Genomic DNA, 57,671 nt, shown 5'->3' on the forward strand with positions numbered 1-57,671 from the left:
GCTCGATGATAATGCCCTGTCGCTTCAAGAATAACGACTGGGACGCTTGCCGCCTTCGCCTGTAACTCCTCTAGGAGTTCACCTAGCCGCTCGAATCCGCTATCCCCGTGCGAGATGCTCTCCGCCTTCCCGTACGGTTCGTTCCTCCTTGTAAAAGCTTGTACTACGCTAGATCCTTTCGCTACATCCACACCTACGACTGGCTGCATAACAACCTCCCAAATAAAATTGCCGGAATTCCCACGATAGTTCCAAACCCATAGCTTCGCTTGTGATGCGAGGTCGTTGCCTCTACCAGCTCAAACATGGTCATTGGGGGCAGTGGGAGAACAGTTTTTCCTACGGGGTATAACCCCAAAAAAGCAGACGTTCTCCCGGCTACCGCCATCGTATAACGGCCATAAAGAAAGGCCAACCAGAACATTCTGGCTGACCTAATAATACGAAAATAACAGTAACGGATGGGTTTGGTGTTGCCGAAGCTAAGTTAACTCCAATTGAAAGAAGAAAAGGCATTAGCTTAAGAAAAAAATGAAGCAACACGGATAGAGATTGATGATCTGTGTCTGTGCATTTTCTCTTTTAGGAGTAATTCTTAGAAAACAGGCGATTACACTCCCATAAGGAAAGCAATCGCCTATTTATCAATCTCAGAACAAATCCAGCTGCTCTACATCTGGCTTAATCGGCTCCACATAGAGCGGCAGTGGAGCGCGACCATCTGGACCTGTAAGCTCCAGCATCTCCATCAGCTCCTTCGCATTGCCCGCAGCATGACCGCCGGAGTTGTTGTTGAATATGACACACACATTCTCGCTCTGCTGCTGCAGCTCCGCCAGCCAACCCGCCCATTCCCTCAGCTCGTCCTTATTATAATGATACAAATAACGGACCTCCCGCCAATTCGGCGCGCTGCTCTGATTCCAGCCGGACACATTGCGTCCATGCATGCGAACGATTGTGGTCAGCTCATTAGTCGCTTGCAATACAGTAGGCACAGAGCCAATTCCCGCCTGCGGCTCATCGCAGATGCTATGTATCCAATTCTCCTGCCCCATGAATGCCAGCGTCTTGCTGCGGAACTCTTCGGTGAACCAGCTCTGATGGCGGAACTCCAGCGCACACGGAATCCCCTCCATTCTTAGCCTCGCTTCCCGCAGCAGGCGCACATTCTCCCTCGTACAATCGAACCAAGGCGGGTACTGGAATAACGCAGCCGTAAGCTACCAGCCTCAATAACCGGCTCCAATGATTCACGGAACGCCGCGAACATCTTCGCCGGATCATTCGACTGCGCCGCCGCACCACGCTGATGCCCCGTCATTCCCTGATAAGCCTTCACGACAAAATGAAGAGATGCTGGCGTCTCCTCTGTCCACTTGGCAAACCGCTCCTTCGATTGAATAAATATTTATGTGGACAAATTTAAGAGGGCATAATTATATACTATTGTACTCGTAATATTATTTCAATTTTGCCCAATCAGTATAAACACGAACTGGCGAAATTAAATAGTAACGTTTTTTATAAATAAATAGTCCATATTAATGATTTAAACGTAAAATAGCTCCCAACTTCCATTCAAGTGAGAGCTATTTTACGTTACGGTACTCCTGTTTTTGGCCAACTTTTAGGCATTCATGTGAAATGCATCTGTAGAACACGCACGCTGTTGAATAAAGGAAATCCTCACACAGCTATGATTCCACTCACAAATTCATCCTTTTAAAAGTTTAGAGGTCGCATACCAATTGTGTTAACTGTTAAGTTAAAGCAGGCAATCTAACTTTCCAAGAGGTAATCCTCTATCCTGTCGATACTTCAACGAACTATCTTGGAGCCGAGGAATTTGCAATGATTTGTTCGAAAAAAATTTATTTCATCAATTTTTTTCATTAGTTTGATGCTAATTGGTTCAAGACGGAATATACTTTCCTATAATGTTCTTTTTTATATGCTTCAGTTGATCCAACATTCTCTCAGAACTTGCGAATATCTCCTTCCCTTTCACATCGGTATATTTCAACTTATTCAAAGGAATAGTCGTTATCGTCGTTGAATCATCGGATATATCAAGATGGCTAAAGAAAGAATCAATAAATCGATATCCCGCTTTTGGTAAATATTCATTTAACTCAAGTGGCGTTAGAAACATTAAATATTGATGACCAGGCTGCATTAAATCTCGAATTGAATAATATGTAAGTTTCTTATGCAAATCCTCATTTATTGCAAACCCGTACTGCCCATAAATATAAGCACTTGTATCCACAATGCTAGTATCGCCTTTGATTACTTTCACTATTTTAACTTCCTGCGCTAAACTAAAATGTTTTTGAGCAATATTCCCTGTCGGGCTGCCTATTACAATTAACGTAGCTTCATCAACACTCTCTATGTAGGTCCTCTCGTACTCAATAAATCCATCATAATCTTCATCTGAAAAGATGTAATCGACCCCACTATCCAGACTCAACGCATCCTCGGTTGTCTTTAATCCCATCGCTCCACTATCTACAAAACTAGACTTACCTATCTGGCCAATTACTACAACAATTACAACGAACATAATCTGAAAAATAATCCAACGCCTCATAAGGACTCTCCCTCAAATAATTTCCCGCCCGCCATTATGTATTTTTTATCACATAGAATTTCAACATCTTCCTTACTGTGGCTTGCCATTAACACAAGTGCTCCTCGCTTTGCTTCTTCTTTAATAATGTTATGTACCAATTCAACCCCATTTTCATCTAAGGCATTCGTTGGTTCATCAAGAAATAGGAAATCTGGTTTTTCCATGATTGCTTGAGCCATTACGATTCTTTGTCTCATTCCCAGTGAATATTTTTTGACTGTCCTTTTATCTTGGGGATCAAGCCCTACTCTTGTTATTGCTTTTATTATATCCGCATTTCCCGCAATCTTATTTACTTTTGCAAGCAACTGAAGATTCTTATAACCCGTGAATTCTGGGTACAGTCCTGCGTTTTCAATAATAATCCCCAATCTACTCACTGTCTTTATTTCCTTATGGAGTTCTCTACCATCTATTAAGATTTTCCCTGATGAGGGTCTAATTAGACCACTTAACGCTCTGAATAACATCGACTTTCCAGAACCATTTTTACCAATGAAACCATATATACATCCGCTCTCAACTGTCAGATTGATGTTTTTTAAAACTTCTGTCCCTCTAATTGTTTTACTTAGATTACTAATTGTAATATTATGCAACTCATTCACTGCCTTTCACAGTAATCAGACACTTTCGTTGTCCGTTAATGCTATATCAATACGGTTAATATATTGGGCGCCAAACAGAATGACAATAACATTTAACAAGCAGAAGTAAGAGATTCCAATAAATTGCATGCCGCCGAGATCTATCATATTCACAATAATGGCTGCGACAGGATTGAGTAAAAGCAAATACGGATGCTCTACTACTAATGGAATAGAACGCATAGATAGTGCGAGTGTTACCATTAACATCAGAAAGATATAAACAATAATAAATGCAACATTGCTTCCTAAGCGAATAGCAAGCATGTTAATGATTAAAGTAACGAATGTTAAAAATAAAGTAATTACCACCCATAAAAGAATTAACAACTTTATGGTTGTGCCTTCTACACCATAACTGGATTGATAGATACACAGGAATAACAACGTTACCAAAAAAAACAGAGTATAACAGCTAGCAAGGAGCAATAATTCAAAACACTTGCGGTAAAGCCAAGTTTTTCTGTTTTTTAAACGTGAAAATAAATAAACACTACTGACTAAAAAATTCTTATATATATAAGTTCCAAATAACATATTAAAAACAAGTACATAGAACATTTTTTCGAAAATTAGAGTGTAGGAGCGTACATTATTCACTTGAATCCTTCCAAAAATAGACTCTACTACCAAGTCTTTAATCGGGATATCAACTGAATTTGAAGGTGATCCGATTGATAGAATATGATACAGAATGATGATTGGAACGATTATAAACACTTTTAATAACGTCATTCTGTTAATCATATACCCTCCTATATCTGGTCCTTAAGACTAACTTTCCAAGATCTATACAATGTAAAACACAATATAACAGAGCAAAAGGGTAAAAAGAAAAGAATATGTTTTCCTGGTGTTACATCAACTGTAACATAGTCGAGTAAAATGGTATTTAAATATGTTTTGGATTTGAAGAGGAAATTATCTATCGTGTTACATATGAAAAATAAGAGATAGACCGGGACGAACACAAGAACTTTGTATTTACTGACCCAGTACGAACAAGCAAGTGCGAATATGCTCATCAATCCGCTGAATAAAGACAAAAAGACAAGATATAGAAAGCTATGAAGAAATGGACTGATCATATAAAGTTGTAAAAACGGCAATCCTTTACCGGCTGATTGAACTATAACATTTGTTCCTAGCAATCCCCTACCATAGTTGAGATCGTTATAAAAACCAAAGTAGGTATTGTCATTGTGAGGAAAAGTTATTGTCAGTAACAGAAGATTAATTGCAAATGGAATGAGAATAATAAGTACGCCACCTATGAATGCCGCTATCAGCTTAGAAGAATAATAATAGTTTGATCCCATTCGAGTCATTACAAATGGAATGATGTTAACGCTTTTATCGTTTAAATATGAAAAAGCAAAAGGAAATACCACTATAAACGGAAAAATGGAAGCAAAGTAGTGAAAGTATTCGCCTAAAGAGCTGCCTACATATAAAGATACTGCTGAATGTAACATAGAAATATCTTTTCCACTGCTCGTGTACAGATTCATTAAATAAACACCCAACGAATATATCATCATTAAGGAAAAAACAAACTTGAAGCTAAATTTATGAAACATAAGTGAACACTGCATCTTTATAGCTGTAAAAATGTTCATTCCATCGTTCCTCACTTTGACAGGGATAAATTGTGTAACATACTCTTATACTTGTTACTTCCCGAACGAGATTTGTATATTCGGAAAGTAACAAGTGGATTTCGACTAAACGACTGGCAAGTGATTATTTAATGTATATCTTCCACAAGTGTACTTGTCATTAGTTTAACAATTAAGCAGGTTGAAAAGTCCCTGTTATCTGACAATCAAGTGCAGGATCATTTCCCATAGCATGTAAAGTTAAACTAGTACCGACAGCTGTGTAGGCATTAGTTAATGATATACTCACGTACGTTCCTTTTTCAATTGTAGTACTGCTATCCACCGACGCTTGATTACTACCACTGTTAATTCTAAAACGGACCTTCTGATAATTGCTATCGTCACCGTTGGCTTTATAAATATAATCAAGACCAATCCACGGTTTATAGGTTGTTTGTTTGGTTGTTGATGTACCGCTTACAGCATTGAATGTATTACCTATTTAGCCCCTATTTAGACTTGGACAGTACACCCCTTACTTAGATACAATGAAATCAAGCGGAGGGGAACGAGATATGAAGAAGAAACAGTACGACTTAAACTTCAAGAAAATGGTTGTAGCCAAGGGGAAAGAGATTGGCAATATGACGGCGGTAGCGCGTCAACATGAACTCGACCCTAAGATGGTTCTCAGGTGGGCCAGAGATTTGAACCGTAAGGATCTGGATCAGTTAGACGGGAACAGTGTCAAGCAATCCAAGTTTATTCCTACCGCAGAAGACTATGCACAATTAGAGAAAGAGAATGAAAAACTGAAGAAGCTCTTTGCGGAGCAAGCCTTAGAGAGGGACATTCTCAAAGACCTACTAAAAAAAACGAACCCGCACTTGCGGTTAAAATAGAGATTGCCCAGAAATATATCGGACAAGGTTATAACATCAGCTTGGTGCTGCGCGTATTGGAGGTCGAACGATCCTCGTATTATGCACATATAAGCAGAGATCAGCAAGAAGCAAAAACCATCCATAGGGTCGGTCGCCATAAGATAATGCATTAATCGTGATATTGCCTTATATTCTTTTTCTCCCGATGAGACATCGATCCAAATAAAATCCAATGACCTTTAATCATCCCAGCTAAACTGACAACAATCCATGACCCGAACAAGGCTAGAAGGAAGCCGCCGGCAATCCAACTAGCATAAATAAGAGGGTCTTCACTTACCTCTATCATACGGTAATATTTCAGGATCAATGGATGAAATAAGTATATTCCGAAGGATGTAATACCGAGATGGGTAAGCATTTTCTTCAATAATTCTAAATGGGACGTCTTTAATAAAAGTGCTAATGAAATTAACAATAAGCATGAAGTTGTATAATAAACTTCTTTTATCAATTCAATTACCCAAAGATTAGTGAATATTACCACACCCCGAACTTCGCTTATGAAAGAAGTTACGCTTATGGTACCAAAAACGGTCCATAAGATGATCAATGTTAGGCGTAAAGCTAAACGCACCTTACCTTTATGGTTATTAAAATAATTGAGCATCCTCGTGTAGTAAATTCCTAAAAACCCTCCAACGCAGAAGTACAAGCTGTAAGCGAGGCATCCGCTATTAACATATTTAATTCCCATTTCCTTTGCGTTGATAACATATAACCATTGCATGATCCCACCCACCACAATCATCCAATTAATCGTAATGGGCCATTTCCTCAAGACAAACCATATGATCGGAAATAACAAATAGAATTGAATAATTATAAATATAAAGTACAAATGAGCATATGTCTTTCCAATAAGCAATTTAATAAAGAAATCCCAGGTTAGGAAATAAGAAAGAAATTGCTGGATACTAGAGAAACCATTTCTGTCCAACATTAAAACTGAGTAATAAATCAGGGAAAAAATTATAAAGGGCAAGATAATCTTATTGACACGTTTCATATAGAAGGTTTTTATGGCTTCTACATTAATTGGCTTGTCGTAGTAATTGTAAAAGAGAGACATGCCGCTGAGCATTATGAATATGGGTACAGCAAATCTAGATAAGGTGTTAAGGAGAGCGAAAATCATAAACGTAATTGAATTGGGATCAGAAGTAACTACTGCTGAAGAAGTGGAGTGAATCATTATGACTCCAATGATTCCGAATGCACGTAGCATATCAAGCTCTGTTAAGTATGTATTCCTTACTATTCGTTGTGACAATAAATGCACCTCATTCGAATAATTGTGGACAAACTACCATTCGTTTCCATTTTACTGACGTGCGCATTCACCTTTATGTTGCAATAAATACTTCATCTGAGTACATTCATTATTTCATTCAGAGAAATATATTTTATACCTTGGTTGTTTTATTGAGGCATTCAATCACTTTACTATTATAAGAACGAGAGATAGTTACTAAGTGCTCAGGGATGGCACTTTGGTACCGACATCCACAAGGCTTGTTCTTAAACAAATATACTTGGAGGAATAAACATGAAAAATGTATTATATGTACCAATTGACGATAGACCAGTAAACCTAGACGATGTGATTCTGCAAGGTCATACTGCTGGAATCAATGTCATTACTCCAGCCGTTGCGAACATTAAAAATAGAATTGATTCTGTAGCGAATGCTACAGGAACTACTCTTAATAGTACTTCATCACCGGTATTTGGTAACTCCGCAAATGTTCGTCAGTTTATTCTTGATAATGCTTCCTCGGTTGATGGGTTTATCATTTCTACTGACATGCTTGCATATGGCGGTTTGATAGGTAGTAGACGTCTTCGCACTAGTGCCGGGGCAACCTATCCATCTTATGATTCAGTAACTACAAACTTATTGGATGTTATTCGGTTAGTTAAACAATCTTATCCTACCAAACCAATATTCGTTTTAGATACTATTATGCGTCTGGCAACAACCACATATGTCGAAGGCTTGAATGCACAAGCATATGAAGAATCTCGTCTTCTTATGCAAAAAGTAAGAAAGACTGAGACGGTATTCACAAATATTTTGAATAATTATGATCTCAAACCTGATTCCACTAATTTCGAGACACCAAGCTTCTTTGATAAAACGAAATATTATAATACAAGGAGACATAAGTTTAAATCAAATTACTATATCCTTGATCAATTAGCTCGATTGGGTTACATAGATTTTCTTGCTATTGGTGTAGATGACGCGTATAAAGAAGGGATTCAAATAAACGAAATCAACTTTGTTAAAAGTTACATTAATACAAACCTTGGTGGCAGTGGTGGACAAAATCCTAATAAAGCAATTATATTGCCAGATGCAGACGGCTTAGGGGCTTCACTCATGGGTCGTATGGCTAATCAACTCCTGCGTGGCGGTACTAAACCGAGCTACTCCATACAGTACTTTGGGCCAAGCGGGACGACCATTCAAAATTCATATGAATATACAAATTTGGATGATAACATTCGCCGGCATATTGATGTTATTGGTGGTCAATCTGTTACTAACTCTCCTAACATTGAAATTCTAGCTATCACGAGTCAAGCCAATGTTTCGGCAGCAGTAAGTCGTATTGTATCCAACGGTACCAATCGAATCGCAACTGTCGTAATAGACTTATGTGAAAATTTCATTGCAAATAATACTGTGTCCGAAGCATTACTTGCCAGTGAGTATACGGGTCGTGTTCTCGGTTATAGTAGCTGGAATACGTTTGGAAACAGAACAGGAATTGCTTTGGGGATGGGACAAGCTCGATACGCTTTTCTTGTTACTGAAACCCAATCTGCAGCTTTAAGCTCGGCATTAAATGCCCATGGATCATTGTTGTTTAAACGATTCCTCAAAGATTATTACTATAAAAAAATTGTTGGACAAGATGAGATTCAACTTTATTCTAACGCTAATCCAGTTTACGTAAATCTACCAACAAAATCCGCAAATCAAAATATGAAATTATTTAACTCGCCAGCAGACTATACCTATCTGACTAGCGTGTTGCGTAACCGAATGCAAACCCATACTACAAGCACGCTGGCAGCAAAAAACTGTTTCAGAATTGGTCTCAGCTCAACAGCCTATAATGTACGTCAAATTACGTCAACCTGGTCTTTTGCCGGTTACAATACCAGTTCATTGGTGTACTCTAATCCTGATTTTATTTGGGGTCGAGCTTTTGAGATCACTTTATCCCCTACCGTTACACTGGTCTAAAAATTAGAGAATGCAGCTCTTAAAAACGAGCTGCATTCTCTCTTTATTTAAGGACTAAGGAATGAAACTCGCTGTAGTAAAACTTATACTGTCTATTTTCCAATCCGTTCCATCATATTTCAAAGTGATATCACGATAAACTGCTTTACCATTATCATGTTCTTCAAAACGATTATACTGATCAGCTAGTGAACTTTCATAGTACATGGCTGTTTTTGAATCCATATATTTAACTCTAGCGACCTTAACTTGATTAACAATTTTTTTGTTATATTCTAATCCATTGTTTTGAACGAGGGTATTAATCATCTTATCCGTAAAATACAGTTTGAAAGCAGCACGTATATCCTTTATTGACCCCAGATCTGTAGCGTCATTGATTTTTTTAACAAGTATCTGTAATCTCTGCTCAGTTACTTTGTTTTCAATTTTTATAGCAGGCTTCTTCACAGCAACCCTAATTTGACTTTGGTCGAATGTAATGGTTGCCTCGTAAGCAAGTTGATTCCAATTGACTTCAGCACCTAATGCTTGACTAACGAATCTTAATGGAACATATGTTGTATCCTTTTCCAAAGTTGCTGGTACATCCAGAAGTTCTTCAGCTTGATTAACAAGGACACGGTTTGAATTAATGGTTAATAATATAGTTGTGTTATCTTTACTAATCCGGATGCTCTTCGATTCTTGATTCCACTCTACAGAAGCCCCCATCTTCTCTGTCACAGCACGTAACGGTATGAGTACTCGGCTATTCACTAATAAACCACCTGAAATGTCTGTGGATTCTCTAGAAGAAACTGATGAAGACACAAATGGAACACTAATCAATATCGAGCTTATAAGTAAGAATAGCATTCTTTTCATTTTCAACATAAAAAACCTCCTAATAGTTTAAATATTAATGGTTGTGGCAATACGGATCTACACAGTTATCCCTTGACCCACCTCCAGTACTATCTAACCATTTTTCCTGTTTGACGAAACACTAATCTTTAGACGTATTTTTTTGCCAAAAAGTTCCGTTAGTGTTAATAATTATAACTTCGTTGCTTGTTCTTTCACCTCTCCTATTTCTTCAATGAAAAATCCGATTAATCATCATTCTTTAAATGTATAATATTACGTCGTATGTTTTAAATCTTAAATAGATATGCTTTGAACTTGAAAATTATCATTATATCAAGTGTTAACAGCACAGGCATCTGATCAATTATCCGTAGAAAAATATGAGCGCACAGAAGACCGACTAGGGTATCGCAACGGAAGCTATCCGTATACGTTGTCAACTCGAGTAGGAAAGTTAACGCTGCGTGTGCCTCGATTTAGAGATGGAAGTTTCCCACAAAAGATGTTTACACGCTATCAGCGAAGCGAGCAAGTATTCGTACTTTCTTTGATGGAGATGGTCATTAACGGGGTTTCAACGCGCAAAATCACAAGCGTTTTTTGGAACGGGCTCCTAAAGCAATTGCGGTGCTGGAAAGTGGCTTTGATGATGCGACAGCCGTATTAGCACTGCCTACAGCGTGCCGATTGAAAATCCGTACAACAAATATTATAGAGCGTTTAAACCGACAGATTCGCCGCAGGGAGCGCGTCATTAGTATATTTCCGAATCGGGATTCTGTAACTCGCCTGATTGGTTCTCTTTTAATTGAGATGGATGAAAAATGGGCAGGCCAGTCTCGATTCATGGATATGAAACCCTACCTAGACTGGCGTAAAACACGAGTGAAAGGCGAGAGATGGATAAGTCAGCCTATGTCAGAAGTAATGATCAGAAAACAGGTGATTACCTTCCATAAGAAAGACAATCACCTGTCTACTAGCCTCAGAACAAATCCAGCTGCTCCACGTCTGGCTTAATCTGCTCCACATAGAGCGGCAATGGTGGGCGTCCGTCTGGACCTGCAAGCTCCAGCAACTCCATCAACTCCTTCGCATTGCCCGCAGCATGACCTCCCGAGTTGTTATTGAATATGACACATACACTCTCGCTCTGCTTCTGCAGCTCTGTCAGCCAGTCCGCCCATTCCCTCAGCTCGTCCTTATTGTAATGATACAGATAACGGACCTCCCGCCAATTCGGCGCGCTGCTCTGATTCCAGCCGGACACATTGCGTCCATGCATGCGAACGATTGTGGTCAGCCTACTCGTCGCCTGCAAGACAGTAGGCACAGAGCCAACTCCCGCCTGCGGCTCATCGCAGATGCTATGTATCCAATTCTCCTGCTCCATGAATGTCAGCGTCTTGCTGCGGAATTCCTCAGTGAACCAGCTCTGATGGCGGAACTCCAGCGCACACGGAATCCCCTCCATTCTTAGCCTCGCTTCCCGCAGCAGGCGTACATTCTCCCTCGTACAATCGAACCAAGGCGGGTACTGGAATAACGCAGCCGTAAGCCGGCCAGCCTCCATAACTGGCTCCAAGGATTCACGGAACGCCGCGAACATTTTCGCCGGATCATTCGACTGCGAAGCCGCACCACGCTGATGCCCCGTCATCCCCTGATAAGCCTTCACGACAAAATGAAGAGATGCAGGCGTCTCCTCCGTCCACTTGGCAAACCGCTCCTTCGATTGAATGGCATAGAATGTGCTATCTACCTCCACCACTGGAAAATGCTTCGCATAATGCTGTAATCGATCCTTCGCCTTCACTCCGGGATTATACAGCTGATCCTGATCACCCCAGCCTGCAAGACCAATATGTATCGGCATCCGAATCCTCCTCCGGGCTTTTATTGCTCCCATCATACCTACTCTTGGCAGGTGAATCAACCAGTCCCCCCGGAACAGGTTTACATCTTAACAGCTGCAATCATGAGGAACATCGGACGGCGCAGCTCATCCTGCATCTCTGGCATTCGCCCCAGCATCTCCTCCGTCGGCTCAGGCTCAGACAGCCTCGTCACTTGAAAGCCTGCCTGAAGCAGCTCATTCACATGCGTTGCGACGGTTCGGTGATATTTCACAACATCATTGTCCAGAAATCTAGTCTGTCTTGCGCCCTCTCGATAATAATCGTCCACAGGCCAATGCAGCTTCTCACCCTGCGGTCCGTAGTACCAGTCCTGAGCTGCGTTGGCTGTGAAGACGGGATGCTCGAATGACAGCACGAGCTGTCCTCCCTTAACCAAAAACCGATGGATTTTCTCACAGATCAGGTCGAACCGCTCCACATAATGCATGGCAAGCGAGCTGATGACCACGTCGAATTGTTCCGCTTCGAAGTCGATATCTTCAATGGCCATTCGGCGATATTCGATCGCTGGATCATTCGTCAGTGCTCTGGCGCGCTCCAGCATATTCTCCGACAAATCTACACCTATAACCGAACGAGCCTTCTGCTCGCGCGCATAACGACAATGCCAGCCGAATCCGCAGCCGAGATCGAGCACCCTTTTATCATTGAGCTCTGGCAGCATAGCTTGAAGTGCCTTCCACTCCCCAGCAGCATCCAGTCCACCGACCGAGCGGGGCATCTGACTGTAATTCGTGAAGAAACCAGTGTCATCATATTTATTCTGCTTCATTCTCGATTCATCTCCTCAATTGTATCCCTCTACCTTATCATCATGACCTCGAGCACAGCTATTCCCAGAATCATTATAATTAAAAAAGAACATTCCCCAGCTTCAGCCAGTTCCCCCCTTGAATGAGAATTTTCTCAGCAACTTTTCCCTCCCAAGGGGCGTCTATAGCAGTAAGCAAAAGCTGCATTGATCCTACATATGGAGGCTATTCCAATGAACAAAATAACCATCGCCTTAACCGCATTCTTATTGTCTATGTCCCTATTGCTGCCTAATCAGAGCTTTGCTGATGCAGAGAAACAGCCCTTCGTTGTTGAAGGCAAGGTCGTTCAAGGACGAACATTGGTGCCTGTACGCGTCGTTTCAGCCGGTCTCGGAGCGGATGTAACGTGGAACCAGCAAGCACAGACGGTAACCATTATAGAAGGGGACAATAAGATTGTCCTGAAGATTAATTCGAACATTGTGACGCTGAGTGGCAAATCACTCACAATCGATGTACCCGCTCAAGTTAAGCAAGGGATCACCTACGTGCCCATTCGCATGATTAGCCAAGCCCTTGGAGGAACATTAACATGGGATTCAGCCAGCGGCGTCGTTGATATTACCTTAGGCGACAAGCAAGTACATATTACTACCGAGTCCACCTTCAACTATTCCGAAATTTCACAGCAGACGATTAACACGCTGATTAAAAAAGCAAACGAAGCGACCGATCTTTCTGCCTATTCGCAGATCAGAGTCCATTTTCAGCCTTATTTCACAGACACCTATATCAACAAATTAATTAGAGCAAAAGGCTTGGAGAACACAAAAGCATTCACGGAGACTCCATTCAGCCATTCCAGTGAAAAGTCCGGTACGATCACACAATACAAAGGCGACATCGAACGAACCATTCATCTTACATATATCAACAGCAAATGGATGGTCGATGATATCCGCTTCACGACTTTGCTCCCCTAATTAATAGTAAGGGTGTCCGCAGGTCATTCGACTCTTGGGACACCCCTTGCTTATATATCCCAAGAGCGGTACCCTTAAAAACCTGCGATTACGCATTCTTTTCCCTCTCCGCCTGCCATTGGGCAGTAATACCTGCGAATGTGCATTCTTTCATCGGTCCTATTTCCAATTTAGAAGCAACCCAAGCCTCAGTACCTGCATATTTGCAGGTATTTCTTCTAAATGAACAATAGCGCTGAAAAATAACTGCACGTTCGTATTCTTTTATCCGAGTGCTCGAGTGAACGCATATAAAAAAGAAACCAGTCGCTAGCATAACGAAAGGTTTCTTAGTACAGCTTATTTGCCAATGTGCTTCATCAGCTATTGTTATTGCGGATTCGTTGTCCAGATACCTGCTGTCTTCATGAAGACGCGTGGTGGAAGCTTCAGTGCCGCAAGAGCCAGCTCAGCAACATCCTCCGGCTGCATCATGCGATCCTCGTCCCCTATCTTCAATCCTGCCTTCGATGCAAGCTCCGTATTGACCGTACTCGGGGTAAGCGCCGTTACGCGAATATTGTTCTTGCGAACCTCGTGCATAACCGCTTCCGTTAAGCCCATAACTGCGAATTTCGAAGCATTGTATGCGGAGCCGGTTGCGAAGCCGCGCTCTCCTGCAGTTGATGCAACATTAATGACATCTCCGCTGTTCTGCTCGATCATCGTCGGGAGAACGGCACGCAGCATATTGTATGTGCCCATCAGGTTAACCTCTACAATATGTCTCCACTCGTCCGGGTCCATTTCGAGCAGCAATCCGAAGCTGCCGATACCCGCATTGTTAATAAGAATATCGATGGAGCCCAGCTGTTCTTTGAGCTGAGTCACAGCCTCTTCAACCTCATCATCCAAGGAAATATCCGCGACCGCTGTGTATACGCGAACCGAGTAGCTCTCCTGCAGTGATGCAGCCAATGACTCCAAATCCGCAGCCGTTCTGGAGATCAGTCCGAGATGCACGCCCTCCTTCGCTAATCCTTTTGCAATTTCAAGACCGATGCCTTTTCCTGCTCCTGTAATGATAGCTGTTTTGTTGCTTATATTCATTGTTCTATCTCCATTCTTCATGTAGTTTAGGTTAGTCTTCTTCATGTAGCAGACTTCTTTATTATAAACGAATCTGGACCGAACCGCCTAATCGAAGCTAGTTGGACAGCTTAATAGACGTCTTTTTTCATAAATACCGAGAAAGAGACCAGCAGCGATGCGGCAGCCCATGCCAATAGTATGGTTAGAGAGAAGCCGAGCGTCATGCCAGGTATAGGCGGAGCTGAGCCGCTCAAGTAATCCATCACTCCGAGGTTGACCATGAATAAATATTTGGCCGATTCCCATGAAGAGACCATGTTGCTTAAGATAGCTCCCGAGATTAAGCAGGCGAGCATCGTGCCCATAGCAGCAGCGCTGCTTCTCATCAATACCGACAGCATGAAGGACATCGTCGCCACCACCAGCGATACGAACCAGGCTAACCCGAATTCCTGCACGATGAATTGCCACTGCGGCACAAGCCGCACATCCGCCACGCTCAGCTCCCCATTCGTAACCGAGAAGCCCGTCAGCACCGGAGCCGTCCAGCCCTCATTTCCGAACATGAGCACCGCTATCACATACGATAACACCCCATACATCAGCATGATAAAAGAAACCGACAAGACGAGCGCCGCATATTTGCTCAGCAGAATTCGGAATCGGCTCACCGGCCTCGTCAGCAGAAGCTTGATCGTCCCCATGCTGCGCTCCGAGGACACGAGATCAACCGCAATAATCATAACCAACAGCGGCAGGAACAGCTCCGTTGAGTTCTCGATGAAGCCTCTAATAAAGGTCGGCGCACCAGGCTCCGAAGGATTAATGTCATGATCCAAATAATATTGCGATTGCTTAATTTGAATCTGCAGCTGCTCCCGCCATGGACCAGCTGAGTTCAAGCTGTTCTGCCAATCCACGACCTGCTGCTGCAGCTCGGTCCGCCAGTCTGTCGTGCCCAGCCGCTCCTTCGTCGCTTCGGACTGCTTCGCTTGTGCGTAGGTGAACAGAGATAATAGCACAACAATAATCATGCCGATGACGACGAAGCGTCTTTTGCCAATAATCTTCATCATTTCATTCTGGATCAGGTTAATCAATCGATTCCCCTCCTGTCAGCTCAAGGAATAGATCTTCAAGTGCGGGCAGCTTGCGGTTCATCTCCAGCACGGTTACTCCCGCCTCCACCAGCCTGCGATTCCACTCTCCCGTCTCCGTCTGCGAATAGACCGTCGTAATCGTACCCTCATGCTCGTCCAACTCGATAAGATCTGTCCATTCCCCCAGCAAGGACTTCGCTAGCGGCAGCGGTGTAATTCGCCAGATTAGACGTTCTTCACGCGACAGAAGGTTGTCCACCGAGTCCACCTTAATAATCTCGCCCTTGGAGATAATAGCGACTCGGTCGCACATCAATTGAATCTCATGCAGAAGATGGCTAGACACCAATACCGTCAGCCCTTCCTCCTCCGCCAGGAACCGAATAAATGCCCGCATCTCCCGAATACCCGAGGGGTCCAGCCCATTCGTCGGCTCATCGAGAATGAGCACCTTCGGTCTGCCGAGCAGTGCCTGCGCAATACCGAGCCGCTGCCGCATCCCTAAGGAATAGGTGCTGACCCGATCATAAATACGCTCCTGCATGCCCACCAATGCAACAACCTCATCAATCCGCTTCGCGTCTACGTCTGTGAGCATAACGGCGAAGTGACGCAGATTGTCCATTCCGCTCAGGAAGGGGTACAGCTCTGGATTCTCCACAATACAGCCAATCTGCCGCATCGCTTGCGTGAACTGCTTATCCACATCCAATCCGCATATTTCAATGGAGCCAGCGCTTGGCTTGATCAGACCAACAAGCATACGTATCGTCGTCGTCTTCCCGGCTCCATTAGGACCAAGGAAGCCGAACACTTCCCCACGCTTCAGCTCGAAGTTCAGATCCTTAATAATCGTTCTTTTTCCAATGACTTTGCGCAATCCTTGAACAGACAACGTAATGTCGCTCATCGCTATGACCTCCTTATGACTTGGCACTCGTTCCTGCTATTGACCGATTAAGGATACTAACCGATCCGCCATCAGCTGGTAGCCCTTTTCATTCGGGTGAAAATGATCCGTGAACAAATAGTCGTTCACGTTCAATTGGAACAGATCATAGGTCGGTACGAATACGGTATTCGGGTAAGCAGCAAGCGCTTCTATCGTCTCGTTATTCCAGCCTCTCACAATAGCCGAGGTTACTGCTGCATCCGGCAGATCGCTAAAAGGATCATACAACCCTAATACATACAATGGCGCTTCTGAATTAAGAGCTCTAATCGCTCCAACGATGGCATTCAGATTGCCTAGATAAGATTCGGCTAGCTTGTCTATATGGTCTTCTGTAAGATTCGACAACGTCTGGCCGCCACTGAACAGATCGTTGCCGCCAATCGTCATGACGATCATGTCCGCAAGTCCAATCTGCCGCCCAACCTCACGCTCCTTCACCTGTTCAGCCAGCTGTGGGGAGGTTAAGCCGCTGATGCCTAGATTGATGACGGACAGCTCCTCAAGCTTCGGTTTCAATTGATCCTCCGCATAACCAACATAGCCTCTGCCTTCACTATCTCCGATCCCTCTAGTTAGAGAATCTCCTAATGCGAGCATCGTAACTCCCGGCTTTTCCGCATCATCTGTCTGTACCGTTGCGGCTGCAGGAAGCGCAGATACAGCAGTGCCGTTCTTGAACAGGTAGCTTTGCATAGCCCATCCTAATCCGACTATCCACAGCAGGCATGCAGCAGCAGAGATGATCGTTATGATCCGGACACTCCTTCTTTGCACGTGCATCACTCCTCTCTTCTATATGAGCTGCTCAATCAATCTCTTAACGGGAATAGAAAGAACTCCTTCATTTAAATATATTCATATCTTGCTAGAATAGCAAAGTCAGCGGAGACTACTGCTTTACTATTTTGCGCATGAACACATTGCCGGCAAGCTCTGGACCATACACATCAGGAAGACCTCCAACCGGAATGAAGCCATTCTTTCCATAAAAGGCAATCACATCATAGTCCTCAGCGTAAGTCATCATGAACATACAATACACCCCTCTTACTCTTGCATACTCTTCCGCATGCCGAAGAAGTGCTGAGCCGATCCCGCTCCTTCTGTCCGCTTGACTGACTCCCATGAGCAGCACCTCCGCTCTAGCGCCGAGAGCTGGAATTCCGGATGGCGCTGCCTCATGCAGAACAGCGATTATTCCTAATAGGCCACTCTTCTCATCCGAATAGGCAAAGAACGCAGCTCCTCGCTCATAGTACGAACGAACTTTTCTTCGAAGCCATTGCTCATGATCCGCGATGCGCCTATCCAGCTGAACATGCTCGATCTCTGCGATTAAGTCCATATAGGGCTCGATCTGATCCATTGGTACATAGCTGATCCGCAGATCATGCGGTGTAATGGCAAAATAATAATACTCATTTCCGTCTTTCAACCGAACAAGACAATGCTGCTTGAAGCCTGTCTTCTCGACGACACGTCTTGATGGAACATTGAAGGGCCTAACAATTGCGACAATTCGCCTCAATGCTGAACGCTCGAACATATACGCCGTCATCCCTTTGACCGCTTCACTCGTATAGCCTTTGCTGCGATAGTTCTTCGATATGGCATAAGCGATTTCCCGCTCAGCAGGGTCGAGCATATCGTTGTCGAACACGCCGCACCAGCCGATAAGCCGATCCTCCTGCCTATGAACAACTGCCAGCAGAATCTTTACATCCTCTGGATCGAAGCTTGTATAAGAGCCGATGACGTAATGAAGAAACCCGCTCAGCTGCTCCTCCGTCATGTTTCAATCTGTTAGTATATCCGTAATTTCCGGCTGCCTAGTTAATTCCAGCAGTGCGGCATAGTCTTCCATCGTGAATTCCCGTACCTGCAAAGAGGCGGTCTCGAAGCCTAACTGTTCTCTCATATCTATTAATCTCCTTAATCGTTAATGGTTTAAATGACATAACAAAAAACGGAATGCCCCAAATAGGCACTCCGCAGGTATAAATCGTCCTGCCAAGCACTTGTAAAGGGGTCAAAAGGGCGCACGAATCCCGTTGTCATTATTCACAACTTCGTTCGCTCGACTTAAGACTAACCATTACAAGGATACTGGCATACGTGTAAATTCCCCTTTTCAATCAACTTCTCTGATTTTATCATCGTCATCCATGATTTGTAAACATTTCATCCTAGCTACTCGGCCTTCAGAGCAATACTGACCTTGAATAGATCACCATCGGTTTCAATGGCGAGCCTGCCCTCATGAAGATCCACAATAGACTTTGCAATAGCAAGCCCAAGACCTGAGCCCTCTGTATGACGAGACTTATCTCCACGCTTGAACCGCTCGTACAGCTCCTCACTATTGTCGCTAAGCTCGTATTTGGACACATTCTTGAACGCTATGATGATCTCACTGCCCAACGTCTGAATCGTAATGTAGACGCGTGAGTGCTCCAGCGAATAGTTCAGAATATTGCCAATCAGGTTATCGAATACACGCCATAGCTTCTTCCCATCGACCAAGGCGTGTACGGCCTTCTCTGTATTCGCAATTCGGAATTGCAGGGTGGACTCTTGAATAGGGTTATCATATTCTGCAAGCGCTTGTTGGAGCAGCTGGACGAGATCAACCCTCTCCAGTGATAATTCGATATTCCCGCTGGCCATTCTGGACACTTCGAATAGATCATCAATCAACACCTTTAACCGCTTGGATTTCCGATCAAGTACAGCGAGATAAGCAGAACGGTCTTCGCTAGACAGATCATCCTTCTTCAAGAGCTCGGTATACGTAATGATAGAGGTCAGCGGTGTGCGAAGGTCATGGCTTACATTCGTGATCAGCTCCGTCTTCAGCCGTTCGCTCTTGGCATTCTCAGTCTGCAGCGTCCTCACACCATGCTTAAGTACATTAATATTTCCTGCGGTTAATGCCAGAATCGACTTCCCGAGTACCGGCAAATCCTGCCCGAGGCTCCCAGCAGCAAGCTCATTAGTGGTCATTGCAATTCGATTGAAATAACCAATTCTCTTAATGAGGAGAATAACAACGGGAGCTCCAATACCGACAATCGGTATAAGGTAGATGATCATATACTCCGAATCGATGAACATCATACTTGAGGCTAGCCCTAATCCGAACACGATTGTCAAAAGGATGAATAGCTGCACACCCATGCTTTTAATAAGAAAAGCATCCTGCATGCTGCCCATTACGTTCCGCGAGACCTGCTTCATGCTCTGCCCGAGCCTGCTCAGCAGACTTTTGTCCCATTGCAGTCTGAAGCTGCTCCAATCCTTCAATTCTGCTCCAAGGAGCCTGCCTTGGACAAGGGCAAGGCACATCAAGACCGATGCTATGATCCAGCTGCCGATTGTATTCCAGCGATCACCTGACGAATTCGAGAATACGTAGAGCATTTGTTCATGGATAGTGAACAACGATAGGATGCCGGCAATCACTGTTACGCTGAATAACACGGCTCGCAGATCAATTGGAAGCTTGTTGTAATAAGGCTTCCATTGGTCCAGCTCCACAGGAATCACGGGCGCTTTTCTTACCGCAAACCAATAGGCAAGCAGAGCAGCTATGCTCGCTAAGGTGTATACCGCCAGCAGCATTCGTTCCGTTTGATAATGCTTGTATTTCATCATGATGGGGTTCGACGCTGGAAGGGAGCTGGACACCGCAATTTCTCCCTCGAACGGAATAATAGCATCTACCTGACTATTCAATTCCGGAATGCGGTTAAGTATCGAATATTCGACTGGTATGGAATAACTGGTTCTAAACATCACGTTCGAGGAATTCATATGCGCTTCTACAGATGCAGCATCTGATGGGCTCACATTGGTATAGACCTTAGCAACGCCTTTATTCTCCATATAATAATATAATGATTCTTTGTATCCCCAATATTCGGAACGACTAAATTGAAGTTCATTGAAGTATTCTTCTATCCTTTGTTCTTTTTCTCTTATAATCTTGGCGGTCACATGCTCCACACTTTTGAAATTGTTAGTAATATCCTCTAGCTGGGCGTCTCTCTCTTCCTTATAAAGATCTGCAAGATTCTGCTTGCCAAGCGCTAATGCTTCCTCGATCAGCGTATGGTACTGATTCTCAATGTCTGTAATCTGCTGCGTTAGATTGCCATTACGGAAGCGATATTCATCGATATCGGCTTCCGTCACTTGTATCGTTTGTTTCGCTTCTTCTAAGGTGATCATATTCAACTCGAATAGGCTTAAATACCGGGCAAATTGATCGAGCTCACCTTGAAATTCAGCCGTTTGGAAATAGTCTCGGCTAACATAATGATTACCGTATGTGCTTACCAGTAGAATCCCGCTTAGGCCAAAAGTAAACAAGAAGGCACACGCGACAAATCTCACTCTACTTTTCCATTTTGTAGCCAATGCCCCACACCACCTTCAAGTACTTTGGATTTTTCGGATCGATCTCGATCTTCTCTCGAATCTTTCGGATGTGAACGGCTACTGTATTGTCCGCGTTATAGCAGGGCTCCTTCCACACCCGTTCATAGATTTCATTAATAGAGAACACCCTGCCGGCGTTAGTCATCAGCAATTCTACGATTCGATATTCGATTGGCGTAAGCTTCACTGGCTCTCCATCAACCGTTACTTCTTTGGCGGCTTTGTCCAAGGTCAGCCCCTTTAGATCAATTACCTTGCTAGCACCTTCATATGTACCAAGCGTGATATATCTCCTGAGCTGCGATTTCACGCGGGCGACAAGCTCCATAGGGTTGAATGGCTTCGTAATATAGTCATCCGCTCCTACGTGGAGGCCTAATATTTTATCGCTATCCTCACTTTTTGCACTAAGTATAAGAATAGGTATATTCTTCTTCTCACGAATTTTGTAGGTAGCGGCTATCCCATCCAGCCTCGGCATCATAATATCCAGAATAATGAGGTGAATCGGGTGCTCATTAATGATCTCGAGTGCCTCAATCCCATCCTGCGCGTGGAGCACAGCCACTCCTTCCTGCTTCAAATAAATCTCAATCGCATCCCGTATTTCCTTATCATCATCAACAACCAGCACCGAATAATGATTCACATGTTCCCCTGCTTTCTAGTGACCTTCATTCCTTATCTTAATAGTAAACGGTAAATCTTAACATCTATTAAGGATAGTTATGAAGAACTTCTTAATATTTCCGGGGATTGGCGTGAAAATAACAAAAAAACCGTCCTCGGTAGGACAGCTTCAGCCGTTGTTCGTATTCGAGTTGGGCTCTTTCTATTAGAGATCTGCTGCAGCAAGTACGCCTGCGTACTTTCCTTGCTTCGTTAGAACGATGAGCTCGAGGCTGTGGCGGGAGGAAGGATTCATAATGAGCTGGTCCAGCTCCATGACGAGAGGAATTTGTTTCATAAGCTTCTTCACATGCTCTCTGTACAATAAGTCGATGCCCGATGGATTATTCATTCTTAGAAAAAAGCTGTCACGAGCAATTAATCCAATGGGATGCTCCTTCTTATCGCACACGACGACATAGGGGATCTCTGGATAGCTCCTTAATACCTGCAGTGTTTCATAACAGAATTTATTGGAAGCTACGGTTGGCGCTTGCTGTATAGCAGCTAGAATCGCGCGGCTGTCAATCGAGATGTTATCCAACGTTAGCGTCATGGCTGATCACCTTCCCTTAGTGAATGCTTACACACCTAGTATGAAGGTCATTTATTAATCCTGATGCCGCATCAGATCAAGGAATTGTTAATTATTTGCTATCCTCCTACAAAGGAGGTCTTCGAGAATCTGTACAACAACTAAAAAAAGATGACTCCTGTACATTACATACAGGAATCATCTCTTATGTTCCTTGACCTATTTCGAAAGCAGCTGATAGAGAACCTGTGCTACTTCTGCGCGTGTAGATACCCCTTGCGGGCTGAGCTTCTTGTTATTTCCAGTTATGATTCCACCTTCTACGAGAGCCTTAAAGGCCTCTTGAGCGTACGCAGGAATCAGTCCGGCATCACTGAAGTCAGCAACTGCTGCAGTGGTTTTCTCAGTAGGCAGCTCACCCAGCGCATTAAGAGCACGGTGCAGCAGGGTGAATAGCTCCTGTCTTGTCAGTTGACTGTCTGGCTTGAACTGGTTATCCCCGGTTCCGGTTGCAATCCCCAGACGCTTGGCAACAGACAGGTAGTTCGTGTAATACGTACTGCCTGCATCGGCAAAATTATCAGCGCCATCAGCGCCAGGCGTTATGCCATATGCTTTTAACAGCAATACGATGAATTGACCTCTAGTGACCGCGGCATTGGGACTGTAGTGACTCTCGTCAGTACCGCTTGTAATACCTCTTGCAGCGAGGAAGCTAATCGCATCATTGTACCACGCTGTTGATGATACATCGGTAAAGTCGACTTTATTATAGCCAACAATATAGCTGGAGAAATGTGTGGTAACAAAGTCTACTGTGCCTGAAGCGTATCTGCCGCGCACGTAATCCAAACCGCCTTCAGCATTAATATAGTAGACAATTACGGCATTTGCCTCTTCACCAGCTTGGAGCGTATAAGGGACGCTGACATTCACTTCTCCTCCACCAAAGGATACAACCTCACTATCACCCGCTTTAACCGACAAGTCGTAGACAGGTCTGTCTCCGAGTACAGCCTTGCCCTCTTCGGTCAAGGAGACCTTAGCAATACTAATGTGAATGTCACCCGTACCCGCGGATGCACTAATACTTGCCACAGATTTGGCATCGAACACGATGATACCAACGCCTGCGATATTCACTTTAATCTTAGCTTCTGTACCTGCAGCAATTGCATCAAGTGCGCTTCTTGGCAGGGTCAGCTGAGCTGTAAGGGTTTTCTCTGTTGCTGCAACCTTAATTTCCAACACGATCTTATTGCCAGCCAGCTCAGCTTTTTGGGCAGCTTCGATAAACGCTGAGAGATTAGCTACAGGAGCTGTTGCTGTTGTTACCCCTGTCGTCTCGTCCGTAGTGGAGACTGCTTCGGCAACTACTGTTATCGATTCTCCTGGAGTCGGATTATTCGGCTCAGTATCTGTCGGTGCTGTAGGGTCGGTTGGCGTAGGTGATGGGCCAGTCCCCGGATTAGATGGAGACACATACGCCGGTACGATTACGGTGGCAACAGCTCCAGCATTATACCCCTGCTTGGCTGCATACCGCACATGATAAGTACCTGCTGCCAGACCAGTAATTTCAGTATCCGTAGCCGGCAAATAATTAGCAGCGCTAGACAATTTATATTCTTGGGCTGCAGTAGTGCCTGTAATTTTACCATTATTGGATGCTGCTGAGGAAGGAGCTACTCCAGTTAACCCCACTGGTGCTGCTTGATCTTCCAGTACTTGTCCTCCGTATGCTGGAACTACAACATTAACGGATTCGCCTGCCGCATAAGGAATAGCTGTAGCTCCTGTAGCAGAGGTAGGACCTTGATAGCCGCTTGTAGCTGCATATCGTACTTGGTAAGTACCTGCTGCTAATCCGGTAATGCTCGTTCCGGTTACAGGTGTGTACACCGCGTCAGATACGCTTTTGTATTCCAGTGCTGTTGTAGTACCTGCAATTTGCCCATCGCTGCCACCTTCGGAAGTTGGCGCCACACCGTAGACATTGGAAGGCACTGCTTCAAGCTTGGAGAATAGGGTATTGAGCGCAAGAACTGTATTGCTGTATCTCGCCCCAACAGGATAGCTTCCGCTGGCTGGAGCATCTGGTTGAATATTCGTCCAGGAATACATCAATTCTACGTGTCCAAGAATAGGAGCTGAATCGCCATTGCTATCCTTATTGTCCTTGTTATACGTGAATAGATAAGGGACTTGAAGTCTGTCTCCACTAACCGTGCTGCCAAGCTCGTCGGTGTAGCTGATAACGGTAGGAACCGTCGCTGTGTTGTTCTGAGTCGTAATGTTAGTCAGATAAGTATTGACTAGATCCACATACAATTTAGCGTAAGGATGGTTTGTCGCTCTAATCTGCAGCTCATTGTTATTGTGTGGATTAGAGCTTCCTTGCGTTCCGGAATTATTGTCAGGCTGAGCCACTGTCACACCTGAATCAAGCTTGGTATCAAAAAAATAAATTTTATCTATGCCATGCTTCTTCGCATACTCATTAATGTATTTAATGATAGCTTGTGTATTCGGGCACCAAGAGCCGCCGAAGAGGATGGCATAATTCCCTTCGCTTTGCAGGATCTGCTCCAATTGATGATAGGTTACATGCTCATAGACAAGATCTTCATCTCCAGGCGTAAAAATAGCTGGTTTGCCGGCATTTTCACCTAAGTAGTTTCTATTGAATGCCTCTTGGATATAAGCCGACTCGTCTATCGTGCTGTATACAGCTGCAGCACCAAACACGGTTTTTACTTGTTCCTTGTACGCGGACACCTTCGTCTGGTCAAGAACGCCATCGGTCAGAAACTCGGACCATTCCTTGCCCTCATGAAGGGAAGCGACAATCGGAGCGCTGTTGCCCTGCTCATCCTTATGATCCTTGTTATATACGAATAGGAACGGCTCTTCGATTTTATTTACTGTAAGGGTTTCACCATTTTTAACATAACTGACGTTATGAGCAGGATCTGATTTGTCGTAGAGATTCAAGTTGGTCAAATACTTATTAACCAGATCGACATATTTATGGGCAAAAGGATTGCCCGTCTCAGCAATCTGCAGCGTGTCTCCATCCAATTTCGTGTCAAAATTATAAATGGTGGATACGCCATACTCCTTGGCTGCCTCATTAATGAAGCCGATATCCGCTTGCGTTTTCTCGCTCCATGCGCCTCCGATCAGGACTGCATAGGTCCCCTCGCTGTCAAACAGATTAACGATATCCTCGTAAGTTGCTGTCTTAAACACATGGGAAGTATTCAAATTCTCGTATACATTGCTGAAATAATCAAAGTGATCTACCTTGCCGTTACTAGACAGGTTGGTCAATGCCACTGCCTCATTGGCGCGGGCTATGCCCGTCTGGATAGGCAGAACAAGCAGGGAGGCCGCCAGAAGCATTGTCACCATTTTCTTTGGCTGAAATCGTTTTATCATTATCTACACCTCAGAGTTGGATTGGTTTATAGGTATGTTCATTACTAGGACGCATCAGCACCATGCTTGCTGATTAGCAAATTTCTTCCTCAGCTTCAGGTGCTGGAGCAGCTTCTACAGGAGCAGAAGAATTATTGCTTGAAGAGGAATTGCTGCTTGTTGAAGAAGATGTGCTTGAAGATGATTTGGATGGGCTTTCCGTCGCAGCAGGTGTAGATGCTTTTGCAGCTTCGGTTGTAGAGAATGTCACCTTTTTGGAAGGAGCTTCTGGTGCTGCCTCCGGCTGGACTGGTGCTGCGGCTGGAGCTTCAGCAGGAACTTCAGTTGCTGCCTTCGGCGCTGCTGTGCTCGATTGTGGTTTGGCCGATGCGGATGGTGCTGGTGCAGCTGCCTTCACTTGAGGGACTTCTACTTCTGATACCTCAGCCTTCACTGTTTTCGGTTGAGCTGTTTTACTAGCAGGCGCAGTATTTTGTTGTTCTGCTGTTTCCTTTTTTGATGCTGCAGCTTCTTCATGAGTAGCTGCATGAGGCTGAGCCTTTTCACTTACCAAGGTTGGTGCCGACTCTTCCTGTACAGTGTCTGCTGCCTTTTCTGCTGCCGCTGCCGGTTGAGCAATTGTCTCTGTATTGGAACCTGATACTTGAACTGGACTTTCGGCTACAGTTTCAACAACTGCCGTGCCGATATTTTCTTGAAGCTGTGCAGCGTCAACCGTCTTCTTATTTGTAGATACGGCTGCGAAGGTAATTGCGGAGAACACTAAAGTTCCTGTAATCAAAGAGATCGTAAGCTTTTTCATATGTTTGTACCATCCTTTTCGTTTGGCTCGCGACCCGGCACTCTTTAGCGTGCTGTCTGCCGCAGCTTCATTGTTAGTGTGAATAATGATTCAAATAACTGCCTTGAGCTAACCCTGTCTTCCCCCCTTATACAAAAAAAAGATCCAACCTGAACGCAGTATCCGCGTCCTAGTTGAATCTCTGGTGATCCAGTTGATTCCAAAATAATTTGTGTTAATTACCATATTATTCATGCAAGCATCCTATGTCAACAAGAAAATTATTTATCCTATAAGTTTTATCGGATTTAAATAAAACTACTAAATTTTGGTATTGACAACAAGGGATTTTATATATACATTTAATCACATCAAATAACTTGGTTTTGGAGGTCTTGTAAGTAATGAACAACATCGAGAATAATTTACTCACTGCAATTGAGACGAACTGGTATGGATTTGTCGTATCTATATTTGTGTTCGCTATTCTATTCTTCTTGGCACGTAAGCGAGTCGGATTTGGAACCCGGGTGCTAGTTGGGCTAGGAATTGGACTTATCGTAGGTATTTTCTTTCAGTTTCTGGAATTCGAGACGAAGGCTATCACCACATTCGGCAGCATTTATGTCAGCTTGATCCGCATGCTCGTTATTCCTTTGGTATTCGTACTAGTACTTAATAGTATTTCTTCCTTAACCAACCTGGAATATTTGCGCAAAATCGGATTCAAAACGTTCGCCTGGTTTCTTGGAACAACGGGAATTGCTTCTATCATCGGGCTCTCTGTGGCGCTGCTGTTCAACCCGGGACAAGGGATTAAACAAGAGATTCCTGCTGATTTCGAAGCCCGTGAGATTCCTACCTTCTCACAGGTTATATTAGATCTTGTTCCTTCTAACCCTGTTAATGAAGCGGCTACTGGCAAGGTTGTTCCTCTATTGATCTTTGCTATCTTTCTCGCGGTGGCCATTATCAAAGTCGGTGCTAAGAAGCCAGAGGTCGTCAAGCCGGTGCGTGATCTCATTGAATCGTTGACGCAGGTGCTGCATCAGGTCGTGAAATTCATTATACGCCTGACGCCTTATGGTGTATTTGCTCTCATTGCCGGCATTACTGCACGTTATGGCTTGGAGACCCTACAGGAATTGGGCAGCGTGATTGCCATCTCCTATGTGGCGCTTATTGTGCATTTCGTCCTGATATTCGGCGGATTGGTTCTGCTTGTCGCCAAGGTCAATCCCATTACATTCTTCCGTAAAATATACCCGACAATCGCCGTCGCGTTCACAACTCGCAGCAGCTATGCCACGCTTCCGGTCAATCTGGAGGTCATCACCAAGCGGCTTCATGTGTCCCCACGGATTGCCAGCTTCGTTGCTCCGTTAGGCGCATCCGTCAACTTCAATGGCTGCGGTGGTATATGGCCTGCCATTGTAGCTGTATTCACCGCGCAGGTATTCGGCATTGATCTGACGGTAACGGACTATATTACGCTAGTACTGGTTAGCATTATCTCTTCTATTGGTGTCGCTGGAGTCCCTGGGCCGGCTGTCATCTCCACAACCGTCGTATTAACGGCGCTGGGCCTTCCTCTTGAAGGTATGGCAATCGTCGCTGGCGTGGAGGCGCTCATTGACATGGGCCGAACCGCTGTCAATGCAACCGGAACTACCGTTACGGCTTTGCTTGTTGCCAATTCAGAAGATGAATTCGATCGTGAAGCCTTCAATCGCAAAGACAGTGAGGATGAGATTCTCCTGAATACGGTCTAAGTAAATAGAGAGCATCATTAGCCCTGCAAAACGCAAGCGGCTGATGATGCTCTCTTTTTCATACCATATTGACCCAATTGATGACTCATGTTAAATTAGACTAAGTAGTCGGTTTTTAGGAGTGGACGTAATGAAGAGAAGGCCAGCAGGACAGATCAAGCAAGAAATAGCTGCCCAAGCGATGGAGCTATTCTCGCAGAAAGGGTATGCCGCCGCCTCGATGGACGAGGTATGTCGAATTACCGGACGCAGCAAAGGCAGCATCTATTATTATTATAAGAGCAAGGAAGAGCTATTCCTTGCCGTTATTAAGCTGAGATCTGATGAGTGGAATGAGGCTTGGACGGAGAAAGAGCAGCTATGCGCATCGACAGCTGAGAAGCTGTATGCACTCGCTGATCATTACGCGGATGACTTCGAGAATCCCATCATGCATGCAGCCAATGAATTTATGACCAGTCAAATCATTGATACCGATATGATGAATGAGCTGCTGGGACATCTGCGATCCTCCTACCATTTGTACGAGAAGGTGCTTGAGGAAGGCGTAACGTCGGGCGAGCTTAAGTCTGACAATACTCATGATCTGATGCTCATTCTTCAAGGGCTGTTAGGCGGACTCGGAACCCTGTATTTCGAGACTAACCTGCAAGAGATCAAACGACTATATCGAAAAAGCATCGACGTATTCTTGTTCGGAGTCAACAGCCCGGCTTAACTAAACCGAGAATGCTGACTTAGATCAGAGCTTTTCTATGCTTAATCACTAACAGCGTGAATAAGGCTAAACAAGCTGCCCCTGCGATTAAGCACCATCCAGAGCCTTCATAAGCCATCATTATGACAAGCTCCCCAATGGTGGATGGACCAGAATGGGGACTATCGCTGTATGGATAAGCAACTATAAAAGGCAATATCCCAAAAATGATCAGAACCGCTCCCGAACATAATAATAGAGCTGACTGTTTGGTCACCGATATCCCCCCTATTTCATATTTGTTGCATTTTATCATTATTTTCAAAAATAAGACATTTTTCAAGGCGCAACATTGCTTCGATCATGTCTTTTCTTTTTACAATAAATTAGACTGATCAGTCGGTTTTTTAACAGAACGAAGCAGACTGATCCATATTGGAGGCTATTATGAGAGGATCATTCATTCAACTTGCTGACGGAAGAAAGTTAGCTTATATGGAATACGGCGCACAGGAAGGCGTTCCGCTATTCTTATTCCACGGAACCCCTGGATCACGGCTGTGGTATTTGGAGGACGATGATATCGCCCGTTCACTCGGCTTACGGCTCATCACGACTGATCGCCCGGGCTTCGGCGCTTCTGATCCCAAGCCTGATAGAACCGTCCTTGACTGGGCAAAGGATGTGGAGCAGCTGGCAGATCACCTGCAGATCGGTTCCTTCTCTGTTCTTGGCATATCGGGGGGCGGCGCCTATGCTGCTGCCTGCGCACATCAGCTGCCAGGAAGACTCCAGAGTGTAGCTCTCGTATCCAGTGCAGCGCCATTCATCAACGGTAAGCCGCCTCGGGAAATGAACAAGGAGAATCGAATCGCCTTCTCCCTCGGCAACCACCTGCCTTGGCTGCTTCGATACAGCTATCGCATGCAGAGCAAAATGATTCAGAGCAAGCCTGAGCAGTTTATTACGGCGATGAAGAGGGGCAACAAGCATCTCTGCGAATGGGACCAAGCTTGCGTTCAAACCAATGAACAAATCCAAGAAACGATGCTGCATCTCGGTGAGGCGATCAGACTTCGTGTTGATGGAGCAGTCGATGAAATCCGTCTGCTATCGAAGCCATGGGGCTTCGATGTTGCCGATATTTCAATTCCCGTCCGGATCTGGCACGGTGAAGCAGACCGAATGGCGCCTTATATTGAGACGAAGAAGCTTGCTAGTCAAATCCCTCAAGGTACGTTCTACAGCATCCCGAATGCTGGCCATTTCCTGTCGGCCGATGAGACGACATGGACCTCTATTCTCCAAGCAGTGAAGACCGATATGCAGCAGCACTAACGACATGAACAAAGGCATCTAGGAAGCTAGACGCGAATCGTCTCTTCATAGATGCCCTTGGTTCGATGCTTATATTGTAAGCAGCTAAGAGCATATTAGCCTTTCATCTCTTTCTGTCTCTCGATCAATGAATAATCAATAATAGCATCTAGCAGCTTAGGGAAAGCAATGCCAGCCGCTGCTGCGCTCTTCGGAAGAAGACTGTTCTTCGTAAGGCCCGGCAGTGTGTTCACTTCCAGCACGAATGGCATACCGTCCTTAATAATCATGTCAATGCGGGCATATACGCTGCATTTCAGCGCCTTATAGCAGGCCAGCGCGGCCGCTGCAACTCGCTCATGCACGTCAGCAGGCAGCTCCACTACCTGCTCATCCGCCCCGCCGTCCTCGTATTTGGACGTATAATCGAAGAACTCGGAATGCGAGCGAATCGAGACGATCGGCAGCAGCTCGCCATTCAGAACAGCGCAAGTAATTTCTTCACCGCTGATGAATTGCTCGATCATGACGGAATCGTCCCACACCAGCGCATCTTGCACAGCTGCCTCAAGCGTATCGGCGCTCTTGACGATCTGAGTACCAATACTTGATCCGCCTGAGTTGGGTTTAACAACGACCGGATAGCCTATCGCCTCGACCGCTGCTGGCGACAGCTCATCCAGACTGCTCACCTGTACCCAATTGCCTGTAGGAATGCCTTCGTAGCGAAGAAGCTTCTTGGACATCTCCTTATCCATACATACGCTGCTGGACAGCACACCGCAGCCCGTATAAGGAACGCCAAGCGATTCCAGTGTGCCCTGAACTGTTCCATCCTCGCCATACTTCCCATGCAAGGCGAGCAGCGCGATGTCCATCTCGGCTGCTTTCTCAATCAGCTCCCGCTTGCTGTTAACCTCAATGGGATATACCTCATATTTGGTACGATCCAGATTCGCAATCATTTCCTGCCCCGTTAATAGCGAAATCTCACGCTCTGAAGATACCCCACCCATAATAACGCCGACTTTCATCCTAATTCCTCCTGTTATTAGCTTAATGCTCTTGCTGCTTCGCCTATCGATTTGATGCCTTTAATGATATTCTCATCCGATACTCTTGAGAAGCCTAGACGCATCGTATGCTGTCCCTGCCCCTCTCCCGTGTAGAAAATATCTCCTGGCGTGAACACGACGCCCTTAGCCGTGCAAGCCTTCAGCAGCTCGCGCGTCTTGAACGCAGGCGCAAACTCAAGGAACAGATGCAGTCCCCCGTCGCCAGACAATCGACATAGCGGAATATGCTGCTTGCAGCATTCGATGGCCAGCTCGTATTTTCTTTTATACTCGGCCTTAGCGCGCTTCAAATATTTCTCGAAATTGCCGTTATGAAGATATTGATAGAGCAGTGATTGATCCAGCGTAGAGGTATGAATGCTGCGTGCCCGCTTCATGCTCTCTAAGTAGCCAATCAGCTCTTTATCCGCAATGACCCATCCGACCCGCAGGCCGGGGAATAGGATTTTGGAGAAGCTGCCTATATAAATAACGTTATTCCCATTACCTTCACTTGCGATGAGCGGCGCCACATGCGAGCCGGAATACCTGAGCTCTTCATTGAAGCCATCTTCAATGATGGGAACCTGATGCTCTCCGAGCAGTCGAATCGCTTCCAGACGTTTCTCGGGAGACATGACAATACCGGTCGGATTATGGTAAGAAGGCACGAGATAAGCGAGATCATGCGGCCGGCTTGACAGCTCCTTCTCCAGCTGACGCAGACTAATGCCATCGGGCTCCATATCAACGCCGGTTATCTCGAACTCGTGAAGCCTTAGGTTTTTGATCGCAGTATGGTGTGTTGGATTCTCGCAGATTGCGCTGCCACTCGTCTTACCAAGCGCAGTAAGCACCAAATCGAAGCCCTCGGTGAAGCCATTCGTAATGAGAATGTCCTTCCCATCAAGATCAACACCCTTATTCTCCATGTAATGCAGCAAATAGTCCATTAGCGGCTTATAGCCTTTGGCATAGCCATAATTTAAGATGACTTCGCCCTCTATCGACATCCGATCGAGAAAAGCCCGCTTCACATTATGCAGATCGAACAGCTTCTCATCCGGCGCAATGCTGGTAAAAGAAATCGATCCCCGCTCTGCCTTAATCCCGTGCTTCATGAGATCATGCTGCTCCGCCGTCTTCGCATAATGGCTGATTCGCTGCTGCCAATCGAGCTTCCTCTGCTCCTTCTGCTCGCCAGAAGCGCCAGATACGGAATGTGCAACGAAATTGCCCTTGCCCTTGAGCGCATAGATGAAGCCTTCATCCTCCAGATCGGAATATGCCGTTACGACGGTATTGCGGCTAACCTTCATCAGGTCGCTCAGCTCACGAGTGGATGGGAGCTTCTGATCAGCTTGCAGCGCCCCTTTTATAATCAACCGCTTTATATAGTCCTTCACTTGAATATATACTGGACGATCCTCCGCGAACTTGATGTCGGAATACATCCCATCACTCCCTTATTCCTATCATGGCATAATTCAGCATACCGCATAAGCACCACAATAGGCATCTTTCTGTGTAGCTGTGGTTGCTGCTCTATTGTACCGAATTTCGTTTATTTATCCGATACTTTTTGTTTCATATCCGAGATGCTGGGTAAATATCTATATCGCTACAGCTTAACACAACTATCCAGGCACCTACATCATAAATCGAGAACCTATAAGGAGGAATCCACTATGGATTATATCGTTAACCGAGCTTTCGAGAATGAAGAGGTCCAGTTCGACGGCTCCCATTATATCGGCTGCTCATTCAAGGACTGCACCATCCATATCTCCACCCTGAACTTTAACTATGACCGATGCACATTCAAAGGCTCGAAGTTCAAGCTAAGCCGCAAAGTGTTCATGCTGCGCAATGTCTACTCTCTGCTGCCTTCATCCATGTCCAGCCAAACCATTATACAGGCGTAAGCTCCCGTTTAACTATACGACTGGACTGCAGCAGTGAACAAGGAAAGCCTTTACGCTCTTCGTGAAGGAGTTACGCTATTCTGCGGTATTAGAGTCTTCCTATATGAACGATCGCAGCTATTTTCCTTGTTGGCGCAGCTGCTTGCCCTAATAAGGAAGCTCATTGCGCTAATGTCCGATAACACTCATCTACACTCATCCTATATGCACAACAAGGTAAACCGCTTCGCCAATAGCGAAATGATTTACCTTGTTTTTGTTCGAGCCCTACTACAAGCTTTTGTAATATAAAATAGTCGCATTAAGCTCGCCATTCGCTGATTCAGCGAAGTCAGGAATCCGTCCTGCCTGGATATAGCCGATCGAGAGATAGAGCTTATTCGAAGGGTCTCCCTCCCGCGTGTCCAGTATCAGCAGCGACCTTCCCTCCAGCCTCGCTCGCTCCTCCGCCTTCTGCATGAGCGAGCGTCCGATGCCAAGGCGGCGATGCTCCGGATGTGTCATAAGCTTAGCGATCTCCGCTCTATGCTTGCCGTTCGGCTTCGTACACAATTGCAGCTGTACCGTTCCCACTACCTCATCATTCACAGCAGCAACGTATAGAATGATCTCCGGCTGCAGCACCTGATTCCAATATGCCTCTGCCTCATCGTGTCCAAGCGGCGGCAAGAAGCCTATTGATGCGCCATTCTCTACCACCTGTATGAGGAGCTCCGAGAGTCCGGATTTGTGCTCACCTAGTGACTCCAACTGCTTGATCTGCACGTGATTAACCAATTACCTTCACCTCGATAGTTATAGAATTACTGTTCTCACTATCCATTATGAGACAAGTCGATAAGGTGAAAAAGAGTCATTCTTTACGCTCGATTTCATCTTTTAGCTCGGCTCAAACCAGAGCTTCTTGAAATCTATCCAGCCTGAGTAATTCAGCTCAGCGGCATGCAGGCTTGGATGAGCGGAGCTTCGTACTGTTTTATTAACGAGGAACAGAAAGGCGTGATTCTCCTTCAACTGCTGCTCTATCCGCATTAGAATACGGCGCTGTGCTTGCTCCTCTTGCTCCAGCAATAGCATGTCTATATGCTCGTTCACCAATAGCGTATGTACATCACTAAGATGCGAATGGATGAAATGAGAGCTATAGCTTTCAATTAACCTGATGATCCCTTCGTTGATCACAACCTCGAATAGAATCATATCGGCTTGCTCGATCGTTTCTTGCAGCAGCATAGCTTTCCACGAATGAATGACAACCTCCAGCTTCACCCCATAGGCCGCCAACGTCTCTCTAAGCCAATAGGCATCAGGGGCATGGCGGGGGTAGGTGAAGAGCCGAATCACTTCTCCATTATAAGGAGAGCATGCAAGATGCTGCTTCGCTTGCTCTGGATTGACGCCGAACGCTCCTGCTATACCATCAGATAATAGGCTGTCTGCCGGGCGAGCTCTCGATCTTCCCAGCTCACGAACCATTCGCTCCCGATCAATCATAGCATCCAGCGCCTGCCTGAAATAATGATTCTGCATGATGCCAGCTTTCTTCTGATTCAAGGTAAGCACCGTACAGCCTGTAGCTGCCTGATTCTGCTGCCATTCGTGAGCAGCCTCCAGCGTATTGTCGTCGTTACGATCGTCTGTATGGACTAGCAGCACGCTCGGATCCAGCTCCATCTCCTGCTTGTCATTCATGGGGATAACGATCATCTCGATGCGATCCATGAAGGCTCGCCCATTCCAATATCGATCATGCGCCTCGAGTATCCACAGCTCCTCGCTGTGCTGAGCAATGCAATAAGCTCCACTGCCGACAAGAGCCCCTTCATGCTCGGCTCCTATGTCAGAGAATCGGTGACGAGTATTCTCTTGTATAGAGATAATAGACATCGGCGGATAGCTTATATAGGCGAGGAATAGATAATTCGGCCGTCTCAGCTTAATCTGCACCGCATAACGAGACAGAATATGTATAGACGCTATATCCTTGGCGAGCCAGCTCTGCTTGAACGACGAACGGGCTAAGCGCAGCAGGCTGTGCTTCACATCCTCAGCACGAAGCTCCTCACCATGATGAAAGACGACCCCTTTCCTCAAATAAAAAGTCCATTGCGTCGCCGACTCATCACTCTTCCAGTAGTGCGCAAGCTGCCCCTTGTAGTGCCCAGCCTCCCAATCATATTCCACCAGCGTGTCGAACACCTGGCGGATGACATGGCAATCCAGCGCATAGAAAGCTTCGGCCGGGTCCATTGTATTGATCGTCCGATAGACGGGCAGCCTTAACGTCTCTGTATATTCGTCCTGAATATCATCAACCGAATAACCAAAATAACCAGACAGCCATTCTACGAATGCTTCCCTGCGGAATGAAGTGCCTTGTCCGAATGTATCGACCAGCTCGAAGGCTGCCTGCACCTGCCCTGTCTCCACAAGTCTGCTCGACTCTTGCAGCAAGGCATCCTCATAAGCGAGCTTGAACGTCAATTCAGAGGCATTCCCTCTTCCCCGTCCCGCAGCATAGTCAATCCAGCGTCGCTCAACCATTTTGTAAACAATCAAATTCACGTTTCGTCGGGTGCAGAATAAAGTGCTCGCCAGCTCATTGAGCGTAACTCTGATAGGCTGAGCCTTCTCTGCCCCTGCATATGCTTTATGTATTCGAATGTAATCTTGCATCAATGACATAGGGTTCCTCCTTCGTGCACACCGTATATGGCAAACAGAAGCTTACCGAAGAGGGTAAGCTTCATCTTCGATAAGCCTCTGTTGTAGATCAGTCGAACGTCATTCGATAGAACCGCTCTGCATTGCGTAAGCTGCCCCATACATCTGTGCTTTCGCCGCCTACATACCAGTAAGCAAGCCCGGCTAGATTCTTATCGACGGCAACTTTGTATTTGAGTGAGAGAGAACGGCCATCCTCGACCCATATCCGGTGCTGCAAGCTGCTATTCTTATAGCTAACCGTATATTGTCCGACAGAGCTGTTCCACACCGGTCTAACCTTATATTTCTGAATAAGTGCGTTCTGCTGCGTAAGATTAATAACGGTTGACGATTGCGTGCTTCCATCGCTGTTCATAATCCAATCGCGATTGTAGGAAGGAATTGCTAATATGACCTTAGAGGACGATACAACCTTAAGCAATTTCGTGACCGCATTCTGTACAAAAGGAAGCGATGAAACGGAGCCTGCAGTCGAACCGCCCCAATGCTCATCATAACCCATCATTACGATATAGTCAGCTTGTTTGCCTAATGCACTGTAATCGAATGCATCGGTCCAGTCCGTTCCCAGATCAGGAGATACATTCACGGCGACAATAGCATCTATCGCATGCAGCTTCGCGCTCAGCTCCGTTATGAATGCCGTCATATATGTTCGATCTGAGGGACCTACGTTCTCGAAGTCAATATTCAAGCCGTCCAGCCCATATTGCTTGACCGCCTTCGTCAGAGCCTCCACGGTTTTCGTTCTAGTCGCAGCGCTTGATAACATGGCATGTGTCGCATCTAGATCCGAATGATTGCCGACCATTGCCCATACTTTTTTGCCCTTCTTGTCTGCCCAGGTCAGAAGCGTCTGATCGGTGTTATCCGTTAGAGTGCCCGTTGCAGATATAAAATACCACCGTGGGCTAAGGGTATTTACATGCGATTGGAGAATCGTCTGCTCATACTGCGCTGTCGTCTGACCGTATTGCCAGCCCAGCTGTATCGGCTCGGCTGTCGATGCGGCTCCCAGCATATCAGACCACAGATCACCCTGCAGCACACGATCCAAGATGGCAGCCGCTTCCTCACGGGTGAGCGGTGCCTGCGGACGGAATTCGTCGTTGTTGTCGCCAGTCATAAGCCCTAGCTGTTGAATCGCTGCAACTGATGGTGCGGCCCAGTCAGCAATTGCTTGGGCATCATTGAACACTGCTGTTGAGCCATCGCCAGCACTGGACTGCTTCAAGGCGCGAATAAGAAGAATGGCTGCTTCCTGCCGTGTCACCTGCTTATTAGGCTCGAATGTGCTGGAGCTCGTGCCATCAGCCAGCCCTAGCTGTACAGCGGCTTGAACATAGCCATAATACCAAGCATTGCTGGCTACATCGGTGAAGGGCGACACCGTACTAGACACAGGCTCTAGCCCTAACAATCGTTCTAATAACGTAATAAACTCAGCCCGCGTCACGGACTGCTTAGGAGAGTAAGTAGTGGCTGAGGTTCCAGTTACAATCTGCTGATTATACAATCTAGTGATAGCATCCTTGGCATAGCTTGCTGCAATATCATGGAAGGGAAGCTTCGCTGTAGCAGCGGAAGCTGGCTGTAGAATGAAGACTGACAAGCTGATTACAGTAAGGATCGCAGCTATCTGTTTACTTAAATTACGATTCAAGATGGTCCTCCTTCTCATCATAGAAGAGTCACAATCTGTATATCGTAACAAAGATTCTAGCATTATTCATGGGCAAAATGTTGGTAGATTGCTATAGCTCATAATCCGCACTCTTCAAATCCACCGATAAGCTCCTCAGCTGATGGAGATCCTGATTCACCTCTTGGAAAGCCGACACCATCTCACGCCTAGATTCATAAAAACAAGGAATTCGGATACCATAAAAATAGAAAAATGAAACTCCACATGTCCTCCACCACCCGTTACGATAGCGATAGTTCTGAACGAGAGTGACAGTATTTTATAGCGAAAATGTGTCGTTTGGGAGTGCTTGATAGGATTTACCCGATTCAACCCTCATCCCTTGGGGTAACCATTGTTAACTTAAACAATAAGAGGGAGTGGTTTCTATGACAACACAGCAACGAAATCTAGAAATCGAAGAACGCCATGTCGAGAAAAAATCGGATTCCAGTATGGTCGCAGCTACCTTCATCAAATATGCAGCTTACATCATTATTTTCTTCGGCGCCTTGTACTTCCTAGTCCGCTATGTCTTCCCGATGTTCTAATTGATGAACACAGAGAAAGAGCCCAGCTCATCTGAGCTGGGCTCTTTCCGTCAACGATAATAGATTAGGTTACCCCTTCGTGTTGAGAGGCTTCAATATCGCTTCGATCTGCGTACGCTTATGCTCCAAGAACGGCGGCAATGCCAGAGACTCACCTAGATGAAGGATATCTTCATCCGTATCGAAGCCAGGACCGTCTGTCGCAAGCTCGAACAGAATGCCGTTAGGCTCTCTGAAGTAGAGGGAGTGAAAATAAAACCGATCGACATAGCCCGAGTTTGGAATACTTACATCCTGCAGCCGATCGATCCATTCACGGAGCTCCTCATCATTGTCGACGCGGAAGGCTACATGGTGAACGCCGCCTCTGCCAAGACGCTCCCGAGGGAGATCCTTTCTCGTCTCAATATGAATCTCTGCTCCGCTTCCGCCTTCGCCGGTCTCATATACGAGAATATCCGGCTGCCCTTCATTCGTGGAAGCATATTGGCCTTGGGCACGGAAGCCCATCAGTTGGGTCAGCACCAGCACCGTCTGCTCCGGGTCTGCTACAGTCAATTGCACAGGACCGAGTCCAACAATATTGTTCTCAGCGGGAACCGGGCTTTTGCTCCATGGCGTTCCTCCCGGCACTCCTTCGTTATGCTCGTCGGAGACGAGAATGAACCGCTGACCCTCGAAATCCCGGAATGCAAGCGTAGCTCTGCCAGCACGTTCCATAATCTCATCATGCTTAACCTCGAACTCCTCCAGCCGCTGCTTCCAGTAGACCAATGCTTCATCACTTGCCACACGTAGCGATAGAGCGGATATACTGCTTACGCCTGTTCGAGTCTGACCAGCCATCGGAATATCGAAGAATGTCAGCTCCGTACCCGGGCTTCCCTGTTCATCCCCATAGAACAAATGATAAGATGATGGGTCATCCTGATTGACTGTCTTCTTAATAAGCCGGAGCCCCAATACCTTCGTGTAGAAATCAAAGTTCTCAGCGGCATGCGCCGTAATGGCAGACACATGGTGGATACCTTTTAATTGCATGTTATTAACCTCCTATACCATTTATAACGTTTATAATGAAGCTCCTTAATGAAGCTGCTGCTTGTTCATTCCATGATGCATTTTGGACAATAGCGTGAGCAGCTGCTGCTTCTCTTCGGAATTGAGGGCATCATATTGAGAAGCTTGGAACTCCTCTTGAACGGGTACAACTTCATGGAATAACGCTTGGCCTTGCTCCGTTAACGAGACATACTTGGTTTTCCAATCCTGCTCCCGTCTGACGAGGCCTGCTTCCTCCAGCTTGCTGAGCAGCTGCGTCATATTGCCCTTCGTCACATACAGCTTGTCTGCCAGCTGCTGCTGCGTCAATCGCTCACTGGTGCCAACCTGTGCAAGCACATCGAATTGTGCGGGTGACAGGCTCCACTTCTTCAAATGCTGTGCGGTTGCCTTGAGACTGCCATTATAGATGCGGGACAATCGAAACCACACTAACAAGCCCAATCGTTTCTCCCGTGCTGATAAGGAGGATAATGAATCGTTGTTATCCATAGGTTCACCTCGTTTATGATTATCAGTTTATGACTAAACTGATAAAAAGTCAAATCTATCATCCTTCCCCTACCTCAGACGGGGGTTAGCTTATTAAGCATATGATAGACTAGAATGGTTATACTATTGAATATCTGCCTATTCTATACTTTCTATTACAGGAGAATTGAATGCTGCCAACTAATAATAGAGTGCCGCTGGATGGATTCCAGCAGGATGTAATCATACGAAACAAGCCGAAGTCGAAGCCCAGACGGAACGGCTTGCTGCTGCTTCTCATATTGGCCGGGATGGCTGCTGTCTTCTGGAAAGGAATGATGGCACTCGATGAGCTGCTCCCAGAAGCAGCACCGCAGCAGGATGCAGCTCCGATTATGGAACTGCATCCGATCGTCGCTGCTAAGCAAGCGGAGCTAATCGCCCGAGCTGCAGAAATAGGAATTACGATGGTTGTGACGGACGGACTGCGAACCAGCGAGGAGCAGAACGCTCTATATGAGAAAGGAAGAAGCGAGAGCGGATCTATCGTCACACATGTGAAGGGTGGACACTCTTACCATAACTATGGGCTTGCGATTGATTTTGCTCTGCGGCCTGTTGAGGATCTCAAGCAAGTCATATGGGATATGGAGTATGACGGGAATGGCAACGGCCAGTCCGATTGGATGGAGGTCGTCGCAATCGCCAAGGAGCTCGGCTTCAGCTGGGGCGGCGACTGGGAGAGCTTCCGCGATTATCCCCACCTGCAGATGGATTTCGGCTACTCGATTCGCGAGCTGAGAAGAGGCAAGCTGCCTCCTGTAGAGTAGCTTGAATACGCTAAGCCATTCTTAGCTATCACATGGCTAATGGAGCAATTCATGCTCCGAGTGCTTTGCACTAACGTCAGCATTAACCACCTTGTGCACTCTAATGAGCTCAGAATGTTGCACTTATGTCAGCATTAACCGCCTAGAGCACCTCCCTGAGCTCAGAATGTTGCTCTAATGTCAGCATTAACCGCCCAGAGCGCTCTCCCGAGCTCAGAATGTTGCTCTAATGTCAGCATTAACCGCCCAGAGCACTCTCCTGAGCTCAGAATGTTGCATATAAGTCAGCATTAATCGCCTATAGCACTCTCTTGAGCTCAGAATGTTGCACATAAGTCAGCATTAACAGCCCAGAGCGCTCTCTTGAGCTCAGAATGCTGCACTTAAGACAACATTTTCAGAACAAATCACTCTGCCTCCAGCACTACCAAAGAAGAGCAGGCTGCACCAGCATCCTGCTCTTCTTTCATCCGTATATTCAAGACTTGGCTGCGAGCCACTCCGTTAAGATAGAATCCAGCAGTTGCCATGCCTCCATGCCTTTGCCTTCCTTCTCCTCCAGCCAGCGTAGAAGCGCTGCCTGTCTGTCGCTCTGTACGCGAAGCGCCCGCTCCAGCTCGGCAGGGCTCGGGCCTCCGCGCAGCGAGCGCACCTGCACAAAATGCACAGGATCAAGAGCCTGTGCCAGCTCCGCTTCACTCAGCTGAAGCGGAGGAACGCCAAGGCCAGCAGCCGCTTCGTTCAGAGCATCCCTATTCAGCTCCTTCACTGTCCATCCCTTGGCTGCTGCAGTCTTCACGACTCGGCTCACTATCGCATGTGCGGTTCGGAACGATAGGCCCTCTTGCCTCACAAGTGTATCCGCCAGCTCAGTCACTGTTGCAAAGCTCTTCTCTGCCCGCTCAAGGAGCACAGCCTTGTTCACTTCCAGCGTCGAGATTACCTTCGCGAGCAGACGATAGACGGCTTCGAGCGTATCTAGACTTTTCCAAGCAAAGGGCTGCATATCATCCTCGGTATCTACAATATCCCCGAACGGTGTGTTATGAATCATCGTCAGCACCGTCTGTGCGGTTCCATTGATGCTCGATAGCAAGGAACGAATGTGTTCAACCGATACCGGATTGCGCTTCTGTGGCATGATAGAGCTAATCTGAACATAAGGAGCAGCTACCTTCACATTGGCGAACTCCTGCATGCACCACAGCAGCAGCTCTTGAGCGAAGCGCCCAAGATTAATGGCAGCCAGCTGCACCGCTGACGCTATTTCCCCTACATAATCAGCTCCGCTCACTGCATCATAGGCGTTCTCAATAACTCCTTCGAAGGCAAGCAGCTCCGCCACTCGTTCGCGGCTGATGTTGAAGCCGGAGGTCGTCAATGCCGCAGCGCCCATGCTGCTGACATTGCAGCCTCCATAGGCTGCCTGCAGTCTGCGAATATCGCGGGCCAGCGAATCGGTTACAGCGGCTATATAGTGGGCGAGTGTTGTCGGCTGGGCTTGCTGCGTGTGCGTATGAGCAATCATAATCGTCTCCATGTGTTCCGTTGCAAAAGCATGAAGCGATTCATGCAGCGTATGTGCAGAACGGAGTGTACGAATGAGCTTATTACGGAGAACGATCCGATAGATCGCAATGCCCATATCATTCCTGCTCCGGCCTAGATGAAGATTGCCTGCCGCCTCACCGCCTGACAGCTCCAGTAACTCATGCTCCACCTGGAAAAATAAATCCTCGAACCGTCCATCATAGCTGCCGCTGCTCAATTTCTCCGTATCCAGAGCTAACAAGGCTTCTGCAATGCTGCCAGCCTCCGCCGGTGCGATCAGCTCCTGCTCACGCAGCATAATGAGATGTGCTTTATGAATAGAGAGCATAGGCTGCAGAAGCTCCCGCTTCGCTTGATCATAAGCAGGCTCCAATACAACCTCTGCGTATATTTTCCCAGGGAATCTCGTCTCTTGCTCTTCCACATGTTCAGCTCTTTGTATTGCCATAGTCTCTATTGCCACCTCTCCCTTGATGCTGCTGTGAACTGGGGCTGCCAATGCGGCACATCCGTATATGACAAAAGACCAGAATAGTCGCATACTGCGATTTATCCGGCTGACCGACAGTTAACCGATAATTCCTAGTGGAATTATACACTTTCGATGTTAACATTGTTTATTTAGGAACTCAATGGTTTTTATTCTCCACTTGCAGATAATCATTCCTTTTCCGAACAACCTTTTCAGGACTTTTAATGTAAGTATATTGCTGCAGCCCCGCAAATGCTTGGGTCCTCATCCTCTTCTTCCATCTGCCTAACTAGTTCCCAATTCCCGGGGAGCCATGGGTCGGACTGTTGCTTGGGTTCCTCCTATGGCTTCGATGGCCCCAGCTCGTACAGAGCATAGGAAGCCTCTTGGAGCTTAAGGGTACGGCAGCTGTATCCCTTTCTTCTATCTCTCGTACAGCTTCCCCTACTCCAAATAACGAACCTGTTCGAAAGTCGCTGCCTGCCCCTTATAATGATCATCAGCATCTACGAGGTTCCATACGATCGCATTCACAATATAGAATCGTCTGCCCGTGCTGGAGATCCGAATTCCGGTATAGTTGTCCACATAACCATTAGCAGTTACCGCTTCGAAAAACCGGCTTCGCTCTTCCCGTTCCATAGGCTCTGCGGTGAGCCTCGAAGGCGTGCTTGTAAGCTGCTCCCAATCCATCTCCACAGCTGCAGCGCCTTCTCATTGCCATAATTCAGCACAGGATCACTCTCTGTCCCATGGGACAATAAGACGATTGGGGCATAGAAAAGCTGCTCCTCTAGACTTACCGCGGAATCTCCAGCTACAAGCTCTCGCCCTGTCCATCTGCGGAAGCTGTCCGTCAGCAATCGCTGATGCTCATAGGCTGCACCAAGCCCTGTCCTTGGTCTATCCATCTCTCATTCTTCCTTTCGTCTACATCTATTTAATAGATAGCTCCGCCCCAGCGACAGCTCCGATAGAATTATGCTTCCTTCTATAATGATCGGCAAGCCTCGCTAATTCAATAGCTTTTTCCACTCGTACAGCGAAAAAAAACAGGGCAGCAAATTCCAACTTTGCTGCCCTGCATCATTAATCGCTCACTACCGGCTGCCAATCATCCTCACCCGATAGTATCGCATGTACCGTATATGCGCGAGCCTCGTCCTCACTAAGCTGACGCGACCAGCTCACTCTACCCCGCGCATCCGCCCCCGGACCGCTGCTGTTATATTCCACAAAGGCTGTCGTCGCTTCACTCGCGGGCTTGTTCCAGTTATCCCAGCCTTCGGCTGCAATATGCTCTCCGAGCCAGCAATGAAGGAACGCCGCCTTCGCGTACTCCCGCCATGGCCTCCCCAGATAGACGGTTCCTGCTGGTGCATTACTCGTCAGCTTACACTTAGTGAACACATAGCCATAATCGCTGTCAGCAGGTGTCGATGCCGCCGTAATCCAGCCGTTCACTCCACTTGGCTCCGTTAGCCGCTTCTTCGAATAAATCTCGCAGCGATGGAAGACGGCTGTAGCCGAACCAAATATAAAATCCACATCGCCCTCGATATAGCAATCCTCGTAATATTGACGGGAATTCCTTCTAGGCTCGCCTTCCCTTGGGCCTCCGAATGTGCTTCGGTCGACCGGATACGGCGGCAGCGGCCCCGTGAAGATCGTGTCCTGATAGCCAATGAATCGACAGCGCTTGAAGCTTACTCGGTCTCCATCCACATAAGCAGCCAATGCTTGTCCGACATCCTCGCCTCTGCCTGCAGAATTCACGAATGAGAGGCTGCTCGCCACGAAATCATCTGCGCCTGCAAACACCGTATACGTATGAAACGTATGGTATAGCTCGCCGTCCGGGAATGTCTTCAGCGCATAATCATCATACGTAATAATTGTATGCTGCTCACTCTCTCCAACGAGCGAAATCATCGGCTTATCAATATGCAGCTTTTCCTTATACACGCCATTCTTCACTTGAATCGTCACACGTTCTGCAGAATTGGGAGGCACGGCAGCAATGGCCTCTTGAATTGTGCTATACTGACCGCTTCCATCTTGAGCAACCTTGAAGACAATCATGCCTATGTGCTCTCCTCTCCTAGATCATATGCTTGCAGGTCGTTACCGACTTACGTGGATAGAGCTGCGGCTGGATAACGACTGGATATTCGATGCTCTCATTCTTAATCAGGGACACAATTAATTCTGCTGCTTGTGAGGCGAGTTCATCTAATGGAGGACCGATTGTCGTAACCGCAACCTCCGTATACTGCATATCTGGTGTATCATCATATCCGATTAGCGAAATATCTCCAGGCACGTCGAAGCCGGTCTCGAGCAAAGCCCGCAGCGCACCTCGGGTCACCATATTGTTCAGGCCGATAAAAGCAGTGGGCGACTGCTCGCCGAAGCTGTAGTTGCGCACCGCCAAGTATCCATCCTCCCACGAGGAATATGCAGGCAGTATGCTATCGCTTGAATAGGGAAGACCCGTTCGCTGGAGCGCTTCCTTGAAACCGCGGATCTTAATGTCCTGGGAATCGCCAATGAATCCAATCCGCTCATGCCCGTAGGACTTCAAATGCTCGACAGCTTTGAATATGCCTTCCTTCCGATCAATCTTGATATACGGGGAATTCGGACTTTCCTCGGAGCCTAGAAGGAAGCAGGGAATTTTGATCGTTGCGAATTCTCTTAGGAACTGGTCGCGGTGGTCGGGCATATAATCCCAGAAAATGCAGCCGTCCACTCTCAGCTGGCTGAATATTTCCAGTCCATCGGTAGGCACGACGAGGATCATCTGATATCCGCGATTTTTCAGCTCTTGATGCAGTTTTTTGGATATATTCGAAAACAGCGGATTGCTAAGCTCATCCAGCACGAAGCCTATAATGTTGCTTCGCCCTGAAGAGAGCTGCGTCGCCATAATATTCTTCCTATAATGATGCTTCTCGGCTATCGCGAGCACCTTCTGCCTCGTAGCAGACTTGATCAGCGGATCGCCGTTAAGCGCTTTGGATACGGTGCTGTAGCTTACGCCAGCAAGCTTGGCCAAATCTTTAATCGTAACCACTTATCCATGACACCTCTTTCAACCGTCGCTCTGTAGCTACATTTTATACGATTTGCTGCCACGAATCATAGTGCGGTACTGACATGCTGCACGCGCTCCATGCTATTCACCATGCCAGTACCCGTCAGACAACAATCTAGTATGTTATTTCACAGCAACGACGTAACGATCATATTGTGCCTGCTTGCCTGCAAGAACCTCTTCAATCCCCATGCTCTTCAAGGTGGACAGATAGGCATCGAATTTATCGAGGCTCTCCTTGCCCGTAATGAACTTCATGTTCATCTCATCTACATACGTCGTAATATCCGCCATATACTGGCTCTCTACACTAGCTTCCTCTGGCAGTGCATACACGAATGGGAACGGAGCCTTGATGAATGGCTCGATCTTCTTATCCATCTCAGCATGCCATGGTGCGACAAGCACATCCGTAGAATCCGTAGACTGCATATTCGGCAGATTAACAGGCCCAATACCCAGCTTCTGAATAAAGTCATTGTTCTTGCCCTGCTCAGTGAACTGTTTCTTGCCATCCACCTCCTCATACGTTATGCCCTCTAATCCCCATGTATAATTCGTCTTCGCTTCCTCACTTACCGCCATATCGAGGAACTTGAACGCAAGCTCTGGATCTTTACTGTTCTTGGATATCCCGAATATTCCGCTCACCGGTGTTCTTCCTATATAGAACTGGTCGCCACTCGGTCCTTTGAGCGGCAAAATCCCTTTAATGATCGGTGTGCTTGGATCGTAGTCTGGATAGAATGGACTGTAGATCATCGACGTATACCAGCTGAAATTGAAGGTAGCTCCAGCCGTATCCTGCGAGAACCGGGATGTCACCTGATCCCCCGTCGTACTCGCAAAGTCCACTCCAAGCAGGCCCTCTTGATATAACCCATTCAAGTAGGTCAAATAATCCTTGTACACTGGCTCGTAATAGCCATAGTGCACCTTCTGGCTATCATCCGCATAGAACAGATTGGATAAGTCCATTCCGAATACTGGACCGAATGCCATTGGAATGAATTTCGGATCAGTGGTGAACGGAATCTCATCCTGCTGCCCGTTCTTATTCGGATCATCCGTCTTGAATTTGCGCAGCATGTCTGTGAATTCATCCAATGTCGTCGGCTCCTGAAGACCCAGAGCATCAAGCCATCTCATATTGACCATAAACAGCGGCATATAGTTTTTGGTGAGCACCTGCTGCGGAACGTAGTACATTTTGCCATCAGGAGTTGTCAGGCTCGCTTTAATATCTGGCGACTGCTCATAAATCTTCTTCAGGTTCACACCATATTTCTCATACAGCTCATCGATTGGAATAACGAGTCCGCTCTTAATATATTTCATTAGCTGATCCTGATCCGGCATATACACGATATCTGGAAGATCAATACCGGACGCTAGTCTCGGGCTAATCGCATCCGCGTAATTCTGAGGCGGGATAAGCTCCCAATCCACACTAATGCCCGCTCTCTTCACGATTTCATTAACGATATCAGCTTTGGCAAGATCGACGTTGGTTGACCATGCATTGGTGCCAAGAATCGATAGCTTAGCTGACTTATCTGTAATAGGTCCGGCCCCTGTATAAGTGAAGCTCGTAGTAGTCTCGGCATTCGAAGTCGTCTCTGGGCTGCTCTTCTCTCCGGTATTGCTGCACCCTGCAATAACAGCTGCCAGCGTCCCGGCAATGACAATTGATTTGAACCCTCTTAACGTATTGGCCATTAGACTTTCCCTCCCACATGGAATGAGCATAACAAGTGATGGTACGGCTTCCCCCTGATGCACGAATAAGCTTGAGACTTCCCTTGCATCACCTCCCTATGTACCAGATCCAGACCCTATCCGATCAAGCAAGCCTTCCTTCCATCAGCCCTTAACTGCCCCGAGTGTAATCCCCTTGACGAAATACCGCTGAATGAACGGATAGATCATAATAATAGGCAGAATGCTGACTACGATGGATACGTACCTAACCTGAAGCGTGGATACCGCAAGCGAATTGGTTGCCGTTCCGCCGCCCATCTTCTGCATAATCTCCGGTGATGCCATAATTAGAACCCGCCTTAGGAAAATCTGCAGCGGCTGCAAGTCCTGCTTGCCGAGGTACAATAAAGCTGAGAAAAAGTTGTTCCAATGAAAGACCGCGTAATATAGCGTCAATACAGCTAGCGTCGGCTTCACAATCGGCACCGCTATCTTGAACAGCATAGTCAGATCATTCGCCCCATCCAGGCTGGCACTCTCGAAGATCTCATTCGGAATACCCTCGAAGGCAGAGCGTAGAATCATAATGTTGAACGTAATGACGAGCACAGGAAGCACCATGACCCATCTTGAGTTATACAAGCCTAATGTCGTAATCAGCATATACAGAGGGATCAGACCACCGGAGAAATACATCGTGAACGCGATGAAGAAATTCAATTTTTTCCGCAAAAAGAATCTCGAGCGCGACAGCGGGAATGCTGCAAGACAGGTCGCGAATATATTGAGTACCGTTCCGACTACGGTGTACCAGATCGTGTTGTAATAGGAGGTCCATATCTCCGGATACTGCAGCACCATTCGGTAGCCTTCAAGGGTGAACTCGACTGGAAACAGCGTGACAAGCTGCTTATCAATGGCACTAACCGAGCTCAGAGAAATGCTTATTACATAAACAAAGGGATACAGAGTTACGGCAATGGCCAATATGGTGATTGAATATACCAGTCCATAATAGGCTCGGTCGGTCATCGATTTTCTCATGATTAGACTCCTTAACGTTTAATGGCGTACAGCCTACCAGAGCGACATATTCGTTGCTCGGCGGGTCAACCAATTCGCTGCGAATACCAATATGAACGTAATCAGGGAATTGAATAAGCCAATAGCGGTTGCTAATCCGAAGTTCTGTCCCTCGATGCCCATCCGGTACACGTAGGTAGACAGCACATCAGCCGTTTCATAAGTAGAGCTGTTGTAGAGCAGATACACCTTCTCGAACCCTACGCTCATAATGCCTCCCAAGGACAAGAGCAATAGAATGACGATGGTTGGCTTGATGCTGGGAAGGGTCAGATGCCAGAGCTCTTGGAACTTGTTGACTCCATCTATACGGCCGGAATCATACATTTCAGGGTCAATGCTCATAATCGCCGCGATATAGATAATCGAGCTGAAGCCGAAGCTCTGCCAAATATCGGACCCGGTGAAGATCGCTCGGAACCAGCCCGCTTCCATCATGAAATTGATTTTGTCCATACCAAGCTTAGCGATGAGTGTGTTGACGATACCGTCTGTCGGAGATAAGAAGTTAATAATCATACCCGCAACGACTACGGTGGAGATGAAATGTGGAAGGTAGGTGATTGTCTGTGCGAACCGTTTGAACGTGCGATTCTTAATTTCAACTACACAGATTGCGAATAGAATAGGAATGGAGAAGCCGAAGAGCAGCGGATAAAAAGCGAGCAGGAACGTGTTGCGCAGCAGCCTCCAGAAGTATCTCGACTCCGCGAACTGGACGAACCACCTCAGGCCGACCCAGTCGCCGCCGAACAATCCTTTGCCCGGAATAAAGTCTTGGAAGGCGATAAGAATGCCTGGCATCGGCAAATACATGAAGACCAGATAATAGAGGAATATGGGCGAGAACATGAGCAGCAGGTATTTATCCCTCTTCACAAGCATCAGCAAATTTAAGGATTTCTTTCTCACAAAGGCACACATCCTTATCCAATTAAACTGAGGTACAGGGTCGATCCGACTGGACAATCTCAAAATTTACAACGTTTGAAAAAAATAAAAGAAGTATCCTCATTTCAATCGAATATCACTTAGTATTTTAAGAACAAATCCCAATAACCACTCCCATCTGAGTAATTACAACGTTGTAAAAACACTATAAATGAATACGCTTTCATAATTTAATTACATGTTAGCAGATATCAAAACATATTGCAATCAGGAAAATTCCGCGCCCTTCACACGGACTGCAGACACACGAGAAAGAGGCGCTAGAGCGCCTCTTTCTTGTGTGTCTGCAGTAACTAAGCATTAGAATAATGGATCATCCCAGCAGCCAACCGCCAGCAGCACCCGTGATTACGATCACCCAAGGTGGCAGCTTCCAGAAAGCTAGCATGACGAATAATACAGCGGCCAAGCAGAAATCCTTGGCATCCACGATAGCCGACGTCCAGACCGGATCATACCAGGCTGCCAGCAGTATACCGACGACAGCTGCATTAATGCCTGTAACAATGCCTTGAATGGCAGGATTGCTGCGCAGAGCATTCCAGAAAGGCAGCGTTCCCGCGACAAGCAGGAAGGCTGGCAGGAATATCGCAATCGTCGCTACAATAACCCCCATCATCCCTCCAGCTATCGCTCCCAGATAAGCAGCGAAGGTGAACAACGGGCCAGGCACAGCCTGTGCGGCGCCATATCCCGCAAGGAAATCCTCGCTGCTCATCCAGCCGCTCGGAACCATCTCCCGCTCGAGCAGAGGAAGGACAACATGGCCTCCTCCGAACACCAATGAGCCCGAACGGTAGAAGCTGTCTGCCAGCGCCAGCCATTGCCAATCGATCAGCTGCCTTGCAAGCGGCAGCGCGAATAATAATAGAGCAAACAACAGAAGAAGCATAGCTCCGAGCTTCCTGCTCACCAGAATAGGCAAGCTAGGTACGGCTGGCAGCTGGCTATTCCTATAGAGCCACAAACCGACACATGCAGCAGCTGCAATGATCCCTACCTGCGTATACATGCTTGGCAGCGTTAATGCCAGTACGCTAGCCGCAACCGCAATCGTAACTCTTGTTCGGTCTGGTGTCAGCTTCTGCCCCATTCCCAGAATGGCATGGGCGACAATCGTTACCGCAACTACCTTCAAGCCATGTATCCATCCTGCTTGGGCTATATCGAAGCCCTGCAGGAGGAATGCGAATACAGCCAGCGCAATAACAGACGGCAGTGTAAATCCAAGCCAAGCTATGACTCCGCCGAGCAGCCCCGCTCGAACAATGCCGATACCAATGCCAATCTGGCTGCTGGCTGGTCCGGGCAGCAGCTGACATAACGCGACCAGATCAGCATAGCTTCGCTCATCCATCCACTTGCGCCTGCGAATATATTCCTCATGAAAATAACCAAGATGTGCCGTCGGACCACCGAATGAGGTGAGTCCCAGCCTCAAAGAAACCCCGAGCAATTGTAGAAGGACATAGAGCTTGCTCCTCCTAATGCCTCGTTCTTCCTCTCGCTTCATTAACTCCATTAATGCTGAACGCCCCTCCGCTATTTACTGGATTTATTGTATACGGTGCGCCCAGATCTATCTACGGCTTTACATAGATTTAATATGGTTAACTATGATCCGATCATGGCAGCTCTCTCGCCGCTCGGAAGCATAAGAATAGAATAAGCAGCGATGCAATAAACCCTAATATAGCTGCTAGAAATACCGCAGGCACAACAATGTCTGTTGATGCATGAATCGCGAACGGCGTCCCGATGAGAGCTGCCGCTGTTACAATAACATAATAAAGACGGCGTCCATTCGCACTTGCAGCAAGCTCCGAAGCCCCAGCAGCATTCGCTTGTCTGGCTAAGGAGAGCAGGAAGTAATGAAACAGCAGCAGCAGGAGCAACTGCATGATGCTTCCATAGATCATGGCATTTAATGAGACAGATAGCTCGCCTAGGTCTGTACCCACCATACCGGGATACCATTCCCCTAGAGACAAGGAGGTAAGAATGACGATGAACGGCAGCGCTTTGGCATAATCACGATGGACAGCACCTAACTGAGCAATGGCGCTCCACATCAGCGCATATCCAATAACATCGGGCAGTATGTCAACAAATTCGAGTCGAAAATCAACCATAACGAGGAGCAGTCCCCATCCGAAGCGGCGGAAGGCTTTATTCATGGTTCATCTCCTCCTTCCTCAACCGGACATAGGCTGCCAAATCCTCAGCGTACAGCTGCGGCTGCACAATTTGAATATTCCTTCCCACATTGCCACCCTGCTGGTCCTTATAATCATAAGAAATAAAATAAGCATGGTAGCGCCGGACGTCATGATCAGGAATATAGAAGCGGTAATGGAAGGATACGGCTTCTCCCTGCTCCAGCTGAATCGGTAATTGGGCAACCTCTCCGCTTGCCCCATTGAAATTCATCTCGATTAAACCGGACAATAGCTCGGGGAAGCTGTGCGTTACAGCGGCTACAACGGCGGGTTCATTAACGACGTAGCCGGCGCTTCCTGTCCCATCGCTTGAGCTACCTCCATTGTGCTGATCTAGAGAGGAGCCGCCAGCTGAATTGGGGTGTACGATAATCCAACCTATTGCTACCGTCTCCACCGACCCGTCATTGTAGAATACCTCAACCTCATCGAAGCCTATGCTCTCTTCCTGTTCCATAAATTCCTCAACATTGAACGGTGAAACCACGGCCTCTCTGAGCTGTAGACGTCCCCGCTCATCTCTGGCGTTGTCATGCTCTACACGCAGCATCGTACCATCCGGCAGTCCGAATTGATAAGGCTGCTTCCCATCATCTGTATTCGTAACATAGTAGATCGGCATATGCGCCGACAACGAAGCAGGAATTTCATAATAATGCTTCAAAAAAATAGGCTTCTCCAGCCCTTGTTCCTTATATGCCGACAGATTCCAGCTCCATGATGCAAGGATGGCTAAGACAAGCAGCCATATCCAATGCTTCTTCATCACCGCCACCCTCCACATCCATCCCGTTAATTACCCTTAATAAACGTTACCCAACTGTAATAGTTGCAAGAAAAAGGATGTATTTGTAATGAAGCCGACATCTAATCTTCATCTCTCTTTAATAAAGATAGCCTATAATACTACTCAACCCCCCTTTTATTTATATAGTAATTGTAAGACCCGCAGCCCGTTGCTGTGGGTCTCTTTTTTTATCGTTAAAGCTGTCAAAAACGCAACGCAACGCTTTTTTGTGCGTACAATTATTTCAATATACGACATTACTTGAAAAACATGGGGGTTACGAATAATGGGAGTTAATGGTTTTGAATCGCCGATGGGCGGAGGCTTTGACATGATGTTTACAATCGTTCCAATCTTCATAGCAATCATCTTTGCAATCGTTATTGGGGGCATTATCTATAGTGTGACCAAGCACTTCAGGAACGCTAGATCACCCAAAGAAAGCTCCTTCGCACGCGTCGTCGCCAAGCGGATGGATGTGAGACACTCCAGCAATCATCATAATCATGACGGAGCAGGACATACGACCAATTCCTCACGCACCTATTATTACATTACGCTCGAATTCGATAACGGCAGTCGTCAAGAATATTTGGATGTAAAAAATCTGTACGGCTTGGTGGTGGAAGGAGATTCCGGATATGCACAAACACAAGGGGAATGGATCATCGCTTTCCAGCGTAATGCAGGTGACAGAGCGACCATATCCTAAGCAACAGGAGGCGGTCGCTCCCTCATAAGACTATTGCAGCGCAGATAAAATACGATCGCACAGCTCCATCGTGCTTACGTTATCCCGTCCGCTTGAGCGCGGCTTCAGCTGCTCCTTGCAGCATGCCATGAAATGAGCCATTTCACCGACGAAGCCGCGCAGATACAAATCTCTGTAGCTCCCGGACATTGCAGAGGCAGATGGAGTAAGCACCGTATCCTGCTCAGCTAGCGATTGCCAAGGCTGATGCTCTCCTTCGAAGGAACGATGAATCGTCAGCTTGTTGACCTCATCTGCACAAGCAAAGCCGTTGTCGAACGTAACCAGCAAGCTCTCACTCTCACGGGACCATGCGCTCATGCCGGAGAAATAGACACTGCCTACGGTTCCGCTATCGAATTTCAAGGAGATGCTCTGCGAGATCCGCTCGTTGTCATTGTTGGAGAAGCCTGTTACTTGAACCGCTTCCCCGAATAGATAACGAACCAGATCAACAAAGTGAATGGCAGCAAGCTTCATGAACTGCTCCTCATCCTTGCAGAACGGAGTGCTATCTACCGCGAACCTAGCTTGAAAAGAACGAACTGCTCCAAGTGTTCCGTTATCGAGCAGCTCTTTCAAGCTCACGTAGCAAGGCGCATATCGCTTCATGAAGCCTACCATGAGCACGACGCCAGCTTGCTCAGCCGCATCTGCTGCCACGGCGGCCTCATCGGCATTCCAGCCGAGAGGCTTGTCTACATAGACGTTCTTCCCCGCTCGAATACAATCCAGCACAATAGCTGTCTGGTCCTCTGGTTGAGCTACGACGACAACACCATCGCACTCTTCCTCTTCTAGCATCACTTTATAGTCAGCGTAAGGTGTTCCTTTGCTGCCATAACGAAGAAGTGCCGCTTCGGAACGCTCCATACTCCTTGTAGCAATGGCCTGAATCTCAGCCCCCGCTGCGATTACGGAAGGAAATATATTAGTCGATGCATGGAATCCCGCACCTATGAAGCATAGCTTGGCTGTAGTCATATATGATCTCTCCCAGATTGTTGAATGGTTGTTGTGTACAGCCCTCATGAATCAAGCAGCACTAATGAAGAGTATATCATTTTCAGCTGCTATCGCCCATGTGAATACTCTATGCTAGGCGAAGACGCCCAATCCTCTGCTCCTGTTTTCTACCTAAAAGACTTCAAAACTGCATTCTTTTTATCACCTTAGCTCTTCTCCGGCTGATTAACGACGAAAGTGCATTCTTTCACACGTTATACCTCCGCCCGAGGTCATTCCAAGCTCAATGAAATGCATATTCGCAGGCTTTCACTCCTGATCGATAACTAGTTTATTAAATAACTATACTTTCGCATTCTTCTATTATATAGGTTCGTTTTTAGCGCTCTTAAAATGTAGGTTCACCTACGTATGAAACATACAAAGTCTTATATGTTAACAAAAGGGTGCTCCAGAGGTCACTTGACCTTGGGAGCACCCCTTGTTCTTGATTAACCCAATCCTGCTTGCTTGTGAAGCTAAAGCCGGACTAGCCCGCCACTCACTCTGCTGGCTTCAGCCGCCTCCAGAAAAGCGATAATTTCCATCGTCTCTGACCATGCTACCTGCGATACGCCGCTGCGGAAAAAGCCCATGATCTTCTCCAGCAGACTCGCATAGAACGGCTTATCAGCGTCCTGAACGGCCAGCAGCTCAGTAGCCTCCTGCTGGTGAATAGCCGCACCGAATGTCCCCTTCCCGTCGCGAATGCCTCTAACCGTACCGATACGGCCATCCCGCCACTGTCCGGTAATGAGATCATGCTGCCGTGTAGAAACAGCTGAGCAGGACACACAGCCCTCGCCCATGATGGCATACAGCATCTCCACCAGATGAATGCCATACCAGAAATAATGGCCTTGTGTCTTCTCCACACTCATTGGCCCGAACACATCAGCGCCTATCACTTGCAATCCGTACAGCGTCTGCGTCAGCCGCTCCGCATACCTAAGAGCAGAGCTGCTCATGACAGGTGTTCCATGAGCCGCAGACAGCCTGCCGATGATGTAAGCATCTGCGGCTGTTAATGCGAGAGGCTTATCTATGAATACGGGCTTGCCCATGGGTACTAGCCGAGCATATTGCTCGAGATGCACTCTTCCATCTGCCGATGTCAATAGAATCGCATCGCAGCACTCGGCGACCTCCTCGGGTGTCTGAACTAATCGAACACCATACTCCGATTCGAGCTGCCCTGCGAACGCATCAACACGATTGATGCTGAGGGGAAAGTCTGCCGAACCGCCAGCAAAGGCAGCGACCACCCTCCCCCCAGCTACATGGAAGGGCTCATCAGCCCTATGCAGCAATCGAGTGAAAGCCAAGGCGTGCGAAGAGTCTGTTCCTACGATACCAATACGCAGGGGAGCCGACGGATTCACTAGCCTCTCGAGCATTAGACCTTTTTCCCAAGCCACAGCGGCAGATACTCTCGGATGAATGCATCGTCACTCAGATGCGGATATTGCGCATAGACTCGATCGATCTCCTCTGATTGTCCTGGCGATAAGGTTTCCTCCGGATTCAGGCACCATATGCCTCTCATCAGCCCTTGTCTGCGCAGCACCTCATGCAGCCCTGGAATACAGCCTTCGAAGTGATGAGCCGGATCGAAAAAGGCCGCATTCGAGTCCGTGACCTGAATGTTCCTCGTCAACCAATCTGATGCCAGGAAATCGTTATAACGAATTTCTTTGATTTCCTCCAGCAGCTCCACTGCCTTCCGTGTCCATACCGCCCAATGGCCGAGCAAGCCGCCAACAACCCGCTTCTCGACTTGCTCCCCTTCCACCTCGAACCGGAACACCGTAAGCAGATCGTTAATGATGTTATCGTCATTACCTGTATAAAGAGCGATCTCATCCCGTCTGCTCGAATAACAAACCGCGCGAGCAACGTCAATCGACTGATAGCGGTTGAACGGAGCCATCTTAATCGCAACCACATTCGGAATTTCTGCGAACTCCCGCCAGAAGTCGAAGCTGAATATCCGCCCGCCGACAGAAGGCTGCAGATAGAAGCCGATAACCGGTATTTTCTCAGCGATACGTACCGTCCGCTCTAGAATATCCTGTTCACTCCAGCCACTGAGGCCCCCCATACTAAGGAGCCCTGCATCATAACCTAGCCCAAGCGCAATATCAGTCTCGCATACAGCTTGCTCTGTTGGGCCGCATAGGCCTGCTACCTTGAGGAAGGGACGCTCTAAGCCTGCCCCAGCAGCCTCCTCAGCGGCCAGCCTCAGCACGGGCTCATACAAATTATGCTGCGGCTCCCGAATTTCGAACTGTGTAGAATGAACACCGACGGCAATGCCTCCGGCTCCCGAAGCGATATAATAACGGGTGAGCGCGCGTTGGTACGTCTCGTCGAGTCTGCGCTGCTCATCTAGGGCAAGCGGATGCGCCGGAATGACCAGCCCATCATGAAGCGCGCTGAGCAGCTGCGGGGATAATCCAGTCGCCATTAGAATTTCCCCTTTCTCTCTTGGAAATGGGTGGGCTTATTCCAAGTCGCTCCGCCGAGCTGTACCCACTCGGCAATCCAATCCATCAGCTGCAGCAGCGATACACGCGGATAACCGAACAGCTGATGGGACTTCGAAGCATGATTCAGCAGCGCTGTCGCAGACTCGACACCTTCAATGGCTGCCTCCTTGCCCATTCGCTTCGCAAGCTCATCTGCTGCCCAGCGGATCGACATCGTCTCCGGACCCGTTATATTAAGGATGCTCGGAGGACTCGTACATTGCCGCAGAGAGCGCAGCGCCATCTCATTGGCATCCCCTTGCCAGATCACATTCGCATGCCCCATCTCGACATTCACGGGTCGTCCTTCATGAACCGCCTTGGCAATCTCGAGCAGGACACCATAGCGCATATCAATCGCATAGTTCAGCCTGTACAGCACCATAGGCGTGCCGTTCTTATGGGAGTGATATTCAAAAATCCGTTCGCGGCCAAGACAGGACTGCGCATATTCGCCAATTGGCTCAGGGGTAATCGATTCATCAGCCCCACCGCTGCCCACAGGCAGGAAAGGATACACATTGCCAGAAGAGAACACAACAATACGTGAGTTCTTATATTTCTCCGCTACCCGGCCCGGCAAATAAGCATTCATCGCCCATGTAAAATGCTCCTTGCCCGTTGTGCCGAATTTATTGCCCGCCATGTAGATCACATTGGCGGCATCCGGCAGCTTCTGAAGCTCATCATCATTCAGCAGATCACAAGAAATTGTCTCCACGCCAGCGTCCTCCAGCTCCTGCTGCGCCTCCTTGTTCGAGAATCGCGACACGCCGATTACTCGCTTGGACAAGCCGCCCGCACGAACCGCATTCGCTGCGAGCCTCGCTAGACTTGGCCCCATTTTA

At 46.9% G+C, this 57,671-nt stretch carries 50 protein-coding genes and 3 pseudogenes (1 of these 53 running past the window's edge); 11 read left to right on the plus strand and 42 right to left on the minus strand.

Annotated elements, in window-relative coordinates:
* From AC6ESP_RS14325 to AC6ESP_RS14345, 5 genes and pseudogenes are all read right to left on the minus strand, one after another.
* Positions 1-209: IS110 family transposase (locus tag AC6ESP_RS14325; protein ID WP_497097421.1), on the minus strand; the 209-nt coding region annotated here is incomplete at its 3' end.
* Positions 210-650: 441 nt separating this feature from the next.
* Positions 651-1,405 (minus strand): annotated as a pseudogene (locus AC6ESP_RS14330) (DUF72 domain-containing protein); the annotation flags it as partial.
* 510 nt (positions 1,406-1,915) lie between these two features.
* Positions 1,916-2,596: a hypothetical protein gene (locus tag AC6ESP_RS14335; protein WP_497097422.1), complete on the minus strand. Its 681-nt coding sequence runs from the start codon at positions 2,594-2,596 to the stop codon at positions 1,916-1,918.
* Entirely contained in the window at positions 2,593-3,237 is a 645-nt protein-coding gene (locus AC6ESP_RS14340) for an ABC transporter ATP-binding protein (protein ID WP_497097551.1), read from the minus strand. The genes AC6ESP_RS14335 and AC6ESP_RS14340 overlap by 4 nt, the downstream gene beginning before the upstream one ends.
* Positions 3,238-3,261: 24 nt before the next feature.
* Positions 3,262-4,032 (minus strand): hypothetical protein, encoded by a 771-nt coding sequence (locus tag AC6ESP_RS14345; protein WP_497097423.1) that lies wholly within the window; start codon positions 4,030-4,032, stop codon positions 3,262-3,264.
* A 1,429-nt stretch (positions 4,033-5,461) separates the two neighbouring features.
* On the opposite strand from AC6ESP_RS14345, the gene AC6ESP_RS14350 reads away from it, so the two are divergent.
* Positions 5,462-5,788, plus strand: a complete 327-nt coding sequence (locus AC6ESP_RS14350) for a transposase (protein ID WP_497097424.1) — start codon at positions 5,462-5,464, stop codon at positions 5,786-5,788.
* Positions 5,789-5,939: 151 nt separating this feature from the next.
* Here AC6ESP_RS14350 and AC6ESP_RS14355 read toward each other — a convergent pair whose 3' ends face one another.
* Positions 5,940-7,058: an acyltransferase gene (locus tag AC6ESP_RS14355; RefSeq protein ID WP_497097552.1), complete on the minus strand. Its 1,119-nt coding sequence runs from the start codon at positions 7,056-7,058 to the stop codon at positions 5,940-5,942.
* A gap of 321 nt (positions 7,059-7,379) precedes the next feature.
* On the opposite strand from AC6ESP_RS14355, the gene AC6ESP_RS14360 reads away from it, so the two are divergent.
* A complete protein-coding gene (locus tag AC6ESP_RS14360) occupies positions 7,380-9,089 on the plus strand; it encodes a DUF4127 family protein (protein ID WP_497097425.1) in 1,710 nt (569 codons plus the stop codon).
* A 54-nt stretch (positions 9,090-9,143) separates the two neighbouring features.
* On the opposite strand, the gene AC6ESP_RS14365 is transcribed toward AC6ESP_RS14360, so the two are convergent.
* Positions 9,144-9,965 carry a stalk domain-containing protein gene (locus tag AC6ESP_RS14365; protein ID WP_497097426.1) on the minus strand — a complete coding sequence of 274 codons (822 nt, stop codon included), beginning with the start codon at positions 9,963-9,965 and terminating at the stop codon, positions 9,144-9,146.
* A 301-nt stretch (positions 9,966-10,266) separates the two neighbouring features.
* On the opposite strand from AC6ESP_RS14365, the pseudogene AC6ESP_RS14370 reads away from it, so the two are divergent.
* Positions 10,267-10,897 (plus strand): annotated as a pseudogene (locus tag AC6ESP_RS14370) (transposase); the annotation flags it as partial.
* Positions 10,898-10,923: 26 nt separating this feature from the next.
* Here AC6ESP_RS14370 and AC6ESP_RS14375 read toward each other — a convergent pair.
* Positions 10,924-11,814, minus strand: coding sequence for a DUF72 domain-containing protein (locus AC6ESP_RS14375; protein ID WP_497097427.1), 891 nt, complete (start codon positions 11,812-11,814; stop codon positions 10,924-10,926).
* A gap of 80 nt (positions 11,815-11,894) precedes the next feature.
* The gene (locus tag AC6ESP_RS14380; RefSeq protein WP_497097428.1) at positions 11,895-12,629 is read right to left on the minus strand and encodes a class I SAM-dependent methyltransferase; all 735 of its coding nucleotides are present in this window, start codon (positions 12,627-12,629) and stop codon (positions 11,895-11,897) included.
* Positions 12,630-12,842: 213 nt separating this feature from the next.
* On the opposite strand from AC6ESP_RS14380, the gene AC6ESP_RS14385 reads away from it, so the two are divergent.
* Entirely contained in the window at positions 12,843-13,595 is a 753-nt protein-coding gene (locus tag AC6ESP_RS14385; RefSeq protein ID WP_497097429.1) for a copper amine oxidase N-terminal domain-containing protein, read from the plus strand.
* A gap of 369 nt (positions 13,596-13,964) precedes the next feature.
* On the opposite strand, the gene AC6ESP_RS14390 is transcribed toward AC6ESP_RS14385, so the two are convergent.
* From AC6ESP_RS14390 to AC6ESP_RS14440, 11 genes are all read right to left on the minus strand, one after another.
* Positions 13,965-14,684 (minus strand): 3-ketoacyl-ACP reductase, encoded by a 720-nt coding sequence (locus tag AC6ESP_RS14390; protein ID WP_497097430.1) that lies wholly within the window; start codon positions 14,682-14,684, stop codon positions 13,965-13,967.
* Positions 14,685-14,794: 110 nt separating this feature from the next.
* Positions 14,795-15,766: an ABC transporter permease gene (locus AC6ESP_RS14395; RefSeq protein ID WP_497097431.1), complete on the minus strand. Its 972-nt coding sequence runs from the start codon at positions 15,764-15,766 to the stop codon at positions 14,795-14,797.
* Positions 15,759-16,676: an ABC transporter ATP-binding protein gene (locus AC6ESP_RS14400; RefSeq protein ID WP_497097432.1), complete on the minus strand. Its 918-nt coding sequence runs from the start codon at positions 16,674-16,676 to the stop codon at positions 15,759-15,761. The genes AC6ESP_RS14395 and AC6ESP_RS14400 overlap by 8 nt, the downstream gene beginning before the upstream one ends.
* Before the next feature lie 36 nt (positions 16,677-16,712).
* Positions 16,713-17,495: an SGNH/GDSL hydrolase family protein gene (locus AC6ESP_RS14405; RefSeq protein ID WP_497097433.1), complete on the minus strand. Its 783-nt coding sequence runs from the start codon at positions 17,493-17,495 to the stop codon at positions 16,713-16,715.
* Positions 17,496-17,610: 115 nt separating this feature from the next.
* Positions 17,611-18,513 (minus strand): GNAT family N-acetyltransferase, encoded by a 903-nt coding sequence (locus AC6ESP_RS14410; protein ID WP_497097434.1) that lies wholly within the window; start codon positions 18,511-18,513, stop codon positions 17,611-17,613.
* A 3-nt stretch (positions 18,514-18,516) separates the two neighbouring features.
* Positions 18,517-18,639, minus strand: a complete 123-nt coding sequence (locus AC6ESP_RS14415; protein WP_497097435.1) for a hypothetical protein — start codon at positions 18,637-18,639, stop codon at positions 18,517-18,519.
* A gap of 272 nt (positions 18,640-18,911) precedes the next feature.
* A complete protein-coding gene (locus AC6ESP_RS14420) occupies positions 18,912-21,140 on the minus strand; it encodes a sensor histidine kinase (RefSeq protein ID WP_497097436.1) in 2,229 nt (742 codons plus the stop codon).
* Entirely contained in the window at positions 21,118-21,810 is a 693-nt protein-coding gene (locus AC6ESP_RS14425) for a response regulator transcription factor (RefSeq protein WP_497097437.1), read from the minus strand. Before AC6ESP_RS14425 ends, AC6ESP_RS14420 begins: the two co-directional genes overlap by 23 nt.
* 186 nt (positions 21,811-21,996) lie before the next feature.
* Positions 21,997-22,386, minus strand: coding sequence for a CBS domain-containing protein (locus AC6ESP_RS14430; RefSeq protein ID WP_497097438.1), 390 nt, complete (start codon positions 22,384-22,386; stop codon positions 21,997-21,999).
* 198 nt (positions 22,387-22,584) lie between these two features.
* Complete coding sequence (locus AC6ESP_RS14435; RefSeq protein WP_497097439.1) at positions 22,585-25,806, minus strand: S-layer homology domain-containing protein; 3,222 nt, start codon at positions 25,804-25,806, stop codon at positions 22,585-22,587.
* Positions 25,807-25,879: 73 nt separating this feature from the next.
* Complete coding sequence (locus AC6ESP_RS14440) at positions 25,880-26,608, minus strand: hypothetical protein (RefSeq protein ID WP_497097440.1); 729 nt, start codon at positions 26,606-26,608, stop codon at positions 25,880-25,882.
* A 383-nt stretch (positions 26,609-26,991) separates the two neighbouring features.
* Between AC6ESP_RS14440 and AC6ESP_RS14445 the strand changes: the two genes are divergently transcribed.
* A complete protein-coding gene (locus AC6ESP_RS14445) occupies positions 26,992-28,359 on the plus strand; it encodes a dicarboxylate/amino acid:cation symporter (RefSeq protein WP_497097441.1) in 1,368 nt (455 codons plus the stop codon).
* A gap of 130 nt (positions 28,360-28,489) precedes the next feature.
* Positions 28,490-29,077 carry a TetR/AcrR family transcriptional regulator gene (locus AC6ESP_RS14450; protein ID WP_497097442.1) on the plus strand — a complete coding sequence of 196 codons (588 nt, stop codon included), beginning with the start codon at positions 28,490-28,492 and terminating at the stop codon, positions 29,075-29,077.
* A 19-nt stretch (positions 29,078-29,096) separates the two neighbouring features.
* Here AC6ESP_RS14450 and AC6ESP_RS14455 read toward each other — a convergent pair whose 3' ends face one another.
* On the minus strand, positions 29,097-29,333 hold the full coding sequence (locus AC6ESP_RS14455; RefSeq protein ID WP_497097443.1) for a hypothetical protein: 237 nt from the start codon (positions 29,331-29,333) through the stop codon (positions 29,097-29,099).
* A gap of 170 nt (positions 29,334-29,503) precedes the next feature.
* On the opposite strand from AC6ESP_RS14455, the gene AC6ESP_RS14460 reads away from it, so the two are divergent.
* Entirely contained in the window at positions 29,504-30,394 is an 891-nt protein-coding gene (locus tag AC6ESP_RS14460) for an alpha/beta fold hydrolase (protein ID WP_497097444.1), read from the plus strand.
* 95 nt (positions 30,395-30,489) lie between these two features.
* On the opposite strand, the gene AC6ESP_RS14465 is transcribed toward AC6ESP_RS14460, so the two are convergent.
* Together AC6ESP_RS14465 and pdxR are read right to left on the minus strand one after the other, a co-directional pair.
* The gene (locus AC6ESP_RS14465) at positions 30,490-31,407 is read right to left on the minus strand and encodes a D-alanine--D-alanine ligase (protein WP_497097445.1); all 918 of its coding nucleotides are present in this window, start codon (positions 31,405-31,407) and stop codon (positions 30,490-30,492) included.
* Positions 31,408-31,424: 17 nt separating this feature from the next.
* The gene (gene pdxR, locus AC6ESP_RS14470) at positions 31,425-32,882 is read right to left on the minus strand and encodes a MocR-like pyridoxine biosynthesis transcription factor PdxR (protein ID WP_497097446.1); all 1,458 of its coding nucleotides are present in this window, start codon (positions 32,880-32,882) and stop codon (positions 31,425-31,427) included.
* A gap of 234 nt (positions 32,883-33,116) precedes the next feature.
* Between pdxR and AC6ESP_RS14475 the strand changes: the two genes are divergently transcribed.
* Entirely contained in the window at positions 33,117-33,353 is a 237-nt protein-coding gene (locus AC6ESP_RS14475; protein ID WP_497097447.1) for a hypothetical protein, read from the plus strand.
* Positions 33,354-33,623: 270 nt separating this feature from the next.
* On the opposite strand, the gene AC6ESP_RS14480 is transcribed toward AC6ESP_RS14475, so the two are convergent.
* From AC6ESP_RS14480 to AC6ESP_RS14490, 3 genes are all read right to left on the minus strand, one after another.
* Entirely contained in the window at positions 33,624-34,130 is a 507-nt protein-coding gene (locus AC6ESP_RS14480; protein ID WP_497097448.1) for a GNAT family N-acetyltransferase, read from the minus strand.
* Positions 34,131-34,232: 102 nt separating this feature from the next.
* Positions 34,233-36,038, minus strand: a complete 1,806-nt coding sequence (locus tag AC6ESP_RS14485; RefSeq protein WP_497097449.1) for an ABC transporter substrate-binding protein — start codon at positions 36,036-36,038, stop codon at positions 34,233-34,235.
* 88 nt (positions 36,039-36,126) lie between these two features.
* Positions 36,127-37,743: an S-layer homology domain-containing protein gene (locus tag AC6ESP_RS14490; RefSeq protein WP_497097450.1), complete on the minus strand. Its 1,617-nt coding sequence runs from the start codon at positions 37,741-37,743 to the stop codon at positions 36,127-36,129.
* A gap of 410 nt (positions 37,744-38,153) precedes the next feature.
* Here AC6ESP_RS14490 and AC6ESP_RS14495 point away from each other — a divergent pair, with 410 nt between their 5' ends.
* Positions 38,154-38,315 (plus strand): hypothetical protein, encoded by a 162-nt coding sequence (locus tag AC6ESP_RS14495; protein WP_497097451.1) that lies wholly within the window; start codon positions 38,154-38,156, stop codon positions 38,313-38,315.
* A 69-nt stretch (positions 38,316-38,384) separates the two neighbouring features.
* Here the strand turns inward: AC6ESP_RS14495 and AC6ESP_RS14500 are convergent, their stop codons facing one another.
* Both AC6ESP_RS14500 and AC6ESP_RS14505 read right to left on the minus strand, forming a co-directional pair.
* Positions 38,385-39,356, minus strand: a complete 972-nt coding sequence (locus tag AC6ESP_RS14500) for a ring-cleaving dioxygenase (RefSeq protein WP_497097452.1) — start codon at positions 39,354-39,356, stop codon at positions 38,385-38,387.
* 45 nt (positions 39,357-39,401) lie between these two features.
* Positions 39,402-39,869, minus strand: coding sequence for a MarR family winged helix-turn-helix transcriptional regulator (locus tag AC6ESP_RS14505; protein WP_497097453.1), 468 nt, complete (start codon positions 39,867-39,869; stop codon positions 39,402-39,404).
* A 170-nt stretch (positions 39,870-40,039) separates the two neighbouring features.
* On the opposite strand from AC6ESP_RS14505, the gene AC6ESP_RS14510 reads away from it, so the two are divergent.
* Positions 40,040-40,678, plus strand: coding sequence for a M15 family metallopeptidase (locus tag AC6ESP_RS14510; RefSeq protein WP_497097454.1), 639 nt, complete (start codon positions 40,040-40,042; stop codon positions 40,676-40,678).
* A 478-nt stretch (positions 40,679-41,156) separates the two neighbouring features.
* On the opposite strand, the gene argH is transcribed toward AC6ESP_RS14510, so the two are convergent.
* The 10 genes and pseudogenes from argH to AC6ESP_RS14560 form a co-directional block, all read right to left on the minus strand.
* Entirely contained in the window at positions 41,157-42,677 is a 1,521-nt protein-coding gene (gene argH / locus AC6ESP_RS14515) for an argininosuccinate lyase (protein WP_497097455.1), read from the minus strand.
* A 468-nt stretch (positions 42,678-43,145) separates the two neighbouring features.
* Positions 43,146-43,612 (minus strand): annotated as a pseudogene (locus AC6ESP_RS14520) (MEKHLA domain-containing protein).
* Positions 43,613-43,790: 178 nt separating this feature from the next.
* Positions 43,791-44,783: a pectinesterase family protein gene (locus tag AC6ESP_RS14525; RefSeq protein WP_497097456.1), complete on the minus strand. Its 993-nt coding sequence runs from the start codon at positions 44,781-44,783 to the stop codon at positions 43,791-43,793.
* Positions 44,784-44,802: 19 nt separating this feature from the next.
* Positions 44,803-45,777, minus strand: a complete 975-nt coding sequence (locus AC6ESP_RS14530; protein ID WP_497097457.1) for a LacI family DNA-binding transcriptional regulator — start codon at positions 45,775-45,777, stop codon at positions 44,803-44,805.
* 144 nt (positions 45,778-45,921) lie between these two features.
* On the minus strand, positions 45,922-47,517 hold the full coding sequence (locus AC6ESP_RS14535; protein ID WP_497097458.1) for an extracellular solute-binding protein: 1,596 nt from the start codon (positions 47,515-47,517) through the stop codon (positions 45,922-45,924).
* Positions 47,518-47,661: 144 nt separating this feature from the next.
* Positions 47,662-48,543 (minus strand): carbohydrate ABC transporter permease, encoded by an 882-nt coding sequence (locus AC6ESP_RS14540; RefSeq protein WP_497097459.1) that lies wholly within the window; start codon positions 48,541-48,543, stop codon positions 47,662-47,664.
* Between the two features lie 33 nt (positions 48,544-48,576).
* A complete protein-coding gene (locus tag AC6ESP_RS14545; protein ID WP_497097553.1) occupies positions 48,577-49,467 on the minus strand; it encodes an ABC transporter permease in 891 nt (296 codons plus the stop codon).
* A gap of 379 nt (positions 49,468-49,846) precedes the next feature.
* Positions 49,847-51,046 carry a chromate transporter gene (locus tag AC6ESP_RS14550; protein WP_497097460.1) on the minus strand — a complete coding sequence of 400 codons (1,200 nt, stop codon included), beginning with the start codon at positions 51,044-51,046 and terminating at the stop codon, positions 49,847-49,849.
* A gap of 112 nt (positions 51,047-51,158) precedes the next feature.
* The gene (locus AC6ESP_RS14555; RefSeq protein ID WP_497097461.1) at positions 51,159-51,710 is read right to left on the minus strand and encodes a hypothetical protein; all 552 of its coding nucleotides are present in this window, start codon (positions 51,708-51,710) and stop codon (positions 51,159-51,161) included.
* Positions 51,703-52,518, minus strand: coding sequence for a hypothetical protein (locus AC6ESP_RS14560; RefSeq protein ID WP_497097462.1), 816 nt, complete (start codon positions 52,516-52,518; stop codon positions 51,703-51,705). Before AC6ESP_RS14560 ends, AC6ESP_RS14555 begins: the two co-directional genes overlap by 8 nt.
* A gap of 307 nt (positions 52,519-52,825) precedes the next feature.
* Between AC6ESP_RS14560 and AC6ESP_RS14565 the strand changes: the two genes are divergently transcribed.
* On the plus strand, positions 52,826-53,251 hold the full coding sequence (locus AC6ESP_RS14565; protein WP_497097463.1) for a DUF2500 domain-containing protein: 426 nt from the start codon (positions 52,826-52,828) through the stop codon (positions 53,249-53,251).
* Between the two features lie 30 nt (positions 53,252-53,281).
* Here AC6ESP_RS14565 and AC6ESP_RS14570 read toward each other — a convergent pair whose 3' ends face one another.
* The 4 genes from AC6ESP_RS14570 to AC6ESP_RS14585 all read right to left on the minus strand — a co-directional run.
* Positions 53,282-54,274, minus strand: coding sequence for a Gfo/Idh/MocA family protein (locus AC6ESP_RS14570; protein WP_497097464.1), 993 nt, complete (start codon positions 54,272-54,274; stop codon positions 53,282-53,284).
* 500 nt (positions 54,275-54,774) lie between these two features.
* Positions 54,775-55,713, minus strand: a complete 939-nt coding sequence (locus tag AC6ESP_RS14575; protein ID WP_497097465.1) for a Gfo/Idh/MocA family oxidoreductase — start codon at positions 55,711-55,713, stop codon at positions 54,775-54,777.
* Positions 55,692-56,762: a dihydrodipicolinate synthase family protein gene (locus AC6ESP_RS14580; protein WP_497097466.1), complete on the minus strand. Its 1,071-nt coding sequence runs from the start codon at positions 56,760-56,762 to the stop codon at positions 55,692-55,694. The genes AC6ESP_RS14575 and AC6ESP_RS14580 overlap by 22 nt, the downstream gene beginning before the upstream one ends.
* Positions 56,762-57,671, minus strand: partial view of an NAD-dependent epimerase/dehydratase family protein gene (locus tag AC6ESP_RS14585; protein WP_497097467.1) — the 3' portion only. The gene runs 107 nt beyond the window's last position; the window shows 910 of its 1,017 coding nt (coding positions 108-1,017); its start codon lies off the right edge, out of view — the gene reads right to left on this strand; its stop codon occupies positions 56,762-56,764. The genes AC6ESP_RS14580 and AC6ESP_RS14585 overlap by 1 nt, the downstream gene beginning before the upstream one ends.

The sequence above is a fragment of the Paenibacillus xinjiangensis genome (assembly GCF_059686975.1).

Excerpts from the sequence above, each read along its gene's own strand:
- AC6ESP_RS14335 (WP_497097422.1), bottom strand. The coding sequence starts at position 2,596 with ATGAGGCGTTGGATTATTTTTCAGATTATGTTCGTTGTAATTGTTGTA.
- AC6ESP_RS14345 (WP_497097423.1), bottom strand. The coding sequence starts at position 4,032 with ATGATTAACAGAATGACGTTATTAAAAGTGTTTATAATCGTTCCAATC.
- AC6ESP_RS14350 (WP_497097424.1), top strand. The coding sequence starts at position 5,462 with ATGAAGAAGAAACAGTACGACTTAAACTTCAAGAAAATGGTTGTAGCC.
- AC6ESP_RS14355 (WP_497097552.1), bottom strand. The coding sequence starts at position 7,058 with ATGCTACGTGCATTCGGAATCATTGGAGTCATAATGATTCACTCCACT.
- AC6ESP_RS14360 (WP_497097425.1), top strand. The coding sequence starts at position 7,380 with ATGAAAAATGTATTATATGTACCAATTGACGATAGACCAGTAAACCTA.
- AC6ESP_RS14365 (WP_497097426.1), bottom strand. The coding sequence starts at position 9,965 with ATGTTGAAAATGAAAAGAATGCTATTCTTACTTATAAGCTCGATATTG.
- AC6ESP_RS14375 (WP_497097427.1), bottom strand. The coding sequence starts at position 11,814 with ATGCCGATACATATTGGTCTTGCAGGCTGGGGTGATCAGGATCAGCTG.
- AC6ESP_RS14380 (WP_497097428.1), bottom strand. The coding sequence starts at position 12,629 with ATGAAGCAGAATAAATATGATGACACTGGTTTCTTCACGAATTACAGT.
- AC6ESP_RS14385 (WP_497097429.1), top strand. The coding sequence starts at position 12,843 with ATGAACAAAATAACCATCGCCTTAACCGCATTCTTATTGTCTATGTCC.
- AC6ESP_RS14390 (WP_497097430.1), bottom strand. The coding sequence starts at position 14,684 with ATGAATATAAGCAACAAAACAGCTATCATTACAGGAGCAGGAAAAGGC.
- AC6ESP_RS14400 (WP_497097432.1), bottom strand. The coding sequence starts at position 16,676 with ATGAGCGACATTACGTTGTCTGTTCAAGGATTGCGCAAAGTCATTGGA.
- AC6ESP_RS14410 (WP_497097434.1), bottom strand. The coding sequence starts at position 18,513 with ATGACGGAGGAGCAGCTGAGCGGGTTTCTTCATTACGTCATCGGCTCT.
- AC6ESP_RS14415 (WP_497097435.1), bottom strand. The coding sequence starts at position 18,639 with ATGAGAGAACAGTTAGGCTTCGAGACCGCCTCTTTGCAGGTACGGGAA.
- AC6ESP_RS14430 (WP_497097438.1), bottom strand. The coding sequence starts at position 22,386 with ATGACGCTAACGTTGGATAACATCTCGATTGACAGCCGCGCGATTCTA.
- AC6ESP_RS14435 (WP_497097439.1), bottom strand. The coding sequence starts at position 25,806 with ATGATAAAACGATTTCAGCCAAAGAAAATGGTGACAATGCTTCTGGCG.
- AC6ESP_RS14440 (WP_497097440.1), bottom strand. The coding sequence starts at position 26,608 with ATGAAAAAGCTTACGATCTCTTTGATTACAGGAACTTTAGTGTTCTCC.
- AC6ESP_RS14445 (WP_497097441.1), top strand. The coding sequence starts at position 26,992 with ATGAACAACATCGAGAATAATTTACTCACTGCAATTGAGACGAACTGG.
- AC6ESP_RS14450 (WP_497097442.1), top strand. The coding sequence starts at position 28,490 with ATGAAGAGAAGGCCAGCAGGACAGATCAAGCAAGAAATAGCTGCCCAA.
- AC6ESP_RS14460 (WP_497097444.1), top strand. The coding sequence starts at position 29,504 with ATGAGAGGATCATTCATTCAACTTGCTGACGGAAGAAAGTTAGCTTAT.
- AC6ESP_RS14465 (WP_497097445.1), bottom strand. The coding sequence starts at position 31,407 with ATGAAAGTCGGCGTTATTATGGGTGGGGTATCTTCAGAGCGTGAGATT.
- pdxR (WP_497097446.1), bottom strand. The coding sequence starts at position 32,882 with ATGTATTCCGACATCAAGTTCGCGGAGGATCGTCCAGTATATATTCAA.
- AC6ESP_RS14475 (WP_497097447.1), top strand. The coding sequence starts at position 33,117 with ATGGATTATATCGTTAACCGAGCTTTCGAGAATGAAGAGGTCCAGTTC.
- AC6ESP_RS14485 (WP_497097449.1), bottom strand. The coding sequence starts at position 36,038 with ATGTCATTGATGCAAGATTACATTCGAATACATAAAGCATATGCAGGG.
- AC6ESP_RS14495 (WP_497097451.1), top strand. The coding sequence starts at position 38,154 with ATGACAACACAGCAACGAAATCTAGAAATCGAAGAACGCCATGTCGAG.
- AC6ESP_RS14500 (WP_497097452.1), bottom strand. The coding sequence starts at position 39,356 with ATGCAATTAAAAGGTATCCACCATGTGTCTGCCATTACGGCGCATGCC.
- AC6ESP_RS14505 (WP_497097453.1), bottom strand. The coding sequence starts at position 39,869 with ATGGATAACAACGATTCATTATCCTCCTTATCAGCACGGGAGAAACGA.
- AC6ESP_RS14510 (WP_497097454.1), top strand. The coding sequence starts at position 40,040 with ATGCTGCCAACTAATAATAGAGTGCCGCTGGATGGATTCCAGCAGGAT.
- argH (WP_497097455.1), bottom strand. The coding sequence starts at position 42,677 with ATGGCAATACAAAGAGCTGAACATGTGGAAGAGCAAGAGACGAGATTC.
- AC6ESP_RS14525 (WP_497097456.1), bottom strand. The coding sequence starts at position 44,783 with ATGATTGTCTTCAAGGTTGCTCAAGATGGAAGCGGTCAGTATAGCACA.
- AC6ESP_RS14535 (WP_497097458.1), bottom strand. The coding sequence starts at position 47,517 with ATGGCCAATACGTTAAGAGGGTTCAAATCAATTGTCATTGCCGGGACG.
- AC6ESP_RS14540 (WP_497097459.1), bottom strand. The coding sequence starts at position 48,543 with ATGAGAAAATCGATGACCGACCGAGCCTATTATGGACTGGTATATTCA.
- AC6ESP_RS14545 (WP_497097553.1), bottom strand. The coding sequence starts at position 49,467 with ATGCTTGTGAAGAGGGATAAATACCTGCTGCTCATGTTCTCGCCCATA.
- AC6ESP_RS14550 (WP_497097460.1), bottom strand. The coding sequence starts at position 51,046 with ATGAAGCGAGAGGAAGAACGAGGCATTAGGAGGAGCAAGCTCTATGTC.
- AC6ESP_RS14555 (WP_497097461.1), bottom strand. The coding sequence starts at position 51,710 with ATGAATAAAGCCTTCCGCCGCTTCGGATGGGGACTGCTCCTCGTTATG.
- AC6ESP_RS14560 (WP_497097462.1), bottom strand. The coding sequence starts at position 52,518 with ATGAAGAAGCATTGGATATGGCTGCTTGTCTTAGCCATCCTTGCATCA.
- AC6ESP_RS14565 (WP_497097463.1), top strand. The coding sequence starts at position 52,826 with ATGGGAGTTAATGGTTTTGAATCGCCGATGGGCGGAGGCTTTGACATG.
- AC6ESP_RS14570 (WP_497097464.1), bottom strand. The coding sequence starts at position 54,274 with ATGACTACAGCCAAGCTATGCTTCATAGGTGCGGGATTCCATGCATCG.
- AC6ESP_RS14580 (WP_497097466.1), bottom strand. The coding sequence starts at position 56,762 with ATGGCGACTGGATTATCCCCGCAGCTGCTCAGCGCGCTTCATGATGGG.